The 56,744-nt window shown below is 74.1% G+C and carries 51 protein-coding genes (1 of these 51 running past the window's edge); 28 read left to right on the forward strand and 23 right to left on the reverse strand.

The window, feature by feature from the left end:
- A partial coding sequence (locus tag IG69_RS20900; protein WP_245616098.1) for a SpoIID/LytB domain-containing protein occupies positions 1 to 621 on the forward strand: 621 nt, incomplete at its 5' end.
- Between the two features lie 151 nt (positions 622 to 772).
- The gene (locus IG69_RS20905) at positions 773 to 1,780 is read left to right on the forward strand and encodes an NBR1-Ig-like domain-containing protein (RefSeq protein ID WP_051750303.1); all 1,008 of its coding nucleotides are present in this window, start codon (positions 773 to 775) and stop codon (positions 1,778 to 1,780) included.
- A gap of 9 nt (positions 1,781 to 1,789) precedes the next feature.
- Here the strand turns inward: IG69_RS20905 and IG69_RS0106295 are convergent, their stop codons facing one another.
- Positions 1,790 to 2,014 (reverse strand): DUF3046 domain-containing protein, encoded by a 225-nt coding sequence (locus IG69_RS0106295; RefSeq protein ID WP_030527319.1) that lies wholly within the window; start codon positions 2,012 to 2,014, stop codon positions 1,790 to 1,792.
- Positions 2,015 to 2,083: 69 nt separating this feature from the next.
- On the opposite strand from IG69_RS0106295, the gene IG69_RS0106300 reads away from it, so the two are divergent.
- The 4 genes from IG69_RS0106300 (at position 2,084) to IG69_RS0106315 (ending at position 5,273) form a co-directional block, all read left to right on the forward strand.
- Positions 2,084 to 3,055: a nitrilase-related carbon-nitrogen hydrolase gene (locus IG69_RS0106300; RefSeq protein ID WP_030527320.1), complete on the forward strand. Its 972-nt coding sequence runs from the start codon at positions 2,084 to 2,086 to the stop codon at positions 3,053 to 3,055.
- 14 nt (positions 3,056 to 3,069) lie between these two features.
- Entirely contained in the window at positions 3,070 to 4,095 is a 1,026-nt protein-coding gene (locus IG69_RS0106305) for an agmatine deiminase family protein (protein ID WP_207023033.1), read from the forward strand.
- Positions 4,096 to 4,165: 70 nt separating this feature from the next.
- Positions 4,166 to 4,795 carry a dihydrofolate reductase family protein gene (locus IG69_RS0106310; RefSeq protein WP_030527322.1) on the forward strand — a complete coding sequence of 210 codons (630 nt, stop codon included), beginning with the start codon at positions 4,166 to 4,168 and terminating at the stop codon, positions 4,793 to 4,795.
- Positions 4,796 to 4,799: 4 nt separating this feature from the next.
- The gene (locus IG69_RS0106315) at positions 4,800 to 5,273 is read left to right on the forward strand and encodes a GNAT family N-acetyltransferase (protein WP_030527323.1); all 474 of its coding nucleotides are present in this window, start codon (positions 4,800 to 4,802) and stop codon (positions 5,271 to 5,273) included.
- Between the two features lie 37 nt (positions 5,274 to 5,310).
- Here IG69_RS0106315 and IG69_RS0106320 read toward each other — a convergent pair whose 3' ends face one another.
- Positions 5,311 to 6,678: a hypothetical protein gene (locus IG69_RS0106320; RefSeq protein ID WP_030527324.1), complete on the reverse strand. Its 1,368-nt coding sequence runs from the start codon at positions 6,676 to 6,678 to the stop codon at positions 5,311 to 5,313.
- 151 nt (positions 6,679 to 6,829) lie between these two features.
- Here IG69_RS0106320 and IG69_RS0106325 point away from each other — a divergent pair, with 151 nt between their 5' ends.
- Both IG69_RS0106325 and IG69_RS0106330 read left to right on the forward strand, forming a co-directional pair.
- Entirely contained in the window at positions 6,830 to 11,533 is a 4,704-nt protein-coding gene (locus IG69_RS0106325) for an ATP-dependent helicase (RefSeq protein WP_030527325.1), read from the forward strand.
- A 6-nt stretch (positions 11,534 to 11,539) separates the two neighbouring features.
- On the forward strand, positions 11,540 to 12,415 hold the full coding sequence (locus IG69_RS0106330) for a DNA-formamidopyrimidine glycosylase family protein (RefSeq protein ID WP_036829345.1): 876 nt from the start codon (positions 11,540 to 11,542) through the stop codon (positions 12,413 to 12,415).
- Between the two features lie 299 nt (positions 12,416 to 12,714).
- Here IG69_RS0106330 and IG69_RS0106335 read toward each other — a convergent pair whose 3' ends face one another.
- The 3 genes from IG69_RS0106335 to rimO all read right to left on the reverse strand — a co-directional run bounded on the left by IG69_RS0106335 (position 12,715) and on the right by rimO (position 15,381).
- On the reverse strand, positions 12,715 to 13,023 hold the full coding sequence (locus tag IG69_RS0106335; protein WP_030527327.1) for a helix-turn-helix domain-containing protein: 309 nt from the start codon (positions 13,021 to 13,023) through the stop codon (positions 12,715 to 12,717).
- A gap of 202 nt (positions 13,024 to 13,225) precedes the next feature.
- Complete coding sequence (pgsA, locus tag IG69_RS0106345; protein WP_084696631.1) at positions 13,226 to 13,969, reverse strand: CDP-diacylglycerol--glycerol-3-phosphate 3-phosphatidyltransferase; 744 nt, start codon at positions 13,967 to 13,969, stop codon at positions 13,226 to 13,228.
- Positions 13,966 to 15,381: a 30S ribosomal protein S12 methylthiotransferase RimO gene (rimO, locus tag IG69_RS0106350; RefSeq protein WP_030527330.1), complete on the reverse strand. Its 1,416-nt coding sequence runs from the start codon at positions 15,379 to 15,381 to the stop codon at positions 13,966 to 13,968. The genes pgsA and rimO overlap by 4 nt, the downstream gene beginning before the upstream one ends.
- Positions 15,382 to 15,439: 58 nt before the next feature.
- On the opposite strand from rimO, the gene IG69_RS0106355 reads away from it, so the two are divergent.
- On the forward strand, positions 15,440 to 16,633 hold the full coding sequence (locus IG69_RS0106355) for a dipeptidase (protein WP_030527331.1): 1,194 nt from the start codon (positions 15,440 to 15,442) through the stop codon (positions 16,631 to 16,633).
- Between the two features lie 28 nt (positions 16,634 to 16,661).
- On the opposite strand, the gene IG69_RS0106360 is transcribed toward IG69_RS0106355, so the two are convergent.
- From IG69_RS0106360 to dapA, 4 genes are all read right to left on the reverse strand, one after another.
- Positions 16,662 to 17,363, reverse strand: a complete 702-nt coding sequence (locus IG69_RS0106360; RefSeq protein WP_051750304.1) for an ion channel — start codon at positions 17,361 to 17,363, stop codon at positions 16,662 to 16,664.
- Between the two features lie 34 nt (positions 17,364 to 17,397).
- Positions 17,398 to 20,142: an FtsK/SpoIIIE family DNA translocase gene (locus tag IG69_RS0106365; RefSeq protein ID WP_084696632.1), complete on the reverse strand. Its 2,745-nt coding sequence runs from the start codon at positions 20,140 to 20,142 to the stop codon at positions 17,398 to 17,400.
- Between the two features lie 666 nt (positions 20,143 to 20,808).
- Complete coding sequence (locus IG69_RS0106370) at positions 20,809 to 22,494, reverse strand: ribonuclease J (RefSeq protein WP_030527334.1); 1,686 nt, start codon at positions 22,492 to 22,494, stop codon at positions 20,809 to 20,811.
- On the reverse strand, positions 22,491 to 23,387 hold the full coding sequence (dapA, locus tag IG69_RS0106375) for a 4-hydroxy-tetrahydrodipicolinate synthase (protein WP_030527335.1): 897 nt from the start codon (positions 23,385 to 23,387) through the stop codon (positions 22,491 to 22,493). The genes IG69_RS0106370 and dapA overlap by 4 nt, the downstream gene beginning before the upstream one ends.
- Positions 23,388 to 23,421: 34 nt before the next feature.
- Between dapA and IG69_RS0106380 the strand changes: the two genes are divergently transcribed.
- Both IG69_RS0106380 and IG69_RS0106385 read left to right on the forward strand, forming a co-directional pair.
- Positions 23,422 to 24,231 carry a thymidylate synthase gene (locus IG69_RS0106380; RefSeq protein WP_030527336.1) on the forward strand — a complete coding sequence of 270 codons (810 nt, stop codon included), beginning with the start codon at positions 23,422 to 23,424 and terminating at the stop codon, positions 24,229 to 24,231.
- Entirely contained in the window at positions 24,228 to 24,695 is a 468-nt protein-coding gene (locus IG69_RS0106385) for a dihydrofolate reductase (RefSeq protein WP_030527337.1), read from the forward strand. Before IG69_RS0106380 ends, IG69_RS0106385 begins: the two co-directional genes overlap by 4 nt.
- Here IG69_RS0106385 and IG69_RS0106390 read toward each other — a convergent pair.
- The gene (locus IG69_RS0106390; RefSeq protein ID WP_030527338.1) at positions 24,680 to 25,618 is read right to left on the reverse strand and encodes an SMP-30/gluconolactonase/LRE family protein; all 939 of its coding nucleotides are present in this window, start codon (positions 25,616 to 25,618) and stop codon (positions 24,680 to 24,682) included. The two genes, IG69_RS0106385 and IG69_RS0106390, sit on opposite strands and share 16 nt — an antisense overlap.
- A gap of 62 nt (positions 25,619 to 25,680) precedes the next feature.
- Between IG69_RS0106390 and IG69_RS0106395 the strand changes: the two genes are divergently transcribed.
- Genes IG69_RS0106395 through IG69_RS0106410 form a run of 4 tightly spaced genes read left to right on the forward strand, consistent with a single transcriptional unit; the run spans position 25,681 to position 28,074 of the window.
- On the forward strand, positions 25,681 to 26,412 hold the full coding sequence (locus IG69_RS0106395) for an enoyl-CoA hydratase-related protein (protein WP_030527339.1): 732 nt from the start codon (positions 25,681 to 25,683) through the stop codon (positions 26,410 to 26,412).
- 2 nt (positions 26,413 to 26,414) lie between these two features.
- On the forward strand, positions 26,415 to 27,020 hold the full coding sequence (locus IG69_RS0106400) for a GNAT family N-acetyltransferase (protein WP_030527340.1): 606 nt from the start codon (positions 26,415 to 26,417) through the stop codon (positions 27,018 to 27,020).
- Positions 27,017 to 27,763: an AzlC family ABC transporter permease gene (locus IG69_RS0106405; RefSeq protein ID WP_051750305.1), complete on the forward strand. Its 747-nt coding sequence runs from the start codon at positions 27,017 to 27,019 to the stop codon at positions 27,761 to 27,763. The genes IG69_RS0106400 and IG69_RS0106405 overlap by 4 nt, the downstream gene beginning before the upstream one ends.
- The gene (locus IG69_RS0106410) at positions 27,760 to 28,074 is read left to right on the forward strand and encodes an AzlD domain-containing protein (RefSeq protein ID WP_030527342.1); all 315 of its coding nucleotides are present in this window, start codon (positions 27,760 to 27,762) and stop codon (positions 28,072 to 28,074) included. Before IG69_RS0106405 ends, IG69_RS0106410 begins: the two co-directional genes overlap by 4 nt.
- 1 nt (position 28,075) lies before the next feature.
- On the opposite strand, the gene IG69_RS0106415 is transcribed toward IG69_RS0106410, so the two are convergent.
- The 9 genes from IG69_RS0106415 to dapB form a co-directional block, all read right to left on the reverse strand.
- Complete coding sequence (locus IG69_RS0106415) at positions 28,076 to 28,762, reverse strand: sirohydrochlorin chelatase (protein WP_030527343.1); 687 nt, start codon at positions 28,760 to 28,762, stop codon at positions 28,076 to 28,078.
- Positions 28,759 to 29,907: a uroporphyrinogen-III synthase gene (locus IG69_RS0106420; RefSeq protein ID WP_051750368.1), complete on the reverse strand. Its 1,149-nt coding sequence runs from the start codon at positions 29,905 to 29,907 to the stop codon at positions 28,759 to 28,761. The genes IG69_RS0106415 and IG69_RS0106420 overlap by 4 nt, the downstream gene beginning before the upstream one ends.
- Complete coding sequence (gene cobA / locus IG69_RS0106425; protein WP_030527345.1) at positions 29,900 to 31,129, reverse strand: uroporphyrinogen-III C-methyltransferase; 1,230 nt, start codon at positions 31,127 to 31,129, stop codon at positions 29,900 to 29,902. Before cobA ends, IG69_RS0106420 begins: the two co-directional genes overlap by 8 nt.
- 7 nt (positions 31,130 to 31,136) lie before the next feature.
- Positions 31,137 to 31,511 carry a nitrite reductase small subunit NirD gene (nirD, locus tag IG69_RS0106430; RefSeq protein ID WP_030527346.1) on the reverse strand — a complete coding sequence of 125 codons (375 nt, stop codon included), beginning with the start codon at positions 31,509 to 31,511 and terminating at the stop codon, positions 31,137 to 31,139.
- A complete protein-coding gene (gene nirB / locus IG69_RS0106435; protein ID WP_030527347.1) occupies positions 31,508 to 34,090 on the reverse strand; it encodes a nitrite reductase large subunit NirB in 2,583 nt (860 codons plus the stop codon). The genes nirD and nirB overlap by 4 nt, the downstream gene beginning before the upstream one ends.
- A complete protein-coding gene (locus IG69_RS0106440) occupies positions 34,087 to 35,565 on the reverse strand; it encodes an FAD-dependent oxidoreductase (protein WP_051750306.1) in 1,479 nt (492 codons plus the stop codon). Before IG69_RS0106440 ends, nirB begins: the two co-directional genes overlap by 4 nt.
- Complete coding sequence (locus IG69_RS0106445; RefSeq protein WP_425414798.1) at positions 35,562 to 37,730, reverse strand: molybdopterin oxidoreductase family protein; 2,169 nt, start codon at positions 37,728 to 37,730, stop codon at positions 35,562 to 35,564. Before IG69_RS0106445 ends, IG69_RS0106440 begins: the two co-directional genes overlap by 4 nt.
- Before the next feature lie 2 nt (positions 37,731 to 37,732).
- The gene (locus IG69_RS0106450) at positions 37,733 to 39,142 is read right to left on the reverse strand and encodes an MFS transporter (protein ID WP_030527350.1); all 1,410 of its coding nucleotides are present in this window, start codon (positions 39,140 to 39,142) and stop codon (positions 37,733 to 37,735) included.
- A gap of 223 nt (positions 39,143 to 39,365) precedes the next feature.
- Entirely contained in the window at positions 39,366 to 40,115 is a 750-nt protein-coding gene (dapB, locus tag IG69_RS0106455) for a 4-hydroxy-tetrahydrodipicolinate reductase (protein ID WP_030527351.1), read from the reverse strand.
- 143 nt (positions 40,116 to 40,258) lie between these two features.
- On the opposite strand from dapB, the gene IG69_RS22460 reads away from it, so the two are divergent.
- Positions 40,259 to 40,396: a hypothetical protein gene (locus IG69_RS22460; RefSeq protein WP_169742042.1), complete on the forward strand. Its 138-nt coding sequence runs from the start codon at positions 40,259 to 40,261 to the stop codon at positions 40,394 to 40,396.
- A gap of 156 nt (positions 40,397 to 40,552) precedes the next feature.
- On the opposite strand, the gene IG69_RS0106465 is transcribed toward IG69_RS22460, so the two are convergent.
- The 3 genes from IG69_RS0106465 to IG69_RS0106475 form a co-directional block, all read right to left on the reverse strand.
- Positions 40,553 to 42,976 carry a polyribonucleotide nucleotidyltransferase gene (locus tag IG69_RS0106465; protein ID WP_030527352.1) on the reverse strand — a complete coding sequence of 808 codons (2,424 nt, stop codon included), beginning with the start codon at positions 42,974 to 42,976 and terminating at the stop codon, positions 40,553 to 40,555.
- A gap of 196 nt (positions 42,977 to 43,172) precedes the next feature.
- Positions 43,173 to 43,442, reverse strand: coding sequence for a 30S ribosomal protein S15 (gene rpsO, locus IG69_RS0106470; protein ID WP_030527353.1), 270 nt, complete (start codon positions 43,440 to 43,442; stop codon positions 43,173 to 43,175).
- Between the two features lie 657 nt (positions 43,443 to 44,099).
- On the reverse strand, positions 44,100 to 45,239 hold the full coding sequence (locus IG69_RS0106475) for a substrate-binding domain-containing protein (RefSeq protein ID WP_030527354.1): 1,140 nt from the start codon (positions 45,237 to 45,239) through the stop codon (positions 44,100 to 44,102).
- A gap of 33 nt (positions 45,240 to 45,272) precedes the next feature.
- Between IG69_RS0106475 and IG69_RS0106480 the strand changes: the two genes are divergently transcribed.
- From IG69_RS0106480 to IG69_RS0106520, 9 genes are all read left to right on the forward strand, one after another.
- On the forward strand, positions 45,273 to 45,641 hold the full coding sequence (locus IG69_RS0106480) for a MarR family winged helix-turn-helix transcriptional regulator (protein WP_051750307.1): 369 nt from the start codon (positions 45,273 to 45,275) through the stop codon (positions 45,639 to 45,641).
- Positions 45,642 to 45,738: 97 nt separating this feature from the next.
- Positions 45,739 to 46,026 carry an FmdB family zinc ribbon protein gene (locus tag IG69_RS0106485; RefSeq protein WP_030527356.1) on the forward strand — a complete coding sequence of 96 codons (288 nt, stop codon included), beginning with the start codon at positions 45,739 to 45,741 and terminating at the stop codon, positions 46,024 to 46,026.
- A gap of 41 nt (positions 46,027 to 46,067) precedes the next feature.
- Complete coding sequence (locus IG69_RS0106490; protein ID WP_051750309.1) at positions 46,068 to 46,688, forward strand: AmiS/UreI family transporter; 621 nt, start codon at positions 46,068 to 46,070, stop codon at positions 46,686 to 46,688.
- A 54-nt stretch (positions 46,689 to 46,742) separates the two neighbouring features.
- Positions 46,743 to 47,996, forward strand: coding sequence for a formamidase (gene fmdA, locus IG69_RS0106495; protein ID WP_030527358.1), 1,254 nt, complete (start codon positions 46,743 to 46,745; stop codon positions 47,994 to 47,996).
- Between the two features lie 154 nt (positions 47,997 to 48,150).
- Positions 48,151 to 48,636, forward strand: a complete 486-nt coding sequence (locus tag IG69_RS0106500) for an NAD(P)H-dependent oxidoreductase subunit E (protein ID WP_030527359.1) — start codon at positions 48,151 to 48,153, stop codon at positions 48,634 to 48,636.
- Complete coding sequence (locus IG69_RS0106505; protein WP_157577394.1) at positions 48,633 to 50,213, forward strand: NADH-ubiquinone oxidoreductase-F iron-sulfur binding region domain-containing protein; 1,581 nt, start codon at positions 48,633 to 48,635, stop codon at positions 50,211 to 50,213. The genes IG69_RS0106500 and IG69_RS0106505 overlap by 4 nt, the downstream gene beginning before the upstream one ends.
- Positions 50,210 to 53,101: a formate dehydrogenase subunit alpha gene (fdhF, locus tag IG69_RS0106510; RefSeq protein WP_051750311.1), complete on the forward strand. Its 2,892-nt coding sequence runs from the start codon at positions 50,210 to 50,212 to the stop codon at positions 53,099 to 53,101. The genes IG69_RS0106505 and fdhF overlap by 4 nt, the downstream gene beginning before the upstream one ends.
- Positions 53,098 to 53,355, forward strand: coding sequence for a formate dehydrogenase subunit delta (locus IG69_RS22465; RefSeq protein ID WP_036829348.1), 258 nt, complete (start codon positions 53,098 to 53,100; stop codon positions 53,353 to 53,355). Before fdhF ends, IG69_RS22465 begins: the two co-directional genes overlap by 4 nt.
- A gap of 59 nt (positions 53,356 to 53,414) precedes the next feature.
- Positions 53,415 to 53,987 (forward strand): 1-acyl-sn-glycerol-3-phosphate acyltransferase, encoded by a 573-nt coding sequence (locus IG69_RS0106520; protein WP_030527363.1) that lies wholly within the window; start codon positions 53,415 to 53,417, stop codon positions 53,985 to 53,987.
- Positions 53,988 to 54,005: 18 nt separating this feature from the next.
- Here IG69_RS0106520 and IG69_RS0106525 read toward each other — a convergent pair whose 3' ends face one another.
- Positions 54,006 to 55,151 carry an acyltransferase family protein gene (locus IG69_RS0106525; protein ID WP_030527364.1) on the reverse strand — a complete coding sequence of 382 codons (1,146 nt, stop codon included), beginning with the start codon at positions 55,149 to 55,151 and terminating at the stop codon, positions 54,006 to 54,008.
- A 231-nt stretch (positions 55,152 to 55,382) separates the two neighbouring features.
- On the opposite strand from IG69_RS0106525, the gene IG69_RS0106530 reads away from it, so the two are divergent.
- From IG69_RS0106530 to IG69_RS0106540, 3 genes are all read left to right on the forward strand, one after another.
- Positions 55,383 to 55,712: an ArsR/SmtB family transcription factor gene (locus IG69_RS0106530; RefSeq protein ID WP_030527365.1), complete on the forward strand. Its 330-nt coding sequence runs from the start codon at positions 55,383 to 55,385 to the stop codon at positions 55,710 to 55,712.
- 1 nt (position 55,713) lies between these two features.
- A complete protein-coding gene (locus IG69_RS0106535) occupies positions 55,714 to 56,202 on the forward strand; it encodes an SRPBCC family protein (RefSeq protein ID WP_030527366.1) in 489 nt (162 codons plus the stop codon).
- Positions 56,203 to 56,347: 145 nt separating this feature from the next.
- Positions 56,348 to 56,744: the 5' portion of an HNH endonuclease signature motif containing protein gene (locus IG69_RS0106540; RefSeq protein WP_030527367.1), read on the forward strand. It continues 1,166 nt past the right edge of the window; the window shows 397 of its 1,563 coding nt (coding positions 1-397); its start codon is at positions 56,348 to 56,350; its stop codon lies beyond the right edge, outside the window.

The raw sequence follows: 56,744 nt of genomic DNA on the forward strand, positions 1-56,744 counted from the left end.
AACAGCAGCTACGCCGGCGCCTCCCAGACCTTCGCCGACGGCGCCAAGGCCAACCTCAACGCCACCCTCAAGAACAACAACGCCTCCCACCGCATCGGCGACGGCGGGGCCGGGGGGAGCTGCACGACGGACGGCACCAACACGAGGCTGCCCTCGACGATCCTCGTGTACCGCACCTCGCTCGGACGGGTCGACCGGGTGGACTTCAAGACCTACGTCAAGAACGTCCTGCCCAACGAGTGGGTCAGCTCCTGGCCCTCGGCCTCGCTCGACGCCGGCGCCACCGCCGTCAAGAGCTACGCCTGGTACTGGGCGCTGCACTCGACCCGGAAGACCCCGTCCGGTGCGTGCTACGACGTCCGGGACGACACCGGCGACCAGGTCTACCGTCCGGGGTCGTCCGTCGCCTCGACGAGCGCCGCGGTCGACCGCACGTGGTCGGTGCGGATGACCCGCGACGGGTCCGTGCTGCGAGCCCACTACTGCGCCACCTCCACGGCGTGCTCCGCGTGGGTGACCGGTGACTGGCTGTCGCAGAACGGCTCCCGCGACATGGCGAACGCCGGCAAGGGCTACCGCGCCATCCTCACGTCCTACTACCGCGGGATCACCCTGTCCTGACCGGGCCCGCCCGGACCGGAGGCCTCCCCACCGCACGAGCGGTGGGGAGGCCTCCCCATCGACCTCCTCGCTCCCCGGGTGGCAGTCTCGCCACGCGTCGGTAGCCTCGGCCTCGGCGCACCGACGCCACCGGGACGAGGGGAGAGCCATCGTGACCGACGCCGACCGGGCCGCGCGCAGCGCGGCCGTCAGCGCCTTCGCCGAGCACCTGCGCGCGGTGCGCGAGGCGGCCGGCACCCCGTCCTACCGGGCGATGGCCGCGCGCTCGCGGGCCATCTCGCACACGACGCTGCACGAGGCCGTGCGGGGCCACCGGCTCCCGACGTGGGAGACGGTGCGCGAGTACGTCCGTGCCTGCGACGCGGATCTCGGGGCGACACGCACCGCGTGGGACGCGGCCCACCGCGTCCTCGCGCCCAGCTGCCCGGGGCAGGACCGGCCGGCTCCGGGCGCGGCGCAGCCCCCGGCGGACGCCGGGCCGCTCGTCGTCCCGGCGGTGGCGCCCGCGAGCGTCCCTACGGCGGACCCCGCGAGCGTCCCGACGGCGGACCCCGACGTCCCGGAGACCGACCCACCCGAGCCGGCCGCCCCCGGCGCGGCCCGGCGGGCGCTCACCCTGGCAGGCACCGCGGCCGCCGTGGCGCTCGTCGCCGCCGCCGTGTCGTCGATGACGAGCCCGGACGGGATGACCGGAGCCGGTGTCGAGCGGGCCGCCGCGCTCGGGTCCGGCGGACTCGCGGCGCTACTGCCGACCCCGGCGCGCTGCCCGGTCCAGCAGCCCAACCCGCCCGCCGCGGAGCCGGCGCACCCCGGTGACCTCGCGGTCTTCGTCGGGGACGCGACGCTCCCGGACTGCTCGGTCGTCGCGCCCCGCAGCACGACGACCAAGGTCTGGCGGCTGAAGAACGCCGGCACCCGGCCGTGGGTCGGCTACCGGCTGCAGCGCGTCGGTGGTCCAGCCGGGCCGGACGACTGCCAGACCATCACGCACGTCCCGGTGCCCGACACCGCGCCCGGTGCCGTCGTCGAGGTGGCGACCGCGGTCACCGCACCGGCCGCCGGCACCTTCTGCATCGGGCGGTTCAAGCTGACCGACGCCGAGGGCGCCGTCGCCTTCCCGGGCAGCCGCCCCGTCACCTACCAGCTGGTCGTGCGCTGACGTCCCGGCTCAGGAGCGCGGCGGGGGGACCTCGCGGCCGTGCCGCCGCTCGACGGGCACGTCCATCTGCGCGGTGAGGGCCGCCCAGACGGCGCGCGGCGCCTCGCCCGCGTCGAGGGCCTGCTGCGCGGTGCGGCCCCCCAGCGCGGTGAGGTGCTGGTTGTTCGCGAGCGAGCGCGCGTAGCCCTCGCCGAACTCCTCGGCCATGAGCTCCCAGAACCTCGAGTGACGCATCCGCCGATCGTAGGCGGCGCGTCCCGCGGCCGGTGCGGGCGGCCCGTCCCGCGACGGCATACTGGCGCCATGCGCCTCATCACCGCCGACGGGGTCCTCCCCTCGCTCGCCCGTGTCCACGAGCCCTCGCAGCCGCCCGTCCGGGTCGGGCTGGTCCAGCACGCCTGGGACGAGGACGCCGACCGGCTGCGCGCCACGCTCCTCGACGGCGTCCGCACCGCCGCCGACGCCGGGGCGCAGGTCGTCTTCCTCCCCGAGCTCACCCTCTCTCGCTACCCGGCCGACACGCTGCCCACGGGCCGCCCCGACGCGACGGCCGAGTCGCTCGAGGACGGCCCGACCGTGGCCTTCGCCCGGGAGGCCGCGGCCGCCGCGGGCGTGCACGTGCACGCGAGCCTCTACGAGAAGGCGCCGGCGCCGGACGGCTCCGACGACGGCCTCGGCTTCAACACCGCCGTCCTCGTCGCGCCCGACGGCAGGCTCGTCGGCCGTACCCGCAAGACCCACATCCCCGTGACGGCCGGCTATTACGAGGACAAGTACTTCCGCGCCGGCCCGCCGCAGGACGCCTACCCCGTCTACGAGCTCGACGCCGTCGGCGGGATGCGCGTCGGCCTGCCGACGTGCTGGGACGAGTGGTTCCCCGAGGTCGCCCGCTCCTACGGCCTCGCCGGCGCCCAGGTCCTCGTCTACCCGACCGCGATCGGCTCCGAGCCCGACCACCCGGACTTCGACACCCAGCCGCTGTGGCAGCACACCATCGTCGGGCACGCCATCGCCAACGGAGTCTTCGTCGTCGTGCCCAACCGCTACGGCACCGAGGGCCTCATCACCTTCTACGGCTCGTCGTTCATCGCCGACCCCTACGGCCGGGTCCTCGTGCAGGCGCCGCGCGACGAGGCGGCCGTCCTCGTCGCCGACCTCGACCTCGCCCAGGGCCGGGACTGGATCGACCTCTTCCCCTTCCTCGCGACCCGCCGCCCCGACTCCTACGCGCCGCTCGCCGCCCCGATCCGGCCCGAGCACCGGCGGGAGGGCTGACCGTGGCCTGGCGGATGCCGCCGGAGTGGGCCCCGCACGAGCGCACGTGGATGGCCTGGCCGTCCTCGGGCTACACGCTCGGAGAGACGGACGCCGACGCCGACGAGGCCCGCGCGACGTGGGCCGACGTCGCGCTGGCCGTGTCGCGCTTCGAGCCGGTCACCGTCGTCGTCGACCCCGCGGCCGTCGCCGTGGCGCGGCACTGGCTCGACGAGGGCCGCCACGGCCGCTACCGCGTCGACCTGCTCGAGGCACCGCTGGACGACGCGTGGATGCGTGACATCGGTCCCACGTTCGTCCGCGACGACGACGGCACGCTCGGCGCGGTCGACTGGGTCTTCAACGGCTGGGGTGCGCAGGAGTGGGCGACCTGGGAGCACGACGCGCGCATCGGGACGTTCGTCGCCGGGCGGGCCGGGGCCGAGCGGGTCGGCTCCGACCTCGTCAACGAGGGAGGCGGCCTGCACGTCGACGGCGAGGGCACCGTCCTGCTCACCGAGACCGTGCAGCTCGACCCCGGCCGCAACCCCGGGCTGTCGCGGGCCGACGTGGAGGCCGAGATGGCGCGCACGATCGGGGCGACGCGCTGCGTCTGGCTGCCGCGCGGCCTGACCCGCGACTACGACGAGTTCGGCACCCGCGGCCACGTCGACATCGTCGCGGCCTTCGCCGCGCCCGGGACGGTCCTGCTGCACTGGCAGGACGACCCGGCGCACCCCGACCACGAGGTGTCGGTCGAGCTCGAGGGCCTCCTGTCGTCGTCGACGGACGCCGCGGGACGCACCCTCGAGGTCGTCCGGGTGCCCGCGCCGCGGACGCTCGAGGACGAGGAGGGCTGGGTCGACTGGTCCTACATCAACCACCTCGTCGTCAACGGCGGCGTCGTGGCCTGCGCCTTCGACGACCCGCGCGACGACGAGGCGCTCGGCGTGCTCGGGCAGGCCTACCCGGGCCGCACGGTCGTCGGCGTCGACGCGCGCCCGCTGTTCGCGCGCGGCGGCGGCATCCACTGCATCACGCAGCAGCAGCCGGCGGGCTGAGCACGCCGCGGGGGTGCCGACTGTCGGTCCGGCGTGCCAGAGTGCCGGGCACCGACCGAGAAGGCCACCGATGTCCCGCACCCGCGTCCACAGCTTCGCCGTCTCCCTCGACGGCTTCGGCTCCGGGGAGCCGCAGTCGCTCGAGGCGCCGTTCGGCCACGCCGGGCAGCGCCTCCACACGTGGATGTTCGCGACCCGCTTCTGGGGGCCGGACGGCTCGTCCGGTGTCGACGACGCCCTCGCGCAGCAGCACTCGGTCGGCATCGGCGCCGAGATCATGGGCTCGCACAAGTTCGGGCCGCCCGGCTGGCAGGACGACCCGGCCTGGCGCGGCTGGTGGGGTGAGGACCCGCCGTTCCACACCCCGACGTTCGTCCTGACCCACCGGCCGCGCCCCCCGCTCGAGATGGCCGGCGGCACGACCTTCCACTTCCTCGACGCCCCGGTCGCCGAGGCGCTCGAGGTCGCCCGGGAGGCCGCCGACGGGCTCGACGTGCGGGTGGGCGGTGGGGCGACGGTGGTCCGGGACTTCCTGGCGGCCGGGCTCGTCGACCACGCGCACGTCGTCCAGGTCCCGATCCTCCTCGGGCGCGGGGTGCGGCTCTGGGACGGGCTCGAGTCGCTCGAGGACACGTACGCCATCGAGGTGGTCGCCTCGCCGAGCGGCGTGGTGCACCTGCTGCTGGACCGTCGGGACTGACGTCGTGGGCACGACGCTCCGGCCGGTGCGGGACGAGGACCACGACGCCCTCTTCGCGTGGCAGCGCGACCCGCCGGCCGTGCGGATGGCCGCGTTCACCCGTGAGGACCCGGACGACCGGGCCGCCTTCGACGCGCACCAGCACCGCGTCCGGGCCGACCCCGCCGTCCGGCACCGGGCCATCGAGCGCGACGGCGTGCTCGTGGGCACCGTGGCCGCGTTCACCGTCGAGGGCGAGCGCGAGGTCACTTCCTGGGTCGACCCCGCGCGCTGGGGCGAGGGCATCGCGTCGGAGGCGCTGCGGCTGCTGCTCGCGGAGGAGCTGCAGCGGCCGGTCCACGGGCGGGTGGCCGCCGACAACGTCGCGTCACGCAGCGTGCTGGAGCGCAACGGCTTCCGCGTCGTCGGCGAGGACGCGGGCTGGGCCGCCGGCCGCCGGGCGGAGGTCGCCGAGCTGGTCCTGCGCCTCGACGGCTGACCCGGGGGCCGGGCCGTCGAGGCGCAGGACCTCGGCCTCAGCGGTGGCGGGCCGCCAGCTGCACGCCCTCCGGGGCGAGTCGCGGCGCCGCGACCTTGTCGACACTCTTCGCCAGCGCCGGTGCCGGGGCGGCCTCCATCGTGCCCGCCACGTCGATGACGAGGTTGGTCGACCCGACGCGGTTGTGCACCGAGAAGTCGTAGTCGGTGCCTATGTCGGTGAACGTCATGTTCGACACCAGCTGGCCCGCGGCGGGGTTGAGGTTGCTCACCGTCGGCCGCGTGTAGTCGGCGTTCCAGAGCGTGAGGACCGTGGTCGTCGTGGGCTTGTTCGCGGTCGTGTTCGTGACGAGCGCCATCGTGTCCGTGGTCGTGATCGACGACGGCGTGGTGACCGTGCGGGTGCCGTTGGACGGGATCGCCGAGGAGATCCCCTGACCGGTCTTGGTGTTGACGATGCGCGTCGGGCCCGGGAGCGCGCGGTAGCGCCACGTGTCGGTCAGCGTGTTGTCGTCGTAGATCCCGACGAGGTCGACGACGACGTGGGCGCTGCCGCCGGAGGTGTTGAGGATTCCGATGACCGGGGTGGTCGGGTCCGCGCACTCGCTGCCGCACGCCCGCGTCGGCACCACGGCCATGTTGGGCACGGTCTTGCCCTTCGTGAAGTTGAGCGTGGAGGTGCCCGGGATGGCGTTCTCGTCACCGTTCCAGGCGGTGAGGTAGCCCGCGGAGGACGGAGAGACGACCGTGACGTTGACCGCGAACGCCCGGACGTGCGGGTTGACGGCCGTCGTGAAGTCGGCGCCGGTGCTCAGGTAGTAGCCGGCCGGCAGCGGGTCGTTCGTCGTGCGGGTGTCGAGGATGCGCGAGGGGTCCACGCCCGCGTAGCCGCCGTACGACTTCGTGGCCGTGCTCGTGTTCGCGTGGTAGTACCCGACGACGTCGGCGACGACGTGCGCGTTGCCCGCGTAGTTGAAGACCCGGACCTTGCCCCCGCTGCCGAGCTTGACCGTGACGAGGTTGGCCCCCGTCCACCCCTTGTTGAAGTTGACCGACGAGGCGGTCGGCCGGCTGGAGCCGGTCGGGTAGATCGTCACGTAGCCCTCGCTGCTCGGCGAGACGACGGTGACGTTGAGGATCACCGACGACGTCCCGCTCGTGGGCACGCCACCACGCGTGCTCACCTGGAGGTCGACGTAGCGGCCGGCCCCGAGCGGGGTCGTCGTCGTGACGCCGATCTTCTTGCGGGTGTCGAGCAGGCGGGCCGGCTTGAGCGGCGTGTAGGCCCCCGTCGGGCCCGCGACGGCGCTGGCCGCCGGGACCGGGGCCACCGCCTCGGCGGGTCCGGTGCTGACCCCGAGGGCCATCAGGATGGCGGCAGGCAGGATGGCGGCAAGGCGTTGCATGGGTCCCCTCGAGCAGATGTGTCCGATGCGCGGGATCGTACGCCGCGGGGTGCGACCCGGCATCCGTTCCGGAGAATCCGTCCACGGCGCAGGGTCGTGGACGCCGCGGGACCGCCCTCGTGTCGGTGCCGGGTGAGAGGGTGTGGAGCACATGCCTGCCGACGTCCTCGACCGCTTCTCCCCCGCCACCGCCGCCTGGTTCCGCGGGAGCTTCAGCGCGCCCACGGCGGCGCAGGAGGGCGCCTGGGAGGCGGTGAGCAGCGGGCACCACGCGCTCGTCGTCGCGCCCACCGGCTCCGGCAAGACGCTCTCGGCGTTCCTCTGGGCGCTCGACCGCCTCGCCTCGGAGCCGGTGCCCGAGGAGCGGCTCAAGCGGTGCCGGGTCCTCTACGTCTCCCCGATGAAGGCGCTCGCCGTCGACGTCGAGCGCAACCTGCGCAGCCCGCTCGTCGGCATCCGGCACGCGGCGACCCGGCTCGGACTGCCGGAACCGGACATCACGGTGGCGGTGCGCTCCGGCGACACCCCGGCCGACGAGCGGCGCGCCTTCGCCCGCAGCCCGTCCGACGTGCTCATCACGACGCCCGAGTCGCTCTTCCTGCTCCTGACCTCCGCCGCGCGCGAGGCGCTGGCCGGGGTGGAGACGGTCGTCCTCGACGAGGTCCACGCCCTCGCCGGCACCAAGCGCGGCGCGCACCTCGCCCTCTCGCTGGAGCGCCTCGACGGGCTGCTCGAGCGGCCGGCGCAGCGCATCGGCCTGTCCGCCACGGTGCGTCCGGTCGAGGAGGTGGCGCGCTACCTCGCCGGCGGACGCCCCGTCGACATCGTCCAGCCGCCGTCGACCAAGGAGTGGGACCTCAAGGTCGTCGTGCCGGTCCCCGACATGAGCGAGCTCGGGCAGCCGACCGGCGACCTCGCGGGCGCGGCCTCCGGGCAGGAGCAGCGCGCGAGCATCTGGCCGCACGTCGAGGAGCGGATCGTCGACCTCGTCGCCGACCACACCTCGACCCTCGTCTTCTCCAACAGCCGGCGCCTGGCCGAGCGGCTCACGACGCGGCTCAACGAGATCTGGGAGGAGCGCGTCGAGGCCGCCGACGGGGCCGACGAGGTGGGGGCGGAGGGCGCGACGCCGCGGCCGGCGGTCCTCAAGGCCGCGCCGGCGCAGGTGATGGCCCAGTCCGGTCAGTCCGCCGGCGCCGCACCGGTGCTCGCGCGCGCGCACCACGGCTCGGTCAGCAAGGAGCAGCGCGGCCAGATCGAGGAGGAGCTGAAGTCCGGCCGCCTGCCCGCGGTCGTCGCCACGAGCAGCCTCGAGCTCGGCATCGACATGGGCGCCGTCGACCTCGTCGTGCAGGTCGAGTCGCCGCCGTCGGTCGCCTCCGGGCTGCAGCGCGTCGGGCGCGCCGGCCACCAGGTCGGCGCCGTCTCCCGCGGCGTGCTCTTCCCGAAGTTCCGCGGCGACCTCGTGCAGACCGCCGTCGTCGTCGAACGGATGCTCTCGGGCAGCATCGAGGCGCTCCACGTGCCGCAGACGCCCCTCGACGTGCTCGCCCAGCAGGTCGTCGCGATGTGCGCGCTCGACGAGTGGACGGTCGACGACGTCCTCGCCCTCGCCCGTCGCTCCGCGCCGTACGCGACGCTCACCCGGCCGGTCCTCGAGTCGGTCCTCGACATGCTCGCGGGTCGCTACCCCAGCGAGGACTTCGCCGAGCTGCGCGCCCGCATCACCTGGGACCGGCTGTCCGACACGCTGACCGGTCGCCGTGGCGCGCAGCGGCTCGCCGTCACCTCCGGCGGCACCATCCCCGACCGCGGGCTCTACGCCGTCTTCCTCGCGACGGGTGAGGGGCCGGGCCGGCGGGTCGGCGAGCTCGACGAGGAGATGGTCTACGAGTCACGGGTCGGTGACCTCTTCACGCTCGGCACGAGCACCTGGCGGATCGAGGACATCACCCACGACCGCGTGCTCGTCACACCGGCGCCGGGCCTGCCCGGCCGGCTGCCGTTCTGGAAGGGCGACTCCCTCGGGCGCCCCGCCGAGCTCGGCCGTGCCGTCGGCGAGTTCGTCCGCGAGGTCGAGGCCCTCTCCCCCACCGCCGCCCGCGAGCGCGTCATGGCGGCCGGGCTCGACGAGTGGGCGGCCGACAACCTCCTCACCTACCTGCGCGAGCAGCGCGAGGCCACGGGCCACGTCCCCGACGACCGCACCGTCGTCGTCGAGCGCTTCCGCGACGAGCTCGGCGACTGGCGCATCGCCGTGCACTCCCCCTTCGGCGCGCAGGTGCACGCACCGTGGGCGCTCGCCCTGTCGGCGCGGATGCGCGACCGCTTCGGCGTCGACGTGCAGGCGATGCACGGCGACGACGGCATCGTCCTGCGGCTGCCCGACCTCGAGTTCGACGACGTCGAGGGCATCGACCGGCGCAGCGTCGGCCGTGAGCTGCTCGACCTCGTGACCCTCGACCCCGACGACGTGCGCGGCATCGTCACCGACGAGATCGGCGGCTCCGCCCTGTTCGCGAGCCGGTTCCGCGAGTGCGCCGCCCGCGCCCTCCTGCTGCCCCGCCGCCGGCCCGACCGGCGCCAGCCGCTGTGGCAGCAGCGCCAGCGCGCCTCGCAGCTCCTCGAGGTCGCGAGCCGGTTCCCGACCTTCCCGATCGTCCTCGAGGCCGTGCGCGAGTGCGTCCAGGACGTCTTCGACGTGCCCGGGCTCGTCGAGCTCATGCGCGACGTCGCCGGGCGCAAGGTCACCGTCGTCGAGGTCGAGTCGAGCACGCCGTCGCCCTTCGCGAAGTCGCTGCTGTTCGGCTACGTCGCGCAGTTCCTCTACGAGGGCGACACCCCGCTCGCCGAGCGCCGGGCCGCGGCGCTGGCCCTCGACCCCTCGCTCCTCGCCGAGCTCCTGGGCGGCTCCGAGGGGCTCGCGCTGCGCGACCTCCTCGACGCCGAGCAGGTCGCCCGCACCGAGGCCGAGCTGCAGCGCCTGACGCCCGAGCGCGCCGCCCGCGACGGTGACGACGTCCTCGACCTGCTGCGCGTCCTCGGCCCGCTGTCCGTCGACGGCGTGCTCCAGCGCTGTCGCGAGGGCGTCACCGGCGCCGACGTCGAGGGCTGGCTCGCCGACCTCGCCGCCGCCCGCCAGGCGATCCCGGTGCGCGTGGCCGGCGAGGACCGCTGGGCCGCCATCGACGACGCCTCCCGGCTGCGCGACGCCCTCGGGGCCTCGCTCCCACCGGGTGTGCCGCAGACCTTCCTCGAGCCGGTCACCGACCCCCTCGGCGACCTCGTCGCGCGCTACGCCCGCACCCACGCGCCCTTCCACGCCTCCGAGGTCGCCCGGGCCTACGGCATCGGGGTCGCCGTGGCCGCGCAGACCCTCGCCCGGCTCGTCTCCTCGGGGCGTGTCGTCGAGGGCGAGCTCCTGCCGACCGGCGGCGGCTCCACCGAGTTCTGCGACGCCGAGGTCCTGCGGATGCTCCGCCGGCGCTCGCTCGCGGCGCTGCGCGCCGAGGTCGAGCCGGTCACGCCCGACGCCTTCGGGCGCTTCCTCGGCGAGTGGCAGGGCATCGGTGGGCGACTGCGTGGGCGCGACGGCGTCCTGCGGGCCGTCGAGCAGCTGAGCGGTGCGGTCCTGCCCGCGAGCGCCGTCGAGTCGCTCGTCCTGCCCGCCCGCGTCGCCGACTACACCCCGGCCCTGCTCGACGAGCTGATGGCCGGGGGCGAGGTGCTGTGGTGCGGCCACGGCTCCCTCCCCGGCGACGACGGCTGGGTGTCGCTGCACCTCGCCGACTCCGCGCACCTCACGCTGCCCGGCCCGGACCCGGAGCGGGTGCCGACCGAGCAGGGCATCGCCGTCCTCGACCTCCTCGCCGGTGGCGGCGCCCACTTCTTCCGGGGCCTCTCCGACCAGGTCGGCAGCACCGACGACGAGGCGCTCGCCACGACCCTCTGGGACCTCGTCTGGTCCGGCCGCGTCACCGGCGACACCTTCGCCCCCGTGCGCGCCGTGCTCGCGGGCGGCCGGACGGCGCACAAGCGCAGCACGCCCGCGCCGCGTCGCACCCGGTACGGCAGCCGCCGTGGTCCGCTCGGGGCGCTGGGGTCCGCCCCGTCGCGGCCGGCCTTCCCGGCGCGCTCCGGCCCCGCCCGGGTGACCGGTCGGTGGGCGCTGCTGCCGCCGGCCGACGCCGACCCGACGCTGCGCGCGCTCGCGACCGCCGAGCTGCTGCTCGACCGGCACGGCATCGTCACCCGCGGCGCGGTGGCCGCCGAGGAGGTCCCCGGCGGCTTCGCCGGCGTCTACCGGGTGCTCGGCAAGGCCGAGGAGAGCGGCCGCGTGCGGCGCGGCTACTTCGTCGAGGGGCTCGGCGCGTCGCAGTTCGGCACCTCGGGCGCGGTCGACCGGCTCCGCGCCGGCACCGGTCCGGCGGGCGGTGAGAAGCGGGGCGATCCCACGACGGTCGTCCTCGCGGCGAGCGACCCGGCCAACCCCTACGGCGCGGCCCTGCCGTGGCCGGACCGGGTCGCCGAGCCGTCCGACGGCGAGGGCGACGACAAGCGGCGCCGGCACCAGCCGGGGCGCAAGGCCGGGGCGGTCGTCGTCCTCGTCGACGGCGTCCTCGCGCTCTACGTCGAGCGCGGCGGCAAGACGCTGCTCACCTTCGCCGACGACCCGGCCGTCCTCGCCCTCGCCGCCTCGGCCCTGGCCGACGCCGTCCGGCGGGGCCACCTCGGACGGATCACCGTCGAGAAGGCCGACGGCGGGCAGCTCCTCGGCTCCGACCACCCCGTCGTCTCGGCGCTCGAGGCCGCCGGGTTCCACCTCACCCCCCGCGGTCTGCGGATGCGGCGGTGATCGTCGATGCCCGAGGGTGACACCGTCCACCGGACGGCCGACCGGCTGCACCGCGCCCTCGCCGGCCGCGTCGTGACGCACGCCGAGCTGCGCTGGCCCTCGGCCCCGGACGTCGACCTGCGCGGGGCGACCACGCTCGAGGTCGTGGCCCGCGGCAAGCACGTCCTCCAGCGCTTCGACACCGGCTCGACCCTCCACACGCACCTGCGGATGGAGGGCCAGTGGCGCGTCGAGCACCCCGGCCCGCGCACCGAGCGCACGCTGCGTCGGCAGGACCTGCGCGCCGCCGTGCTCACCGACGAGTGGTCCGGCTTCGGGCTGCGCCTCGGGATGCTCGACCTCGTGCCGACGGCCCGCGAGTCCGACCTCGTCGGTCACCTCGGCCCGGACGTCCTCGGCCCCGACTGGGACCCCGACCTCGCCCGCGACCACGTGCTCGCCCATCCGCGCACGCTCGTCGAGGCGCTCCTCGACCAGCGCACCCTCGCCGGGGTCGGGACCTTCTGGGCCAGCGAGCTGCTCTTCATCGAGCGGCTGTTCCCGTGGCAGCCGGCCGCCGAGGCCGACCCCGACCGGCTCGACCGGATGCTCGCCCGGCTGCACCGGCTCATGGCGGCGGCCGAGCGGACCGGGTGGCAGGGCAGCACCGGCATCCAACGGGCCGGCGAGGAGGCCTACGTCCACGCCCGCTCGGGCCGACCCTGCCGCCGCTGCGGCAGCACCGTGCGCGTCGCGATGGCCGGCGTGCCTCCTCGGGAGCGGACGATCTTCTCGTGCCCGACGTGCCAGGGCGGTCTCGCCCCCACCGACGACGGCCGCCCCCAGCGCCCCCTCGGCAGCACCCCGGGCCCGCGCGGCGCCTACCGCCGCCGCACCCCCTGATCCACAAGCCTCCACCACCCCACGAGCCCCCGCCGCCCCACGAGCCCCCGCGGCCTCACGAGCCCCCAACGCCTCCACTTTTCGGGGTCACCCCGAAATGTCCACGAGACCCCGGCTCGGAACCGGCGTGTCGCGGACGTCCCCCTGTGTCGCGCCCTGCCGGTGCCCCCTCGCCGCGCCGGTGCCAGCTCGCCGTGCCGGGGTGATCCCGCCGAGACGGTGCCGGCTCGCCGTGCCGGGGTGCCATGACACCTCGGCGCCGCGAGGTCGGGCCGGCAGGGTGAGGTCGGGACCGGGGCTCAGGCCGCGGAGGCGGAGACCTCGTCGGCGGCGATGGCCGGCGCGACGGGCAGGGTGACCGGGGCGGTCATCGTCTCGACGTGGGCGACGCGGTCGCGCACGAGGGAGAGCAGCTCGGAGAGGGTCATCCCGAGGCCGTCGCAGACCGAGGCGAGCAGCTCGGAGGAGGCCTCCTTGGTGCCGCGCTCGATCTCGCTGAGGTAGCCGAGCGAGACCGCCGAGGACTTGGCGACGTCGCGCAGCGTCCGCTTCTGCGCGGTGCGCACCTCGCGGAGCACCTCGCCCAGCTCATGGCGGAGCAGGATCACGGTGCCTCCTCTCGGGACGTCAGCTCGTCGGTGGTCGCCCTACGGTACCGCGCCGGGGCCTCGTCGGCAGGGAGGTTCCGGACGGTCCCGACCTCGTGGACGAGCCGAGGCGTGAGGCTCGTGGCCCGGGCCCGCGGCCGGTCCTCGGAGAACGCGCGCTCCCCCACGGCTGTTCCCGCCGGCCGCGCCGCCCCCGTCATGATCACCGCGAGGCTCCCCCGGACCGTCGCGCCGCGCGCTCGGCGCGCTTGCGCACCGCGCGCTCGCTCGTGCGCCGCAGCCGCAGGGCCTGGACGAGGTAGTCGACCCCGGTGACGACGGTGACGACGACAGCGGCCCCGAGCAGGGTCCACGACAGGGCGTCCCAGAAGCCGCTGAAGGGCAGCGTCCAGCGCGGCCAGAGGAAGAAGCCGATGCCGAAGGTCTGCAGCAGCGTCTTGACCTTGCCGCCGCGCCCCGCGGCCATGACGCCGTGCCGGATGACCCAGAAGCGGATCGCGGTGATGCCCCACTCGCGCACCAGGACGAGCACGGTGACCCACCACATGACCTCGCCGACGCTCGAGAGGCCGACGAGGGCCATCGTCACGAGCGCCTTGTCGGCGATCGGGTCGACGACCTTGCCGAAGTTCGTCACGAGGCCGCGGCTGCGCGCGAGGTCGCCGTCGATGCGGTCGGTGATCATCGCGACCGCGAAGACCCCGAAGGCCGCCCAGCGGTAGGCCGGGTCCTCGCCGCCGTGCGTGAGCAGCAGCCAGCCGAAGACCGGGACGAGGGCGAGGCGCAGCACCGTGAGGTAGTTGGCGATGTTCCACGCGCTCGGGCCGGTCTCGGGCACGACCGGGCTCGCGGGGTCGATGCCGACGCGGTAGGGGTCGCTCATCCGCCCGTCGGCGAGCGGCCCGGGCCGCACGGGGCGTGGCGGGCGGGGGGTGGGTTCGCTCATCGCGGCTCCACCAGCAGGTCGACTCCCTCCGCCCCCACGACGACGCCCTCGACGAAGGACCCGACGGCGGGCAGCGCACCGTCGGTCATCCGCACGTGGCACACCCCGTCGACGTCCGGCCCCTGGTGGTCGGCCCGGCCGACGACGACCAGGGCGTCGTCCTCGTCGTGCTCCTCGACGAGGACGGTGACGGGCTCCCCGACGCGCTCGAGGGCGCGCTGCGCGGTCAGCTCCTCGACGAGGGCGGAGACGCGCTCGACCCGCTCGGCGACGACGTCCTGCGGCAGGTGGCCGTCGAGGGTCTCGCCCTCGGTGCCGTCCTCGTCCGAGTAGCCGAACACGCCGACGACGTCGAGCCGGGCCGCGGTGAGGAAGCGCTCGAGCTCCTCGACGTCGGCCTCGGTCTCGCCCGGGAACCCGACGATGACGTTGCTGCGGGCGCCGGCGAGCGGCTGACGTGCGCGCACGCCCTCGAGCAGCCCGAGGAAGGGCTCGGTGCCGCCGAAGCGGCGCATCCGGCGCAGCAGCGGGGTCGAGGCGTGCTGGAAGGACAGGTCGTACCAGGGCGAGACGCCGGGCGTCGCGGCCATCGTCTCGAGCAGGCCGGGGCGCACCTCGGCCGGCTGGAGGTACGACACGCGGACGCGCTCGACGCCGTCGATGGCCGTGAGCTCGGGGAGGATCGACTCCAACAGCGTGAGGTCGCCGAGGTCCTTGCCGTACGACGTCGAGTTCTCGCTGACGAGGAACAGCTCGCGCACGCCCTGCCCGGCGAGCCAGCGCGCCTCGGCGAGGACGTCGGTGGGCCGGCGCGACACGAACGAGCCGCGGAACATCGGGATGGCGCAGAAGGCACAGCGACGGTCGCAGCCGCTCGCGATCTTCAGCGGCGCCCACGGGGCCGACCCGAGGCGCGAGCGGACGACCTCGGCGTCGTGCCCGGGCAGCGCCACGCTGTCGGACGCCGCAGGGCGCTCGACCGGCGAGAGCGGCAGCAGGCGACGGCGGTCGGTCGGGACGTGGGACTGGGGGCGGCTGCCGGCGAGGATGCCCTGGAGGTGGGTCGACATGTCGGCGTAGGAGTCGAACCCGAGCACCGCGTCGGCGTCCGGCAGCTCGTCGGCGAGGGTGCGCCCGTAGCGCTCGGCGAGGCACCCGACGGCGACGACGGCCTGGGTGCGCCCGGTCTCCTTGAGGTCGGCCGCCTCGAGGAGTGTGTCGATGGAGTCCTTCTTCGCCTGCTCGACGAAGCCGCACGTGTTGACGAGGGCGACATCGGCGTCGGCGGCGTCGTCGACGAGGGTCCACCCGTCGGCCGCGAGCCGGCCGGCGAGCTCCTCCGAGTCGACCTCGTTGCGGGTACAGCCGAGGGTCACGAGCGCGACGCTGCCGCGGGTCGCACTGGTCGTCATGCCGCCACTCTAGTTGCGCCGGGTCGGCCCCTCGGGCACCCCCGGTAGGGTCGCGCGCATGCTCGAGCACACGCAGGCCCGCATCGCCGCGCTGCTCGCGGACCACCCGGTCCTCGACGGCCACAACGACCTGCCCTGGGAGGCCCGCGAGCGGGTCGGCTACGACTGGGAGCGCCTCGACCTCGCGGCCGGCGGGCTCCCCACCCACACCGACCTCCCGCGGCTGCGCGAAGGCGGGGTCGGCGCCCAGTTCTGGTCGGTCTTCGTCCCCGCCGAGCTCCAGGGCGACGCCGCCGTCGCGGCCACGCTCGAGCAGGTCGACGCCGTGCACGAGATGGTCCGACGCCACCCCGGTGACCTTGCCCTCGCGACGACCCGCGCCGAGGTCGAGCAGGCCCTCGCGACCGGCCGCATCGCCTCCCTCATGGGCGCCGAGGGCGGGCACAGCATCGACTCCTCGCTCGGTACCCTCCGGATGCTCTTCGCCCTCGGCGTCCGGTACATGACGCTCACCCACAACGACAACGTGCCGTGGGCGGACTCCGCCACCGACGAGGCGGTGCTCGGCGGTCTCTCGGCGTTCGGCCGCGAGGTCGTCCGCGAGATGAACCGGCTCGGGATGCTCGTCGACCTCAGCCACGTCTCGGCCGACACCATGCGTGACGCGCTGGAGGTCACCGAGGCGCCCGTCGTCTTCTCGCACTCGTCGGCGCTCGCCGTCTGCGACCACCCCCGCAACGTCCCCGACGACGTCCTCGAGCGCCTGCCCGGCAACGGCGGCGTCTGCATGGTGACGTTCGTGCCCAAGTTCGTCTCCCCCGCCGTGCGCGAGTGGGACCTCGAGGCCGCCGATGCCGCAGCGGCCGAGGGCATCTCGTCGTCCGACTTCGTCGCCTACACCGCGTTCACCGCCGCCCGCCGCCGGACCCACCCGGCCCCCGCGGCCACGGTCGACGACGTCGTGGCGCACTGCGAGCACGTGCGCGAGGTCGCCGGCGTCGAGCACATCGGCCTCGGGGGCGACTACGACGGCGTCGACGTGCAGCCGGCGGGCCTCGAGGACGTCAGCGGCTACCCCCGGCTGCTCGCCGCCCTCGCCGAGCGCGGGTGGAGCGACGCCGACCTCGGCGCCCTCACGAGCGGCAACGCCCTGCGCGTCCTCGGGGAGGCGCAGGAGCGCGCCGGCGAGATCGCCGCGACCCGCGGCCCCGGCCTGGCGCGGATCGAGGTCCTCGACGGGGTCGCCGTCTGAGCGACGGGGACGCCCCGGGCGCAGCAGGTCAGGGGCGGTTGCGCATCACCGTCAGCGCGACGAGCCGCGAGATGACCATCGCGACGTAGAGCACGCCGCCGAGCTGCTCGATGGTGCTCACGGCGCGGGCCTCGGGCTTGACCGCGACGACGTCGGAGAGGCCGACGCTCGTCAGCTGGGCCGCCGAGAGGTAGATCAGCTCGAGGAAGGTACGACGATCGGACTCCGCGTGCCCGATGAACGAGCCGGGCCAGATCTCCTGGATCGCGAGGAAGACGTAGGCGAACGCGAAGACGAGCACCGTGAAGGCGGCGCCGACGGCGAAGAGCTCGTCCTTGGTCACCCAGGAGTCCTCGAACATGTACGAGATGAGCGCGTACGCCGTGTAGAAGTAGAAGAGCGCGAGCACCGAGTGCGCGAACACCAGCACGGAGCCGGTGTCGTCGACGAGGCTCCAGATCTCGAGCACGGCCGCGGGCAGGGCGAGGGTCGCCGAGAGCCACGTGAGCGCCGGCGTGCTGCGCACGGTGAAGACGGCGGTGACGAGCGCGGCGAGGCTGAGCAGCGAGATGACGGCGCGTCCGCCCTCGGTGTCCTCGAGGAAGGGCAGCAGGAGGATGACGAGGATCTGCACCGCGAGGAGCATGGCCGAGGGCTGCTTGCGCAGCGTCGCCTTCCACCGCTCCCACGTCGACGGCGGCTCCCGCAGCTCCTCCCAGGTCGAGGTCATGGGAGCACGGTAGCCGGGCGGCGACCGCGGCCGGTCACCGGCGGCCCGTCAGCTCCCAGGCGTCCTCGCCGTCGTCGTCACCGTCGTGGTACTCGACGGCCGCCGGGTAGCGGTCGAGGTCGTCGGCCACCGCGTCGCCGCCGTAGCGGACGACCGGCACCTCCGCCGTGTCGTCCTCGGGGACGGCGTGGCCGGCGGCCGCGGCGGACGCCAGCGTGTGCGCGTCCCCGTCCATCGCTTCGCCGTCGAACGGCACGTCCGCGTCCGGCACGTCCTCGCCGCGCAGCAGCGCGAGCGTGGTCGGCAGGTCGTCGGCCTTGACGAGCACGTCGCGCGCCTTCGAGCCCTCCGAGGGCCCGACGACGCCGCGCGACTCGAGGAGGTCCATGAGGCGCCCGGCCTTGGCGAACCCGACGCGCAGCTTGCGCTGGAGCATCGAGGTCGAGCCGAACTGCGTCGTGACGACGAGCTCGGTCGCCTGGAGCAGGAGGTCGAGGTCGTCGCCGATGTCGTCGTCGACCTGCTTCTTCGGCGCGGCGACGACGACGTCGTCGCGGTAGCGGGGCTTGAGCTGCTCGGTGACGTGCGTGACGACGGCGTGGATCTCGGACTCGGTGACCCACGCGCCCTGGACGCGCATCGGCTTGCTCGCACCCATCGGAAGGAAGAGCGCGTCACCCTGGCCGATGAGCTTCTCGGCGCCCGGCTGGTCGAGAACGACGCGGCTGTCGGCGAGCGAGGAGGTCGCGAAGGCCATCCGCGAGGGAACGTTGGCCTTGATGAGGCCGGTGACGACGTCGACCGAAGGGCGCTGGGTCGCGAGGACGAGGTGGATGCCCGCCGCGCGCGCCAGCTGGGTGATGCGGACGATCGACTCCTCGACGTCGCGCGGCGCGACCATCATGAGGTCGGCGAGCTCGTCGACGATGACCAGCAGGTACGGGTAGGGCGTGATGACCCGCTCCGACCCCGGCAGCGGCTTGACCTTGCCGGCACGGACCGCCTTGTTGAAGTCGTCGACGTGCTTGAACCCGAACGCCGCGAGGTCGTCGTAGCGGGTGTCCATCTCGCGCACGACCCACTGGAGGGCCTCGGCGGCCTTCTTCGGGTTGGTGATGATCGGCGTGATGAGGTGCGGGATGCCCTCGTAGGCGGTCAGCTCCACGCGCTTGGGGTCGACGAGGACCATCCGGACCTCGTCGGGGGTCGAGCGCATGAGGATCGAGGTGATCATCGAGTTGACGAAGCTCGACTTGCCCGCGCCCGTGGCGCCCGCGACGAGCAGGTGCGGCATCTTCGCGAGGTTGGCGATGACGTAGCCGCCCTCGACGTCCTTGCCGACGCCCATGACCATCGGGTGCTCGGACCCGCGCGCGACCTGGCTGCGCAGGACGTCGCCGAGGCTGACCTTCTCGCGGTCGGTGTTGGGGATCTCGATGCCGATCGCCGACTTGCCGGGGATCGGGGACAGGATGCGCACGTCGGCGCTGGCGACGGCGTAGGCGATGTTCTTCGAGAGGGCCGTGACTCGCTCGACCTTGATGCCCGGGCCGAGCTCGACCTCGTAGCGGGTGACGGTCGGGCCACGGGTGAAGCCGGTGACCTGCGCGTCGATGTCGAACTGGTCGAGGACGGTCGTCAGCGACTCGACGACGCGGTCGTTGGCCGCGCTGCGCGCCTTGTGCGGGCTGCCCGGCTCGAGGACGCCCGAGTCCGGCAGCGTGTAGGTGATGTCGCCGGCGAGCGAGAGCTGCTCGACGCGCGGGGGCAGCTGCGCGGTGGGCGGCGCCTCGAGCGGGGCCTTGGCCTGGACCTGCCGGGCGAGCGCCTCCGCCGCGGCCGGCGGGGCCGTCTGCGAGGACGCGGCGGCGGGCTCCGGGGCGGACGATGGGCGCTTCTGCCCGGGACGCAGCCGCTTGCCGGTGCGCGGGTCGACGACCGCGGCCTGCTCGAACGCCTCGTCGCCGTGCATGGAGGCCTCGGCGTCGGCGAGCTCACGGGCGGTGCGGCGGCGGCGCGTCGCCTTCGGGGCCGGCTCGGGCTCGGGCTCGGCGTCGGGGTGGTGGCCGGTCAGGCGGTCCATCGCCCCGCGCAGGCGCTCGGGCACCTGGTGCAGCGGGGTCGCGGTGAGGACGAGGAGGGAGAACAGGCCGAGGAGGAGCAGCAGCGGGACGGTGCCGTAGACCGACACGGCCGCCTCGAGCGGGCTCGAGGCGAGGAAGCCGATGATGCCGCCGGCCGCGCGCATCCCGTCGGCGCCCTCGGGCGGGGTCGGGATGCCGGCGGAGACGTGGACGAGGCCGCAGGCGGCGAAGGCGAGCGCGGTGGTGCCGACGGCTGCGCGGGAGGTCGACTCCTCCTCGCGCGGCGCCCGCAGCACCCGGATGCCGAAGGCGAGGAGCACGAGCGGGACGGCGTAGCCGACCTTGCCGAAGGTCCCGGCGACGACGGCGTGGACGATCGTGCCGACGGCGCCCGGCATCCCCCACCACTCGCGGGCGGCGACGACGACCGACAGCGCGACGAGCAGGAAGCCCACGCCGTCGCGGCGGTGCTCCGGCTCGAGGTCCCGCCCGGCGTCACCGACCGTGCGCGCGACGGCGCCGGTGGCGTGGGCCAGGCCCATCCACGTGGTCTGGGCGGCGCGCAGCGGCAGCGGCAGCCCGCCCGAGCGCGCGGGTCGCTTGGCCGCCGTCCGGGGGCTCGCCGCCTTCTTCCGCGTCGCGGGGCGCGTGCTGCCACCCCGGGAGCGGGAGGTGGGGGACGTACGTGTCGCCATGGTCGCAGGCTACGCGAGCGTCACAGCCGACTCACGTGTCACACGCGGCACGGGAGCCACGGATTTCCCGCCCGACCGCCGGCGTTCCCGGCCGACACGCACGTGCGGTGCCCCGCTCGACCCCTGTCGCCGAGCGGGACACCGCACAGTCGTGCCGGCCGGGTGGACCGGGTGCGGCCCCCTGCGGAGCCTGCCCGTTCCCGTCGGTGGGCTCCCCCTGCGGAGCCGGCCCGACGTCCTGCCGTGCGTCGTGGTCACCGGAGCCCTGCGCCCCGGCGGTCGTGCCCACCTCCTCCACCGGTGTGGAGTTGACTGGTCACTGACGCGTACTTTACGAACTCTTTACCCGGTTCGCTAGAGGTTCGAAGAACTTTGTCGATCCGCTCACCCGTCGGACGGCGCCCGGGCCGGGCGCTGTCGCGGTCGGCCCCTGCAGGCCCACCGGATGTCGTCCGATGGGAACCACTTTACGGAGGCTTTACCTTTTCGGGGCGGGTTCGGCGATTTCTCTCCCAACGTCATCTGAACGGATGAGTGGCCATGGCGCCCCAGCGGCTACTGATTCCGTAGGTGGGGGCTCGCCGAGCAGCCGATCCGCGCCGGAGCCGTGCGAGGACGCTCAGTGCGGAATCGGTTGAAGGGTCGACGACCCTCGCGTGGTCGGGCTCAGGCCTCGATGACCGTCGGGATGATCATCGGGCGCCGGCGGATCTTGCGCCCCACCGACGGTCCGATCGTGCGGCGCACGACCTGCTGGAGCTGGTGGGAGTCGGTGACGCCCTGGGCGGTCGCCTCGTCGAGCGCCTGCTCGATGCGCGGGCGGATCTCGTCGAACACGACGTCGTCCTCGACGAAGCCGCGCGCGGTGATCTCCGGGCCTGCGACGACCTTGCCGGTCATCGAGTCGACGACGACGACGACGGAGATGAAGCCCTCGTCGCGCAGGATGCGGCGGTCCTTGAGCAGGGTCTCGTCGGCCTCCCCGACCGAGGAGCCGTCGACGTAGACGTAGCCGCACTCGACCGCCCCGGCGACGCGCGCCCGGCCGTCGACGAGGTCGACGACGACGCCGTCCTCGACGACGACGACGTTGCGGCGCGGGACGCCGGTGGCGACGGCGAGGTCGGCGTTGGCCACGAGGTGGCGCCACTCGCCGTGGACCGGCATGACGTTGCGCGGCTTGACGATGTTGTAGCAGTACAGGAGCTCGCCGGCGCTGGCGTGACCCGAGACGTGCACCTTGGCGTTGCCCTTGTGCACGACGTTCGCGCCGAGGCGCATCAGGCCGTTGATGACCCGGTAGACGGCGTTCTCGTTGCCGGGGATGAGCGAGGACGCGAGCAGGACGGTGTCGCCCTCCCCCACCTCGATCCGGTGGTCGCGGTTGGCCATCCGGGACAGGGCCGCCATCGGCTCGCCCTGGCTGCCGGTGCACACGAGGACGACCTTGTCGTCGGGCAGGTCGTTCAGCTGCTTGAGGTCGACGAGGACGCCGTCGGGGACCTTGAGGTAGCCGAGGTCGGCGGCGATGCCCATGTTGCGCACCATCGAGCGGCCGATCATCGCGACCTTGCGCCCGGCCTTGTCGGCGGCGTCGAGCACCTGCTGCACGCGGTGCACGTGCGAGGAGAAGCACGCGACGATGATGCGGCGCTGCGCGTGACGGAAGACCTTGTCGATGGCCGGCGCGATCTCGCGCTCGGGCGTCGTGAACCCCGGCACCTCGGCGTTCGTGCTGTCGGTGAGGAAGAGGTCGACCCCCTCCTCCCCGAGGCGGGCGAAGGCGCGCAGGTCGGTGAGCCGGCCGTCGAGCGGCAGCTGGTCCATCTTGAAGTCGCCGGTGTGGAGGATCGTGCCGCCGGGGGTGCGCACGAAGACGGCGAGGGCGTCCGGGATGGAGTGGTTGACCGCGACGAACTCGCAGTCGAAGACGCCGAGCCGCTCGCGCCCGCCCTCGGCGACCCCGAGGGTGTAGGGCGTGATCCGGTGCTCCTTGAGCTTGGCCTCGATGAGGGCGAGGGTCAGCTGCGAGCCGACGACCGGGATGTCGGGCTTGCGTCGCAGGAGGTAGGGGACGGCACCGATGTGGTCCTCGTGGCCGTGCGTGAGGACGATCGCCTGGACGTCGTCGAGGCGGTCCTCGATCGCGCTGAAGTCCGGGAGGATGAGGTCGATGCCGGGGTGGTGGTCGTCCGGGAAGAGGACGCCGCAGTCGATGACGAGCAGCTGGCCCTCGTGCTCGAGGACCGTCATGTTGCGGCCGACCTCGCCGAGCCCGCCGAGCGGGATGACGCGCACGCCCCCGGGGGCGAGGGGTGCGGGGAGGTCGAGGTCGGGGTGCGGGTGGCTCATGAGTCCTTCGGGGTGGGGAGGGTGGCGAGCGCCGCCCGGAGCGCCTCGAGGTGCTCGGGCGGGGACTCGACGAGGGGCAGGCGGACGCTCGCGTGCTCGATGACCCCGAGCTCGACGAGGGCGGCCTTGGCCATGATGGCGCCCTGCGAGGGCGACATGATCGCGTCGACGACGGGGACCAGGCCCCGGTGCAGGCGCCGCGCGTCGTCGAGGTCGCCGCGGTCGACGGCCTCGAGGATCGCCCGGTACTGGGCACCGGCGACGTGGCCGACGACGGAGACGACGCCGACGGCGCCGATCGCGAGGAGCGGCAGGTTGAGGGCGTCCTCCCCGCTGAACCACAGCAGGTCGGTGGCCGCCATGACGCGGGTCGAGGCGGCGAGGTCGCCCTTGGCGTCCTTGACGGCGACGATCCGCGGGTGCTCGGCGAGCGCCACGAGGGTCTCCGTGGCGAACGGGACGGCGGTGCGGCCGGGGATGTCGTAGAGCATGACCGGCAGCTCGGTGGCGTCGGCGACGGCGCGGCAGTGCGCGACGAGGCCGGCCTGGGTGGGCTTGTTGTAGTACGGCGAGACGAGCAGGAGGGCGTCGGCGCCGGCGTCGGCCATCCGCCGGGCCATCGCGACGGCGTGCGCGGTGTCGTTGGAGCCGCAGCCCGCGACGACCTTGGCCCGGCCGGCCGCGGCCGCGACGACGCGGCGCACGACGTCGACGCTCTCGTCGTCGGTCAGGGTGGAGGCCTCGCCGGTCGTGCCGTTGACGACGAGCCCGTCGTGGCCGGTGGCCAGGAGGTGCTCGACGACCGCCTCGACCCCCGGGCCGTCGACCGCACCGTCGGGGGTCATCGGCGTGACCATCGCGGTGAGGACGCGGCCGAACGGGGAGGAGGTCATGCACGCCAGACTAGTGCGCCCCTAGGCTGGGACCGTGCGCCAGTACCTCGACCTCCTCGACCACGTGATGACGACCGGCGTCGAGAAGTCGGACCGCACGGGCACCGGCACCCGGAGCGTCTTCGGGTACCAGATGCGCTTCGACCTCGCCGAGGGCTTCCCGGTGCTCACGACGAAGCGGCTGCACCTGCGCTCGATCATCGGCGAGCTCCTGTGGTTCCTGCGCGGCGACACCAACGTCCGCTGGCTGCAGGAGCGCGGCATCTCCATCTGGGACGAGTGGGCCGACGAGCACGGCGACCTCGGGCCGGTGTACGGGCACCAGTGGCGCTCCTGGCCGACGCCGGACGGGCGCACCGTCGACCAGGTCGCCAAGGTCGTGCAGGCGCTGCGGACCAACCCCGACTCGCGGCGGCACGTCGTCTCGGCGTGGAACGTCGCCGACGTCGACGACATGGCCCTGCCGCCGTGCCACACGATGTTCCAGTTCTACGTCCGCCCGGCCGCCGACGGGGGGCCCGCGTTCCTCGACTGCCAGCTCTACCAGCGCAGCGCCGACGTCTTCCTCGGCGTCCCGTTCAACATCGCGAGCTACGCCCTCTTGACGATGATGGTCGCGCAGCAGACCGACCTGCGGCCCGGCCACTTCGTCCACACTCTCGGCGACGCGCACCTCTACCTCAACCACCTCGAGCAGGCGACGCTCCAGCTGACCCGGGAGCCGCTTCCCCTGCCGACGATGACAATCGCGCCCCGGCCCTCGATCGACGCCTACGAGCTCGAGGACTTCGAGCTCGTCGGCTACGAGGCGCACCCGTCGATCAAGGCGCCGATCGCCGTATGACCCGCGTCTCGCTCATCGCCGCCGTCGCCCGCAACGGCGTCATCGGCGCGGGGCAGGCGATGCCGTGGCACCTGCCGGAGGACTTCGCGTTCTTCAAGCGCACGACGATGGGCCATCCCCTCGTCATGGGCCGGCGCACCTTCGACTCCATCGGGCGGGTGCTGCCCGGCCGGCGCCACATCGTCATCACCCGGCAGGCCGACTGGGCGCACGCCGAGGTCGAGACGGTGCACTCCCTCGTCGAGGCGCTCGCGCTCGCCGGCCCGGCCCACGAGGTCTTCGTCGCCGGCGGCGGGCAGGTGTACGCCGAGGCGATGCCCTACGCGCACCGGCTCCTCGTGACCGAGGTCGACCTCGAGCCGGAGGGCGACACGCACTTCCCACCCGTCGACCCGGCCGCCTGGGTCGAGACCGAGCGCGTGCCGGGCGAGCGCTGCGCCTGGGTCACCTACGAGCGGCGCTGACCGCCCGGGACCTCCCCCACCGCGATCGCCGGCTCGACGAGGCTGCCGAGCCACACCCGGCCGTCGTGCTCGCGCACACCCGTCGCGACGTGCCAGCGGGTCGCGTCGAAGGACAGGTCGTGGACCACGCGCGCGGTGTCGTCGAGGGCGAGGACCCGCGCGGTGCGGCGCGGCGCCGGCTTGACGCGGTCCGGGAGGCGGCGGACGAGGCCGCGCACCGCGCGCGGGCTGCGCTGCAGCACCCCGAGGACGGGGTCGGTCGGCGAGGCGACGGTCACCCACACCAGCCCGTCGGAGCCGAGGGCGATGTTGTCCGGGTGGCCGGGCAGGTCCTCGACCCACGTCGTCACCTCGCCGGGCTCCCCTCCGTGCAGCGGGACCCGGCGGATGCGGCAGGTGCCGGTCTCGGCGACGAGCACCGCCCGCTCGTCGGGCAGGAGGGCGACGCCGTTGGCGAAGGCGAGCCCGTCGACGACCGTCGTGACGGCGCCGTCCGGGGTGCGGCGCAGCAGCCGCCCGGTGCACGTGTGCTCGACGAGGTCGTTCTTCCAGTCCTCGACCTGCCAGCGCCGGCTCGAGTCCGTGAACCAGATGGTGCCGTCGCGCTGGACGGCTGCGTTGTTCGTGAAGAGCAGGTGCTCGCCGTCGACCTCGGTGAGCAGCGTCTCGAGGTCGCCGCTCGCGGGGTCGAGGGCGAGCAAGCCGCGGTGGGCGTCGCAGACGAGCACCCGGCCGTCCGGCAGCCACTCGAGGCCGAGGGGGCGCCCACCCGTCACCGCGACGGGCGCCACCGAGCCGGCGGCGGGGTCGTGGACGTGGACGACGCCGTCGGCCGTCCCCGTCCAGACGCGCCCGTCGTCCCCGACGAGCACGTCCTCCGCCCCGGGGCCCGGGACCGGCACGACGGTCAGCGGCAGCGTCATGCCCGGGAGCGTAGGGGCTGCCGGGCCGGGCGTCACCCGGGGCGCTCGGTAGGGTCGAGGCCGTGACCGTCCACGCCTCGCTCGCCGACCGGGTCGCCGTCCTGACGATCGACCGCCAGCACCGGCGCAACGCCCTCGACCTCGCCACCCTCGAGCAGCTGCACGACGAGGTCGTCGCCGCGCTCGCCGCCGGTGCGCGCGCGGTCGTCCTCACCGGCGCCGGCGGCCACTTCTGCGCCGGCGCCGACCTCACGGACCTCGAGGACGTCTCCTTCACGCAGCGCCTCGCCGAGGTCCTCCAGCACCTCGCGGCCGTCCCCGTCCCCACCGTCGCCGCGGTCGACGGCTCGTGCATGGGCCTCGGGATGCAACTCGCGCTCGCCTGCGACGTGCGCGTCGTCGGCGACTCGGCCCGCTTCGCCGTCCCGGTCGCCAAGCTCGGCCTCATGGTCGACCACTGGACCCTCGACCGGCTCGCGCGGTGCTGGGGCGAGGGCGCGGCCCGGCACCTGGTCCTCACGGCCGCCGTCCTCGACGCCGACGACGCGTGGCGCCTCGGGTTCGCGCAGGAGCGCGGGGGCCTCGACGACGCCCTGGCCCTCGCGACGCGTGCCGCGTCGCTCGCCCCCCTGAGCCAGGCCGGCTCCAAGGTCGGCCTCGGGGTCCGGCACGACGACGAGGACGGGCTCGGGCGCTACGAGGCCGCGTTCGCCCACGCGTGGTCGAGCGAGGACCTCGTCGAGGGGCGGACCGCCTTCGCCGAGCGCCGCCCGGCCGTCTTCCGGGGGGTCTGACGATGACGACGCACGACCACTCCCACGACCACCCGCACGACCACGGGTCCGACGCCGGCCCCACGGCCGACGCGAGCGTCCGGGTCGCCCGCGCCAACGACGCGCCGGCCGTGGGCCGGGTGCAGGCCGACGTCTTCCGCGCGACCTACGCCGGCCGGCTGCCCGACGACGTCATCGCGCTCTTCGAGCCGGACGCCTTCGCGCGTGCCTGGCGGGCCGGCCTGACCGCCCCGCCCGAGGGCGTGCACCGGCTGCTCGTCGCGTGCGCCGGCCCGCAGGTCGTCGGCGCCGTCGCGCTGGGGCCGTCGCAGGACCCCGACGCCGAGGGGGCCTGGGGCGAGGTCACGCTCCTCGCCGTGCACCCCGACGCCCGCCGCCAGGGCCACGGCTCGCGGCTGGTCAACGCCGCCGTCGACCAGCTGCGCCAGGCCGGGGCCGACACCGTCACCGCGTGGCTGCTCGCCGACGACGAGGAGACCCGCGCCTTCCTCGCGGGCTCGGGGCTGGGCCCCGACGGCGCCTTCCGCGACCGCGTCGTCTCGCCCGACGGCGACACGCTGCGCGAGGTGCGGGTGCTGGCCCGGCTCGACGAGCCGGACGGGGGATGACGGGCTCCGCGGCGCCGCTCCCCCCGGAGCGGCGGCGCGAGGTGCGGCGCCAGGCCCTGTCGGTCGGCGGCGCCACGGGCCTCTACGGCGTCTCGTTCGGGGCGCTGTCGGTGGCCTCGGGCCTCGACGTCTGGCAGACGCAGGCGCTCTCGCTCCTGCTGTTTAGCGGCGGGTCGCAGTTCGCCGTCGTCGGGGTGCTCGGGGCCGGGGGCAGCGGCGTGGCCGCGGTGGCGACGTCGTCGCTGCTCGGTGTCCGCAACGGCCTCTACGCCCTGCAGACCTCCCGGTTCCTCGGCGTCGCGGGGCTGCGCCGGCTCGCGGCGGCCCAGCTGACCATCGACGAGTCGACCGCCGTCGGGGTGGCCCAGCCGGAGCGACCGGCCCAGCGGATCGGGTTCTGGCTCACGGGCATCGCCGTGTTCCTCGGATGGAACCTCATGACCCTCGTCGGCGCGCTCGTCGGCAACGCGCTCGGCGACCCCCGCACCTACGGGCTCGACGCCGCGGCGGCGGCGGCCTTCGCCGCGCTCCTCTGGCCGCGCCTGCGCAGCGGGGACGCGGCGGCCACCGCGGTGCTCGCTGTGTTCATCGCCCTCGTCACGAGCCCGCTCCTGCCGCCGGGCGTGCCGGTCATCCTCTCCGTGCTCGCCGCCCTCGCCGTCGGGCTGCGGCGCGGCGGACGGCACGAGGGGTCGCCGACGGCCGCCCCCGGTGAGCTCGACGGACGGGACCCGCTGCCGTGACGACCTGGACCACCGTGCTGCTCGCCTGCGCCGCGGCCTACGCGCTCAAGCTCGCCGGCTACCTCGTGCCCGCCCACTGGGTCGAGGGTGAGCGTCGTTCCCGCGTCATCGCCCTGCTGCCCGTCGCGCTGCTCGCCGCCCTCGTCACCGTCCAGACCGTCGCCGGGGACGCCGGGGCGCTCGTCCTCGACGCCCGCGCCGCGGCCCTCGCGGTGGCCGTCGTCCTGCTCCTCGTGCGCGCCAACTTCCTCGTCGTCGTCGCCGGGGCGGCCGCCACCGCGGCGCTGCTACGGGCCGTCGGCTGGGCCTGAGTCAGGCCGTGCGGTAGCGCTCGAGCACGACGTCGACCACGCGGTCGTCCGGGAGCAGCGGAGCGGTGACGACGTCGGCGCCGCACCCCTCGAGCCGGCGCTGGAAGAACCCCGGCGCCAGGAGGTACGAGACGAGCACGACGCGCTCGGCACCGTCGATGCGCGCCGCCGTCACCGCGCAGGCGGCCGGCGGCCGCGGGCCCGCCGCGTAGCCGAGGCGCACCGGGCGGCGCAGGCGCTCCCCGAGCCGGCGCGCCGTCTCGGCCGAGGCCTCCTGCGCGTGCTCGTCGCTCGACCCGGCCGGCGCGAGGACGACCACGTCCCGCGGGCCTGCTCCCCCGGCCTGCTCCACCCGCTCGACGAGGAGGTCGACGAGGCGGTCGTCCGGCCCGAGCGCGGGGGTGACGACGACGTCCGGCCGCCCGACGACGGCCTCGGCGAGGTCGACCCGCACGTGGTAGCCGGCGGCGAGCAGCAGCGGGACGACCACCCCGGCGCGCGAGCCGTCGGGCCGCAGCGGCAGCGACGCCACGACCTCGTCGACGGCCGGTCCGTGGACGTCGACGTACGCCTCGCGCACCTCGACCCCCGGCAGCCGTGCCGCGACCGCCTCGACCGCCGCCGTGACGACCGCGCGGCCGCGCGGGTCACGGGTGCCGTGCCCGCAGACGACGAGGGTCGGTCTCACGAGGCCTCGGGCGTCGCCAGGGCGAGGGCGTACCCGCGCTTGACGACCGTGCGCACGAGGTCCTTGCAGCCACAGGCCTCTCGGACGCGGGCGATCGCCGCGTCGACCGCGTGCCCGTCGCTCGACCCGCCGGGCAGCAACCGCTGGAGCCGCTCCCGCGGGACCACCGCGCCACCGGCCGCCGCGAGGTCGGCGAGGAGGGCCACGCCGGCCGGCCCCAGGGGGAGCGCCCGGCCGTCGAGGACCGCGACCCGGGCCCGCACCGCGAGGGAGCCGGCCACCGTCTCGAGCGCCGGTTGGTCGGCGTAGTGCGTCACGAGCTCGCGGACGAGCGCACCGAGCCGCCACCGGCTCGGGACGAGTGGGGCCAGCCCGGCGTCGACGAGGGGTGCGGCGGTCACCGGCCCGACGGTGGCGAGCACCAGCCGGCCGGCGTGGTTGCGCCGGTGGATCTCGTGCAGCGAGTGCTCCGTCCCCGCGGCCAGCCACGCGAGCACCCCCGGGGCGGAGGTGAACACGACCGCGTCCACGAGCCCCGCAGCGGTGCGCTCGACGGAGTCGGCGAGCACCTCGGGGTCGGCCGGACCCCAGCTGTAGACGACGACCGAGGTGACCTCCGCGCCCGCCTGGACAAACGCCTCGTCGAGCCCATCGGCGCCGCTCCCGTGGTGCTGCACGGCGATGCGCAGCCCTTCGACCCCCTCGGCGAGGAGGAACGTCCGGATCTCCTGCGCCGTCTCCGACGTGGCGACCCAGTCCGCCGTCAGCCCGGCGGCCTCGATGGCGCCGCGCGCCTTGGGACCGCGGGCGATGAGGCGGGCGGCCCCGAGGACGTCGAGGAGGTCCTCGGCGAGCCCGGCCGCGTCGGCGGCCTCCACCCAGCCGCGGAAGCCGATGCCCGTCGTCGCGACGACGACGTCCGGCGGGTTCTCGAGGACCTCCCGCGTGCGGTCGACGAGGCTGAGGTCGTCGAGGTGCGGCACGACCTCGAGGGCCGGCGCGTGCTCGACGGTCGCCCCTCGGCGCTCGAGCGCAGCCGCGAGCTCCTTGAACCGTCGGTCGGCGGTGACCGCGACAGTGCACCCGACCAGCACCGGCCCCCCGGCCTGCAGCGAGCGCACGCGCCCGGCTGCCGCGTCAGTCATCGCCACCCCCGTCCGTCGCGCAGACCGGGTCGTCGAGGAACCCCTCGGCCGCGACCCGCCCCATGACGATGACCGCCGGCGGCCGCACCCGCTCGCGCTCGGCGACCACGGGCGCCGTGCGCAGGGTCGCCCGCGTCACCCGCTGCGCGTGGGTCGAGCCCGACTCGATGATCGCGACCGGCAGCCCTGGGTCGACACCCGCCGAGGTCGCCGCCTCGCAGATGGCAGACAGAGCCGAGACGGCCATGAGCAGCACCACGGTGGCTCCGGCGCCGAGCGCGGCGAGGGTCGCGTCGTCGGCCCCGACGTGGCCGGAGCTGACGTGGACCGAGGTCGAGACGCCGCGCTGGGTCACCGGGATGCCGGCGAGCGCCGGCACCGAGAACGCCGAGGTGATGCCGGGGACGACCGAGACCTCCACCCCGGCGAGCCGGCAGGCGTGCATCTCCTCGCCGCCCCGGCCGAAGACGTAGGGGTCGCCGCCCTTGAACCGCACGACGGTGAGCCCGCGCAGGGCCCGGTCGACGAGGAGGGCGTTGATCTCGGCCTGCGGCACCGGGTGGTTGGTCGGGCTCTTGCCGACGTTGACCACCTCCACGTCGGGCGGCAGCCGGTCGAGCAGCGGGGTCGCGCCCAGCCGGTCGGTGACGACGACGTCGGCCGTCATCAGGGCCTCGAGCCCGGCGAGCGGGACGAGGCCGGGGTCCCCGGGGCCGCTGCCGACGAGCACGACCCGTCCGCGCCGGACGCGGCGCCGGCGCAGGTCGACCTCTCCGCCGGCCACGTGTGCGGCGAGCTGGTCGCGCACCACGGCGGCCCGCCGGGGGTCGGCGTCCCCGACGGACACGACACCGAGGGCGAGGTCGCCGTGGGTGCTGGAGGCCGCCATCCGGGCGCTGCCGTCGCGCCGGTCCGAGGCGTTGACGCACCAGGTGCGACGTGCCCGGGCCCAGGCCGCGACCTGCCCGTTGACGGCCGGGTCGGCGGTGGCGGCGACCACGAACCAGACGTCGTCGAGGTCCGCCTCCTCGACAGGTCGCACGAACAGCTCGGCGTCGCCGTGGCTCGCGACGCGTCGGGCGTCGTCGGAGGGGCTGGGGTCGACGAGGACGACGTGCGCGGCGTCGTCGAGGAGGCGCCGTGCCCGGCGCATGCCGACGGCACCGGCGCCGACGACGAGCACGCGGCGTCCGGCCAGGTCGAGGCCGACGAGGGTGGTCACGGGCGCGTCACGCCGCCGGAAGGTGGATGGTCACGCGTCCATGGTCGACGGTCACGGTGTAGGTCGCCAAGTCGGGTCCACGTCCCGGCAGCGGCGTGCGGTCGAGCGCGTCGAGGCAGCGGCCGTCCTCGAGAGAGAAGACCTGCTTGTGGACCGGCGAGGCGACGGTCGCCACCTCCCCCCGTGAGCCGGTGATCCCGCGCGACATCACGGCCGCGCCCGAGAAGGGGCAGACGTTGTCCACGGCGAAGACGCGGCCGTCACCGAGCAGGAAGACCGCGACCTGCCGGTCGCCGACGAGGGCGGCGGCACCGAGCTCGGGGGTCAGCTGCCCGACGTCGCACACGGCGAGGCGGGTCGGGCGGTCGGCGATCGCGGTCACGGGCGGACCTCCAGGGTGGTCGAGGCGATGAGGACGGGGCCGGGGGTGGCGAGGCCGGCGGCCCGCTCGGCCTCGGTGGCCGGGCGGCGCTGGCCACGCTCGGCCACGTAGGCCAGAGTGGGGTCAGCGGTGTCGGGGGCGTTGAGGAACGAGGAGAACTGCCGCAGCCGCACGGGGTCGCGCAGCACTGCGGCCCACTCGTCCTCGTAGGCCTCGACGTGGCGGGCCATCTGCTCGTCGAGGTCGGCACCGATCCCCAGGACGTCGTCGACGACGATCTCGCGGATCCGGTCGAGCCCGCCCTCGTGGTCCTCCTGCCAGGGCGCCGTCCGTTGCAGCCGGTCCGCGGTGCGGACGTAGTACATGAGGTACCGGTCGACGACGCGCACGGCGGTGTCGGTGTCGACGTCCTCGACGAACAGCTGGGCGTGCCGGGGGGTGAACCCCCCGTTGCCGCCGACGTAGACGTTCCAGCCGTTCTCGGTGGCGATGAGGCCCACGTCCTTGCCCCGGGCCTCGGCGCACTCGCGCGCGCACCCGGAGACGCCGAGCTTGATCTTGTGCGGGCTGCGCAGCCCGCGGTAGCGCAGCTCGAGCATCACGGCCATCCCGACCGAGTCCTGCACGCCGAAGCGGCACCAGGAGGACCCGACGCACGACTTCACCGTGCGCAAGGCCTTGCCGTAGGCGTGCCCGGACTCCATCCCACCGTCGACGAGGCGCTGCCAGATGGCCGGGAGCTGCTCGAGGCGGGCCCCGAAGAGGTCGATCCGCTGGCCGCCGGTGATCTTGGTGTACAGGCCGAAGTCACGCGCGACCTCGCCGATGAGGACGAGCTGCTCGGGCAGGATCTCCCCACCCGGCACCCGCGGCACCACCGAGTAGGTCCCGTCCTTCTGGAGGTTGGCCATCACGCGGTCGTTGGTGTCCTGCAGGGCGGCCCGGTCCTCGCCGAGCACGTGCTCGTCGTAGAGGCTGGCCAGGATGGAGGCGACGGCCGGCTTGCAGATGTCGCAGCCACGCCCGGAGCCGAACCGCTGCACGATCTCGCTCCAGCGACGCAGCCCGCTGACCATGACGGCGTTGAACAGCTCGGCCCGGGCCATCGCGAAGTGCTCGCACATCGCCGAGGACACGGCCAGGCCCGCCCTGGCCAACTCCACCGACATCAGCTTCTTGACGAGTGGGACGCAGGAGCCGCACGAGGTGCCGGCCCGGGTGCAGGTCTTGACCGCCGGCAGGTCGTGGCACCCCTCCATGACCGAGGCCCGGACCGTCCCGGCCGTCACGCCGTTGCAGGAGCACACCTGGGCGGCGTCCGGCAGCTCGGTCTGCGGGCGGGCGCCGGCGCCCTCGGGGTAGAGCCAGACCCCCGGGTCGGCGCCCAGTTCGGCACCGACCATGGGGCGCAGCGAGGCGTAGGCCGAGGCGTCCCCGACGAGGATGCCGCCGAGCAGCACCCGCGCGTCGTCGGACAGGACGAGCTTCTTGTACGTCCCGGCGACCGGGTCGGAGTGGACGATCTCCAGCGCCCCGGGGGCCTGGGCGAAGGCGTCCCCGAAGGAGGCCACGTCGACGCCGAGCAGCTTGAGCTTGGTCGACAGGTCCGCGCCGGGGAAGGTCGCCTCCCCACCGAGCAACCGGTCCACGGCGATCTCGGCCATCGTGTAGCCCGGCGCGACGAGGCCCAGGCAGCGGCCCTCGATGCAGGCCACCTCGCCGACCGCGAAGACCCGCTCGTCCGCGGTTTGGCAGCCCTCGTCGACGAGCACCCCACCGCGCGGGCCGACGGCGAGCCCGGCGGGCGCCGCGAGCTCGTCGCGAGGCCGGACCCCGGTGGCGACCACGACGACGTCGACCGGGACCGCGGTGTCGTCGCCGGTCAGCCGCAGGCCGCCGACCGTGCCGTCCTCGGCCGCCTCGAGCGACTCGCTGGCCGCCCCGGTGCGGACGCTCACCCCCACCGTCTCGATGATCCGGCGCAGCGCCTCGCCGCCACCCTCGTCGACCTGGAGGGCCATCAGTCGCGGGGCGAACTCGACGACGGTCGTCTCGACCTCGAGGCTGGTCAGCGCACCCGCCGCCTCCAGACCGAGGAGCCCTCCGCCGACCACCGCCCCGCGGACCGGACGTCCGAGGACCGCGGAGCGGGCGTGCACCCAGTCGCGCAGGGCCACGACGTCCTCGACCGTGCGGTAGACGAAGACGCCCGGCAGGTCGGCACCCGGCAGCGGCGGCACCCAGGCGTAGGAGCCGGTGGCCAGCACGAGGTGGTCGTACCCGAGCGTCTCACCGGATGCCAGGGTCACGGTGCGGGCTGCGCGGTCGAGTGCGCCCACACCCGCTCCGAGCCGCAGCGTGACCAGGGGGTGCTCCCACAGGGACGGGTCGCCCAGGGCGAGGTCCTCCGGCGGCGTGCCCGAGAAGAAGGCCGAGAGCCCGACCCGGTCGTACGGGGCGCGCTCCTCCTCGGCCAGGACGGTGACGGCGAAGGCCCCCGCGGTGTCGCGGGCCCGCAGGGCCTCGACGAACCGGTGGGCGACCATCCCCCCACCGACGACGACGACGTGCTCGGTCATGACTGGCTCCTCACGAGGTCGGGGTGTGTCTGCTGGCTGCCCTGCTCGGATGCCGTCGCGGCGACCAGCGCCTCGACGGTGCTGCGGCAGTCGCCGCAGCCGGTGCTCGCCCGGGTCCGGCGCGAGACCTCGACGGCGGTGCGGCAACCGCCGTGGACGGCGGCCCGGACGGCCCCGGCGCTCACGCTGTTGCACGAGCACACCCGGTCGCCGTCCTCGAGGTCGGCCGGTGCCCGGCTGACGACCCCGGGGCCGCCGCCGGCGAGGGCGCGGACCATGAGCAGCGCGGGGTCCTCCGGCACGGGCATCGAGCGGGTGTAGAGCGCCGAGAGGGTCGCCCCGACCTCGGCGTCGCCGAGGCAGGTCGCGCCGACGAGCAGCCCCCCGGCGACGACGACCTCGACGTAGCGGCCGCGCTCGGGGTCCTTGAGGGACAGCACGCGGTAGCGCGGGTCCTCGCGGTCGAAGTCACCGGACAGGCCCATGCTCACCATCGACAGGCCGACCGCCTTGACGCGCACGACGTCCGTGGTGCCGTCGGCGCCCGGGCCGCCGTCCGCCCGACTGAGCCGGGCGACGAGCCGCCGGGCCTGCTCCCAACCCTGGGCGACCAGCCCGCGCCCGCCCTCGGGCGGCTGGGCGCAGTCGCCGACGGCGAACACCGCCGGGTCGTCGGGGCTGCACAGGTCCTCACCCACGACGACGCCCCGGTCGCAGGTGAGTCCGGCGCGGCGCGCCAGGACCGTCTCCGGGCTGGTGCCGCAGCACATCACGAAGAGGTCCGCGGCGGCCTCGAGGCCGTCCCCGAAGCGCACCCCGGACAGGCGGTCGCGGCGGGTGAGGACGCCGGCGACGGAGGCCCCGACGTGGGTCGTGATGCCGAGGCGCCCGAGGCTGCCCACGGCGACCTGCGCCGCCTCCCACCCGAGCTGTCGCTCCATGAGCCGCTGGCCGAGGTGGACCACGCGCACCGAGAGGCCGCGCGCGGCGAGCCCGGTCGCGACCTCGATGCCGAGGACCCCCGCGCCGAGGACGACGGCCCTCCGGGCGCCCACCGCCTGGTCGACGATGCCCGTGGCGTCGGCCAGGTCCTTGAGCACGTGGACGCCCGGGACCAGTCCGCGGTCGTCCGCGACGCCCTGGATGGCCGGGACGCGCGCTGCCGACCCGGTGGCCAGCACGAGGACGTCGTACGCGTGGTCGTGGCCCGTCGCGTCCCGCACCGTCCGGGCCTGCCGGTCGATGTCCACCGCCGCGACACCGGTGAGGACCCGAAGTCGCGGGTGGGCCGGCCCGGCCATCGCGAGCAGGGCCGGGTCGGTCGAGCCCGCGACGACGCCCGAGAGCAGCACCCGGTTGTACGCGGGGACGGGCTCCTTGCCGAGCACGGTGACCTCGGCGCCGGGGTCGGCGGCCACGAGCTCCTCGGCGAACCGGGAGCCCACCATGCCGTGGCCGATGACGACGACCCTCATGCGAGGACCTCCTCGGGGGCGGGGACGGCCCGCGCGACCCGCTCGACGCGGACGGCGCACACCTTGAACTCGGGCATCCCGGACACCGGGTCCGTGGCGTCGGTGGTCAGCAGGTTGGCGCTCAGCTCGCCGGCCCAGTGGAAGGGCAGGAAGACGGTGTCCGGCCGGATGGCGTCGGTGACCCGGGCCGGGACGGTGAGGGAGCCACGGGCCGACGAGACGCGGACCCGGTCGCCGTCCTCGAGGCCGAGGGTGTCGGCGAGGACCGGCGACAGCTCGGCCACGGGCCCGGGCGCGGCCTCGACGAGCTCCTCGACGCGTCGGGTCTGCGCTCCGGACTGGTAGTGCTGCAGCACCCGGCCCGTGACGAGGTGCACCGGCCGCTCCCCCGTGACGTCGTCGGCAGGGGCCCGATGGTCGACCGCCACCAGCCGCGCCCTCCCGTCCGGGGTGGCGAAGCCGTCCTGGAACATCCGCGGGGTGCCCTCGGGCCGGTCGGCGGGACAGGGCCAGTACAGCGCCTCACCCGCATCGAGCCGGTCGTAGGTGATCCCGGAGTAGTCGGCCTTCCCGCCGGCCGAGGCCCGGGCCATCTCGTCGAACACCTCACGGGCGTCGTCGGACAGCTCGACCCCGAAGCGGGCGGCCAGCTCGCGCATCACCCACAGCTCGTCCCTGGCGTCCCCGGGAGGGTCCAGCGCCCTGCGCCGACGGATGACGCGACCCTCGAGGTTCGTCATCGTGCCCTCCTCCTCGGCCCACTGCGCGACCGGGAGGACGACGTCGGCGAGCATCGCCGTCTCCGACGGGACGACGTCACTGACCACCAGCAGGTCCAGACGGCCGAGCGCCTTCCGGACCGCACCGACGTTCGGTGCCGAGACCACGAGGTTGGCCCCGTGGACGAGCAGGGCGCGTGGGCCGCCGCCGGTGCCGAGCCGCCGGAGCAGCTCGACCGCCGGGACGCCGGGGCCGGGCAGGTCCTGGGGGTCCACCCCCCACACCCGCGCGACGTGCTCGCGGGCCGCGGGGTCGGCGATATGGCGGTAGCCGGGCAGCTGGTCCGACTTCAGGCCGTGCTCGCGGCCACCCTGTCCGTTGCCCTGGCCGGTGAGCGGTCCGTACCCGCTCCCCCGCCGGCCCGGCAGTCCGAGGGCCAGGGCCAGCGTGATGGCCGCCGAGACGGTGTCGGTGCCGTGGGCGCTCTGCTCCATCCCGCGCCCGGTGACGACGTAGGCCCCGCCGCCGCCGTGCACCGGGGCGGCGGCGGCCAGCCGCCGCGCGACCCGACGCAGGGTGTCGGCCGGCACCCCGCAGACCGCCTCCGCTCGCTCGGGCCACCACCGGCTGATCGAGGCCAGGACGTCCTCCCAGCCGGTGGTCCTCGCCGCGAGGTAGTCGGCGTCGACCAGCCCCTCGTCGACCAGGACGTGGGTGAGGGCGAGGAGGACGACGAGGTCGGTCCCCGGCACCGGAGCCAGGTGCACGCCCCCACCGTCGGCGGTCAGGCGCGCGGTGGCCGAGCGTCGCGGGTCCACCACGACCAGCCCGCCCTGGGCACGGGCACCGGCGAGGTGCTGTGCCAGGGGCGGCATCGTCTCGGCGGGGTTCGACCCGACGAGGAGCACGACGTCCGCGTCGCCGAGGTCGGCGAGCGGGAAGGCCAGGCCCCGGTCGACGCCCAGCGTGCGGTTGGCGGCGGCGGCCGCCGAGGACATGCAGAAACGACCGTTGTACTCGATGTACGGGGTGCGCAGCACCACCCGGGCGAACTTGCCGAGCGTGTACGCCTTCTCGTTGGTCAGCCCCCCGCCGCCGAAGACGGCCACGCCCTCCGCGCCGTGCTCGGCACGGATCGCCTCGAGCCGGGCGTGGACGTGGTCGAGCGCCTCGTCCCACGCGGCAGGCACGAGCCGCCCGTCCCGCCGCACGAGCGGTGTGGTGAGCCGGTCGGGCGCCGCCAGGACCTCGGCCGAGCTCCATCCCTTCTGGCACATCCCCCCGCGGTTCGTCGGGAAGTCCCGCGAGCGGACCTCGACGGGCAACCGGCCCTCGGGAGTGCGCAGGAGGGTCTGGGCGCACTGGAGGGCGCAGTAGGGACAGTGGGTGGCGGTGGGGCCGCCGGACAGCGGCCCCACCGTCTCCCGCGCGGAGGTCGGGACCACGGTCAGACCGCGCCCATCGTCGCGCCCTTGCGGACGTACACGGCGGCGGTGACGACGGCCATGACGAGGAACAGTGCGACGTAGACCTGCAGCGCCGGGACGATCGAGCCGTAGTGCTCGGTCGAGAACTTGTAGACGAACGGGATGACGAAGCCGCCGAACGCGCCGACCGCCGAGATGATGCCGACCGCGCCGGCCGCGCGCCGCTTGAACTCGGTCCGGGACCGCTCCGAGCCGTCGCCGTCCCGCGCACCGATCCGGGTGAAGATGGCCGGGATCATCCGGTAAGTCGAGCCGTTCCCGACGCCGGTCGCGACGAACAGGACCATGAAGCTGACGAAGAAGAGCGGCAGGCTTTTCTGTTGCACCCCGATCACGGCGGACCAGCCGGCCGCGGCCATGAGGACGAACGTGACCACGGTGACCCTGGCGCCGCCCAGACGGTCGGCGAGACGCCCACCGAGCGGACGCGACACCGAGCCGACGAGCGCCCCGAGGAAACCCCAGCCGAGGGCGATGTCGGGCCGCTCGAAGACCACCTTGAGCAGCGTCGGGAACGCCGCGGAGTAGCCGATGAAGGACCCGAAGGTCCCGATGTAGAGGAAGGCCATGACCCACGTGTGCAGGTGTTTGGTCGCCGTCGCCGTCGGGCGCGGGTCGGCCTTGGCCTCGCGCAGGTTGTCCATGAAGAGCCACGCGGTGACGGCGGCGGCGAGGGCCAACGGGACGTACACGAGTCCGGCGTTGGACAGGCCGGCCGCCAGCCCGCCGAGCCCGATGGCGAGTGGCACGACCTTCTGGGCGACCGCGACGCCGATGTTGCCGCCGGCCGCGTTGAGACCGAGCGCCCAGCCCTTCTCGCGCTCGGGGTAGAAGAAGGAGATGTTGGCCATCGAGGAGGCGAAGTTGCCCCCGCCCAGGCCGGCCGTCGCCGCGACGAGCAGGAGGACGCCGAAGGGCAGCTCCGGGTGCTGGACGACCCATGCGAGGCCGAGGGTGGGGACGAGGAGTAGCAGCGCCGACACCACCGTCCAGTTGCGACCACCGAAGAGGGGAACGGCGAAGGTGTAGGGGATGCGGAGGAAGGCACCCACCCCCGATGCCACGGCCAGCACGGTCAGCGCCTGCCCGGCCGTGAGGGCCCATCCGGCGGTCCCGGCCGTGACGAGGGTGCCGTCGGCGGCGAAGGTGCCCGTCATCTTGACGACGACGATCGACCAGAGCAGCCAGACGGAGAAGCCGATGTGCTCGGCGACGATCGACCACACGAGGTTGCGCCGGGCGACACCACGTCCCCGCTGCTCCCAGAAGGTCTCGTCGTCGGGGTCCCAGCGCTCGATCCAGCGCCCGGGTCCGACGACGCCGAGGTCGTCGGCGCCCGTGCCCGCCGAGGGTGTGGTCGTGGTGGTCATCGCGGGTCCTCCCGGTCGGTGCCCCGGGGACACCTGGCCCGGCGCCCCGTCGTTGAATGACCGGAAACCTAGGGAGGGCGTGTTTCGTGCGGCCGTGACGGGCGTGAACCGTGCGCAACATCGGTCTCATGCCGGCACCGGCCTCACCAGTGAGGACTTCGTAACGCGGCCGTCACACGGGGTGGCGGCCGGGGTGCCCGGACCCTCGGGGTCGGTCCGAGCGTCAGCCTCCGAGGCCGAGGTAGTGCTCGAGCCCGACCGTGAGTCCGGGGCGGTCGCCGACCTGGCGGACCGCGGCGAGGACGCCGGACATGAAGGAGACCCGGTCGAAGGAGTCGTGGCGCAGCGTGAGCATCTCGCCCGGACCCCCGAGGAGGACCTCCTGGTGGGCCACGAGGCCGCGCAGCCGCACGGAGTGGACGGGGACGCCGTGCACGCGGGCGCCGCGGGCGCCGTCGGGGTCGTGGGTCGTGGCGTCCGGGACGGGGTCGCAGCCGGCCTCGTCGCGGGCGGCCCCGATGAGGTCGGCGGTGCGCGCGGCGGTGCCCGAGGGCGCGTCCACCTTGTCGGGGTGGTGCAGCTCGACGACCTCGACGGACTCGAAGAACGGGGCGGCGCGACGGGAGAGCTCCATGAGGAGCACCGCGCCGATCGCGAAGTTCGGGGCGACGAGGACGCCGACGGTCGGGTCCTCGCCCAGCTGCTCGCGCAGCGTCGCGAGCCGCTCCTCGCTCCACCCGGTCGTCCCGACGACGACGTGGACGCCGCGCTCCACGCAGTGCGCGACGTTGGCGGGCGAGGCGTCGGGCACGGAGAACTCGACGACGACGTCGGCCTCACCGAGGTCGCCGAGGTCGTCCCCGGCGTCGAAGCGGCCGACGAGCTCGAGGTCGTCGGCGCCCTCGACCGCCGCACAGACCGTGGACCCCATCCGGCCCGCGGCACCGATGACCGCCACGCGTGTCGTGCTCATGCCGACCACCCTAGCCAGCGCGTCGATGCCGGCCCGCTCGGCGTCCGCGCCGCGCCGTCGTTCACCGTCCGTTCACCTTCGGCCGTTCCGTCGGCTATCCTGAAGGTGAACAGCAGGTGAACACCACGGAAAGGGGGCCTGACATGAAGAAGGTCACGACCACGACGAGCCGCACCGGCCTGGCCGTGCGCTGGGTCCCGGTCACCGACGCCGAGGGCCGCACGCGGATGGAGATGCGCTGGAGCGCGCCGCACCAGCTGCGTCCCCGCGCCGCCGCCTGATCGACCGCACGTCACGCCAGAGGCCCACACCCCCACCGGGGCGCGGGCCTCTCGCGTTCCCCCGGACGTCCCCGGTGGCGCCCGGACGCGCCGGAGCCCCGCCACACCAGGTGTGCCGGGGCTCCGGTCCGGATGACGCGCGCGGCGCCGGCCGGGTCAGTCCTCGCTGGAACCGCCCTCGCCGGAGCGCTCGCCACGACCGCGGCCGCCGCGACGGCGACGGTTGCGACGCGGACGGTCGCCGCCCTCGCCCGACTCGTCACCGGCGTCGCCGGCCTCGTCGTGGTCGTCGTCGGAGGCGTCCGCGTCGGCCGCGGGGGCCTCGGCGACCGGGGCGGCGGGCGCCTCGGCGGCCGGGGCGGCGGGCGCCTCGGCAGCGGCCTCGGAGCCGGCGTCACCCTCGGCGGTGACCGCCGCGAGGCTCAGCTTGCCGCGCGGGTCGATCTCCTTGAGCTCGACCTGGATCTTCTGGCCGACGGACAGGACGTCCTCGACCGCGTCGATCCGCTTGCCGCCGACGAGCTTGCGCACCTCGGAGATGTGCAGCAGGCCGTCCTTGCCCGGCAGGAGGGAGATGAACGCCCCGAAGGTCGTCGTCTTGACGACGGTCCCGAGGAAGCGCTCGCCGATCTCCGGCATCTGCGGGTTGGCGATGGCGTTGATGGCCGCGCGGGCCGCCTCCGCCGACGGGCCGTCGGTCGCACCGATGTAGATGGTGCCGTCGTCCTCGATCGAGATCTGGGCGCCCGTGTCGTCCTGGATCTGGTTGATCATCTTGCCCTTCGGGCCGATGACCTCGCCGATCTTGTCGACCGGGACCGTGACGCTGATGACGCGGGGAGCGAAGGGGCTCATCTCGTCGGGGGCGTCGATGGCCTCGTTCATGACGTCGAGGATGTGGAAGCGGGCGTCACGGGCCTGGGTCAGCGCGCCGGCCAGCACGTCGGCGGGGATGCCGTCGAGCTTGGTGTCGAGCTGGATGGCCGTGACGAACTCACGGGTGCCGGCGACCTTGAAGTCCATGTCGCCGAACGCGTCCTCGGCACCGAGGATGTCGGTGAGCGCCGCGTACTGCGTCTGCCCGTCGACCTCCGCGGAGACCAGGCCCATCGCGATGCCGGCGACCGGGGCGCGCAGCGGCACACCGGCGTTGAGCAGCGACAGGGTGGACGCGCAGACCGAGCCCATCGAGGTCGAGCCGTTGGAGCCCAGCGCCTCGGAGACCTGGCGGATCGCGTAGGGGAACTCCTCGCGGGTCGGCAGGACCGGCATGAGGGCCCGCTCGGCGAGTGCGCCGTGGCCGATCTCGCGACGCTTCGGCGACCCGACGCGACCGGTCTCACCGGTGGAGAACGGCGGGAAGTTGTAGTTGTGCATGTAGCGCTTGCGCGTCACCGGCGAGAGGGTGTCGAGCTGCTGCTCCATCCGGAGCATGTTGAGCGTGGTGACCCCCATGATCTGGGTCTCGCCGCGCTCGAAGATCGCCGAGCCGTGCACGCGCGGCAGGACCTCGACCTCGGCGCTCAGGGCGCGGATGTCGGCGAGGCCACGGCCGTCGATGCGGACCTTGTCGCGCAGGATGCGCTCGCGGATGAGCTTCTTCTGCACCGAGCGGTACGCGGCGGAGAGCTCCTTCTCGCGACCCTCGAACTGCTCGGCGAGGGAGGCCTTCATCGACTCCTTGATCTCGTCGATGCGCTCCTCGCGCTCCTGCTTGCCCGCGATCTGCAGGGCGGCGGTGAGGTCGCCGGTGGTGGCGGACTCGACCGCGGCGTAGGCGTCGTCCTCGTAGTCGAGGAAGACCGGGAACTCCTGCACCGGCTTCGCGGCGGTGCGGGCGAGCTCGGCCTGCGCGTCGCACAGGGTGCGGATGAAGCCCTTGGCGGCCTCGAGGCCCTCGGCGACGACCTCCTCGGTCGGCGCCTGCTTGCCCAGGGTCTTCACGAGGTCCCAGGTGTGCTCGGTGGACTCGGCCTCGACCATCATGATCGCGACGTCGTCACCCGCGACGCGGCCGGCGACGACCATGTCGAAGGTCGAGCGCTCGATGTCGCTGAAGTTCGGGAAGGCGACCCACTGGCCGTCGATGAGGCTGACGCGGACGGCGCCGATCGGGCCGCTGAACGGCAGGCCGGAGATCTGCGTCGAGGCGCTGGCCGCGTTGATGGCGAGCACGTCGTACTGGTGGTCCGGGTTGAGCGCCAGGACGGTGATGACGACCTGGACCTCGTTGCGCAGGCCCTTGGTGAAGGTCGGGCGCAGCGGGCGGTCGATGAGGCGGCAGGTGAGGATCGCGTCGGTGGACGGGCGGCCCTCGCGGCGGAAGAACGAGCCGGGGATCTTGCCCGCGGCGTACATCCGCTCCTCGACGTCGACGGTCAGGGGGAAGAAGTCGAACCCCTCGCGCGGGTGCTTCCCGGCGGTGGTGGTGGAGAGGAGCATCGTGTCCTCGTCCAGGTAGGCGCTCACGGCGCCGCCGGCCTGCTTGGCCAGGCGTCCGGTCTCGAACCGGACGGTGCGGGTGCCGAAGCTGCCGTTGTCGATGACGGCTTCGGTGGCGGTGATCTCGGGACCCTCCACGGGGCCTCCTTCTCTCGTGTCATTCACGCACGCGCATCGTCGTTGTGCGCGGGTGTGTCCTTCAGGCGGCGTCGCGCGGGGCGACGCCGGTCGTGCGGTCGATGTTCAGTTGTGGGTTCTTCCGAACGGGCCGGGCCCGTTCATGCGAGAAGGGCGGCCCCTGCACACGTGTGCGGGGACCGCCCTCTCGGAAGTCTCAACGACGCAGACCGAGGCGCTTGATCAGGGAGCGGTAGCGCTCGATGTCGATGCTCTCCAGGTAGCGCAGGAGGCGGCGGCGACGGCCGACCAGCAGCAGCAGGCCACGACGGGAGTGGTGGTCGTGCTTGTGCGCACGGCTGTGCTCGGTGAGGTCCTTGATGCGCTGCGTGAGGAGCGCGACCTGGACCTCGGGCGAGCCCGTGTCACCCTCGGTGGTGCCGTACTCGGCGATGATCTGCTTCTTGACGTCGGTGCTCAGCGGCATGGGGCGACGACTCTCCTTCGGGGGTTTCTGCTGCGCGGCGCTCCCGGGCTGGTTCACCGGGGCTCTCTGGATCCGCGGCCGATCTGACGGCAGTCAGCAAGGTTACCAGCGGCCCGGTACGCACCCCTAATCGGCTCGACCGGCCTCCCGGCGGGCCTGCTCCCCCATCCTCCCACCGCCCGGCTCTGGTCCGGGTCGTCGGCTCTGGTCGTGATCGCCCGGGTGGCGGTGGGTTCTCACCGCCACCCGGGAGAGCGGACCAGAGCCGACGCGGGTCGCCCGCGGGGCAAGGGCGCGTCGTGCTCGGGGCGCTGCGCGGCGGGCCGGAGGACCTGCCCGGCCGCTCGGGCGTGCAGCGATCGACGAATGTGTCATCTCTTGTCCGCTCTCGTCCCGGATGATCCCGCACGTGCGGGGTTATCGCTGTCCGCGCTCCCCGGCAAGCACGAAAAGCCCGCACGTGCGGGGTTATCGCTGTCCGCGCTCCCCGGCGACCACGAAAAGCCCGCACGTGCGGGGTCATCGCCGACCAACCTCCCCCCGCACCACGAAAACCTCGCACGTGCGGGGTCATCGCCGACCGACCTCCCCCCGCACCACGAAAAGCCCGCACGTGCGGGGTTCGGGAGGCCGGGACGCCTGCGGTGACGGGAGGGGTCAGCGGCTGCCGGTGCTCACGCGGGCGACGACGTCGAGGTCGACGCCGTCGGCGACGGCGAGGTGCACCGGGTGCCGGGCCTCCCCCGCCCGCAGCTCGACCGTGCCGTGCGGCGAGTCCCAGGCCCACGAGGAGAAGGCCCGACGTGCGTCGTGCACGGTCGGGATGGAGCGACCCGCGATGCCGGCCAGCAGGTGCACCCCCGAGTAGGTCGTCTCGGCCATCGTGCCCGGGGACGGCGCCTGCGACGTCCCGAGCGGCTCGGCCCCGCAGACGAGGTCCCAGGCCCCGCGGAACTTCCGGGCGAACTCCTCGGCCGAGGCCGTGCGCAGCGACGAGAACCATCCGGCCGAGACGAACAGGTTGCGCGTCGCGTGCGCCCCGGTGGCCAGGACGACGGTCTCGTCGATGAAGGGGCTGAACCGGACCACCGAGGCGTCCATCCCGGCCTCGGCGAAGGCCCGGTTGAAGCGCACCGCGTCGGAGCCGACGAGGAGCGTGATGACCCCCTCGGCCCCGCTGTGGACGATCTCCTGGAGCACGGAGCCCCAGACCTCGGGGCTCTCGGTGCCGAGCGGCACGAACCGGCACCGGAGGACCTCGACGTCGCGCCCCGCCAGCCCCTCGACCGTGCGCGCCGCCGACTCGCGCGGCCAGACGTAGTCGTTGCCGACCACGTACCACCGGCGCAGGCGCAGCTCCGTCCGCAGCCAGTCCAGCGAGGCGAGGATCTGGTCGCCCGGGACCTCCCCGCTGCACAGGACGCCGTCCCCGCGCTCCCCGCCCTCGTAGGCCGCGGCGTAGACGTAGGGCGCCCGTCCCCCCACGACGCGGGCGATGGACTGCCGCAGATTGGAGAGGTGCCAGCCGGTGACCGCGTCGATCTCGCCGGCGGCGAGGAGGGCGCCGACGTGCCCGGCGACGACGTCGGGGTCGCCGCCGGCGTCGACGTGGACGTAGCGCACGGAGCACCCGGCGACCCCTCCCGCGGCGTCGATCTCGGCCGCGGCCAGCTCCGCCGCGGCGAGACACTCGAGCCCGAAGATGCCGGCGGGACCCTGCCGCGGCAGGACGAGCGCGACGCGGTAGTCCGAAGAGCTCGGGCGAGGTCGGACCGGGCCGGGCGCAGGCGTTGCCATACTGGGCATGTGAGTCCGCGTCCTTCCCGCACCGTGTCAGACCGCGAAGAGCACCTGCTCTCGGTCCTGCGGGTGGCGGCCGAGGCGCAGTCGCGGCTCGAGGGCGCCTTGCGACCCCTGGATCTTACGGTAGACGGCTGGCGGGTGCTCCTGACGATCTGCGCGGCCCCGGGCGCCTCGATGGCCGACGTCGTCGAGGCCCTCGTCATCCCGTCGTCGACCGCCACCCGGGTCGTCGACGCCCTCGTCGAGCGCGGCGCGATGTTCCGGACGCCGGCCCCCGACGACCGTCGCCGCGTCACGCTGAGGCTGTCGGCGGAGGGGCTGCGACGTCTGCGCCGGGCGCAGGACGCGATCAGCGCCATCGAGCTCCCGGACACCTGGACCCCACTCCCCGGCTGAGTCCCCCGCGGGTCTGGACAGATCCGACGCCCACCCCTACGCTCCCGATATTCCCATTTGGGACTATCCCGGATGGGACCGTCTCGCGGAGGTGGTCATGGCGACGTACGAGTACCTGTGCCGGCGCGACGGGGTGATCGCGGTGCGGCTGCCCGGAGGTCAGGCCCCGGCGTCGATCGCCTGCCCGAGCTGTGAGGACCCCGCGCGACGTCTGTTCGGCGTCCCGCAGGTGCAGCGCGGCGACTCCCGCTCCCGCCGGATCATCGCCGCCACCGAGGCCAGCGCCACCGAACCCACCGTGGTCACGGCACCCCAGGGCCGGCGCCGCTCCCCCACGAGGCGGCCCACGGCCGACCCCCGGACGGCGATGCTGCCGTCCCCCTGACCGGGCCGCCCGGCCCGGTCACGATCTCGGCAAGGAGAACCATGGGAAACGTCGGACTCCTGTACGTCGGCGCCATCCTCTTCCTCAACGGCTGCGCCCTCCTCGGCTGGGTCCGGGGCAACGGCGCCGTCCCCCTCAACATCTTCGTCGGGCTGCTCCAGGTCATCACGCCCACGTACCTGATCTTCACCGCCGGCGGCGACGCCGACGTCGTCTTCGGGGCCTCCGGGCTCTACCTGTTCGGCTTCACCTACCTGTACGTCGCAATGAACACCATCTGGGGGTTCGAGCCCACCGGCCTGGGCTTCTTCTCCCTCTTCGTCGCCGTCGCGGCGCTCGCCTACGCCGTCGTCAACGCCGTCACCTACCAGGACTACGCGTTCACGGTGATCTGGCTGCTGTGGGCCTACCTCTGGTGGCTGTTCTTCCAGCTGCTCGGCCGCGGCCGTGCGCAGCTGACCGCCTGGACCGGCGTCGTCGCCGCGGTCGAGGGATGGACCACCGCCGCGGTCCCGGCCTTCCTCCTCCTCACCGGGTGGTGGGACGCCCTCCCCAACGCCGTCTGGGCGCTCGTCGTCCTCGTCCTCACCGTGGGGGGGTTCCTCCTCGCCAGATCCCGCCTCGGCTCCCTGTCCCCGGCGACGGCTCCCGCCACCGCCTGATCCCCGTCCGGCGGCCCGTGCCGCCCCGTCCCGACCCGTCAGGAGAACCCCGCCATGCCCGAGCTCATCTTCCCGCTCGACTCGACCAAGAAGTTCACCGACCAGCGCCACCTCGGCCACAACCGGTGGCACCCCGAGGTCCCCGCGGCCGTCCACGTCAAGCCGGGCGACAGCTTCCGGATGCACTGCCGGGAGTGGTTCGACGGCGCCATCGTCAACGACGACTCCGCCGACGACATCCTCAACGCGCCCCTCGACACCGTGCACGTCCTCTCCGGGCCGGTGGCCGTCGAGGGCGCACAGCCGGGCGACCTGCTCGTCGTCGACATCCTCGACGTCGGGCCGATCCCGCAGGAGGACAGCGGCCCCCTCGCCGGTCAGGGCTGGGGCTACACCGGCATCTTCGCGAAGGAGCACGGCGGCGGCTTCCTCACCGACCAGTTCCCCGACGCGTACAAGGTCATCTGGGACTTCACCGGAGGGGTCGCCACCTCGCGCCACGTCCCCGGCGTCTCCTTCGTCGGCATCGTGCACCCCGGCCTCATGGGCACCGCCCCCTCGGCCGACCTGCTGGCCCGCTGGAACGCCCGCGAGGCGGCGCTCATCGCCACCGACCCCAACCGCGTCCCGCCGCTGGCGCTGCCGCCCGAGCCGAACTCGGCCATCCTCGGGACGCTGCCCGACTCCGAGTACGCCCGGGTGGCCGCCGAGGCCGCCCGCACGGCCCCGCCGCGCGAGAACGGCGGCAACCAGGACATCAAGAACTTCACGAAGGGCTCGCGGGTCTTCTACCCGGTCTTCGTCGACGGCGCGAACCTCTCGATGGGCGACCTGCACTTCTCGCAGGGCGACGGCGAGATCACGTTCTGCGGCGCCATCGAGATGGGCGGGTTCATCGACCTGCGGGTCGACCTCATCAAGGGCGGCATGGAGACCTACGGCGTCTCGGAGAACGCGATCTTCATGCCCGGCACGACCGACCCGCAGTTCAGCGAGTGGCTCGCCTTCTCGGGCACCTCGGTCACCCTCGACGGCGAGCAGCGCTACCTGGACTCGCACCTGTCCTACCAGCGGGCCTGCCTGCACGCGATCGACTACCTCACGACGTTCGGCTGGTCGCCCGAGCAGGCGTACATGATCCTCGGCGCCGCGCCGATCGAGGGCCGGCTCTCGGGCGTCGTCGACATCCCCAACTCGTGCTCGACCGTGTACCTGCCGACGTCGATCTTCGACGTCGACATCCGGCCGTCGAGCTCCGGCCCGGCGAAGGTCGACCCCGGGATGGGCGTGCCCCGCTCCTCCTTCTGACCCGACCGGACCCCGACCCCGACCCGAAGACCTCCTGACGGCGGTCCCGCGCCCTCCCCCGACCGGGGGGCCCGGAACCGCCGTCAGGGGTGTCTCCGGAGGCCGCCCCGACGTAGGCTCGGCGGCAGGTCACAGCCACAGAGAGGTGGACGACGTGCGCCAGCGAGGTCCCAGCCCTGCACCGGCCCCGGCGCCGGCCGACCCCGGCCGCGCCGCAGCGGTGCGTGCGCTCGCCGAGGGGATGGCCCCGATGCGCGGCCCGCTCCTGCCGGCGCTCCAGGCCGTGGTCGAGCAGCACGGGTTCGTCCACGACGACGACGTGCCGGTCGTCGCCGACGTCCTCAACCTCAGCCGGGCCGACGTCCTCGGCGTGCTGACCTTCTACCACGACCTGCGCCGCACTCCCCCGACCGCGCACCGCGTCACGCTCTGCCGCGCCGAGGCCTGCCAGGCGCGCGGCGCCGAGGCCACCGTCGCGGCCGCCGTCGACCGGTGGGCCGGTTCGACCGACGTCGAGGTCGGCGAGGTCTTCTGCCTCGGCAACTGCGCGCTCGGCCCGTCCGGGATGCTCGACGGCGCCCTCCACGGCCGGCTCACCCCCGACCGGCTCGACGCCCTCACCGAGGGGTGGCCGGCGTGAACCCCGTCGTCTGGGTGCCGGCCGACGCCGCCGCCGTCTCGGTCGGGGCCGACGACGTCGCCGCGGCCCTCGAGGCGGCCGGCGCCACCCTCCGCCGCAACGGCTCCCGCGGCATGCTCTGGCTCGAGCCCCTCGTCGAGCTCGAGACCGACGACGGACGGGTCGGCTACGCGAACGTCGAACCCGGCGACGTCGACGCCCTGCTCGGAGGCGCGCTCGACGACACCGCCCGCTGCGTCGGCGTGGTCGACGATCACCCGTGGCTCGCGGGCCAGCACCGCGTCTCGTTCGCCCGGGTCGGCGTCATCGAGCCGACCGACCTCGCCGCCTACCGCGCCGACGGCGGGCTCGCCGGCCTCGAGCGCGCCCTCACCCTCGACCCCGCCGAGGTCGTCCGCGAGGTCACCGACTCCGGGCTGCGCGGCCGTGGCGGTGCCGGCTTCCCCGCCGGCATCAAGTGGGAGACCGTCCGCACGGCGCAGGCCGACACGAAGTTCGTCTGCTGCAACGCCGACGAGGGCGACTCCGGCACGTTCGCCGACCGGATGCTCATCGAGGGCGACCCCTTCACCCTCGTCGAGGGCATGACGATCGCCGCGATCGCCACCGGCGCGACCGAGGGGTTCGTCTACCTGCGTTCCGAGTACCCGCACGCCATCCGCACCCTGCGTCGCGCCATCGACGTCGCGTACGCGCACGGCGTCCTCGGGGCGTCGGTGCTCGGCAGCGGTCGCCGCTTCGACCTCGACGTCCGCGTCGGGGCCGGCGCGTACATCTGCGGCGAGGAGACGTCGATGCTCGAGTCCCTCGAGGGCAGGCGGGGCGAGGTGCGCGCCAAGCCGCCGATCCCCGCGCTCGAGGGGCTGTTCGGCCGGCCGACGGTCGTCAACAACGTCCTCACGCTCTCGGCCGTCCCGATGGTCCTCGCCGACGGCGGCGCGGCGTACGCCGCACTCGGCACGGGTCGCAGCCGGGGCACCCAGGTCTTCCAGCTCGCGGGCAACGTCGCCCGCGGCGGGGTCGTCGAGGCCGACTTCGGCATCTCGCTGCGTGAGCTCGTCGAGGGCTACGGCGGGGGCACGGCGTCCGGGCGGCCGGTCAAGGCCGTCCAGGTCGGCGGCCCGCTCGGCGCGTACCTGCCCCCGTCGCGGTTCGACCTGCCGATGGACTACGAGGCCTTCGCCGAGGCCGGCGCCATGGTCGGCCACGGCGGTGTGGTCGTCTTCGACGACTCGATGGACGCCGGTGCGATGGCGCGGTTCGCGATGGAGTTCTGCGCCAAGGAGTCCTGCGGCAAGTGCACCCCGTGCCGCATCGGCTCGACCCGCGGCGTCGAGGTCATCGACCGCATCCGGGCCGGGACGCAGCGCGAGTCCAACCTGGTCCTCCTCGAGGACCTCTGCGTGACGATGACCAAGGGCTCGCTCTGCGCGATGGGCGGCCTCACCCCGATGCCGGTCCGCAGCGCCCTCGAGCACTGGCCCGAGGACTTCGGTGTCGAGCCCGCCGTGGCCGACGCCGCCACCGACGCGATGTCCGAGTCAGCCACCAGCACCACCGGAGGAGCGCGGCCATGACCACCCTCGACGAGCGACCCGACGCCCTGGCGTCCGAGACCGACCACGGCACACCGCCGGTCAGGGGCGGTGCGCCCGCCACCGTGAGCATCGACGGCCGCGAGGTCACGGTGCCCGCCGGCACCTCGGTGATGCGCGCCGCCGCCGAGGTCGGCATCGAGATCCCCAAGCTCTGCGCCACCGACTCGCTCAAGGCGTTCGGGTCCTGCCGGCTCTGCCTCGTCGAGGTCGAGGGCGGCAAGGGCACCCCTGCGTCGTGCACGACCCCGTGCACCGACGGCATGGTCGTCAGCACCCGCACCGAGCAGGTGCAGGACCTGCGCCGGAACGTCATGGAGCTCTACCTCTCGGACCACCCGACCGACTGCGCCGGCTGCGCCCGCGGCAGCTGCGAGATGCAGAAGTGGGCGCGCGAGACCGGGGTCGCCGAGGTCCGGTACGGCCTCGACGGCGCGAGCCACCTCGCCGACACCACCGACCGCTCCAACCCCTACTTCGACTACGACCCGGCCGCCTGCATCGTCTGCTCGCGCTGCGTGCGTGCCTGTTCGGAGACGCAGGGGACGTTCGCCCTCACCGTCGAGGGGCGGGGCTTCGACTCGCGGATCTCGGCCGGCGGCACCGACTTCCTGCAGTCCGAGTGCGTCTCGTGCGGCGCCTGCGTGCAGGCCTGCCCGACCGAGGCGCTGACGGAGCGGTCCGTCGTGCAGCTCGGGATGCCGACCCGCTCGGTCGTCACGACGTGCGCGTACTGCGGCGTCGGCTGCTCGTTCAAGGCCGAGGTGCAGGGCTCGGGGGACGACACCCGCGTCGTCCGCATGGTGCCGTGGAAGGACGGCGGCGCGAACGAGGGGCACTCGTGCGTCAAGGGCCGCTTCGCCTACGGGTACGCGGCGCACGACGACCGGCAGCTGCAGCCGATGGTGCGCGAGTCGATCGACGACGAGTGGCGCGTCGTCTCCTGGGACGAGGCGATCCGGACGGCGGCCGAGGGCTTCCGGCGCATCCAGGCCGAGCACGGCGTCGGGTCCATCGGCGGCATCTCGTCCTCGCGCTGCACGAACGAGGAGGTCTACGTCGTCCAGAAGATGGTGCGGGCGGCGTTCGGCAACAACAACGTCGACACCTGCGCGCGGGTCTGCCACTCCCCCACCGGGTACGGGCTCAACCACGCCTTCGGCACCTCGGCGGGCACGCAGGACTTCCGCTCCGTCGAGCAGGCCGACGTCATGCTCCTCATCGGCGCCAACCCGACGGACGCGCACCCGGTCTTCGCCTCCCGGATGAAGAAGCGCCTGCGGGCCGGCGCGCAGATCATCGTCGCCGACCCCCGCCGCATCGACCTCGTGCGCAGCCCCCACGTGGAGGCGGCCCACCACCTGCCGGTCCGCCCGGGGACGAACGTCGCGTTCGTCAATGCGATGGCCCACGTCATCGTCACCGAGGGGCTGCTCGACGAGGAGTTCGTCCGCACCCGCACCGAGGGCGCCGAGGGCTACCTCGAGTTCATCTCCCGGCCCGAGCACTCGCCCGAGGCCACGGAGGCCGAGACGGGCATCCCGGCCGACGAGCTGCGTTCCGCCGCACGGCTGTACGCGGCCGGCCCGAACTCCGCGATCTACTACGGCCTCGGTGTCACCGAGCACAGCCAGGGCTCGACGATGGTCATGGGGATGGCCAACCTCGCGATGCTCACCGGCAACCTCGGGCGCGAGGGGGTCGGCGTCAACCCGCTGCGCGGCCAGAACAACGTGCAGGGCTCCTGCGACATGGGCTCCTTCCCGCACGAGCTGCCCGGCTACCGCCACGTCTCCCGGCCCGAGGTGCGCGAGATCTACGAGTCGCTCTGGGGCGTGACCATCCAGCCCGAGCCCGGGCTGCGCATCCCGAACATGTTCGACTCCGCGATCGGTGGCTCGTTCCTCGGGCTCTACGTCCAGGGCGAGGACATCGCCCAGTCCGACCCCAACACCCAGCACGTCGAGGCCGCGCTGCGCTCGATGCAGATGGTGGTGGTCCAGGACCTCTTCCTCAACGAGACGGCGCGCTTCGCCCACGTCTTCCTGCCCGGCACGTCGTTCCTCGAGAAGGACGGTACGTTCACCAACGCCGAGCGCCGGCTCAACCGGGTGCGGCCGGTCATGCCGAGCCGCGTCGGCAAGGACGAGTGGCAGGTCGTGTGCGAGCTCGCGACCGCGATGGGCTACCCGATGTCGTACGACTCGACCGCCGAGATCATGGACGAGATCGCCTCGACCACACCGACGTTCGCCGGCGTCTCGTTCGCCCGGCTCGACGCCGAGGGCTCGATGCAGTGGCCGGTCACCGACGCCGCGCCGCACGGCACACCGACGATGCACGTCGGGCAGTTCGTCCGCGGGCTGGGCCAGCTGACCCCGACGGTCTACGTGCCCACCACCGAGCGCGCCAACCGCCGCTTCCCCCTCGTGCTGACGACGGGGCGCATCCTCTCGCAGTACAACGTCGGCGCGCAGACCCGCCGGACGCCGAACTCGACGTGGCACCCGGCCGACGTGCTCGAGATCCACCCGTCCGACGCCGAGCTGCGCGGCATCCGCGACGGCGACGTCGTCGAGCTCGCCTCGCGCGTCGGCGCGACCCGGCTCACCGCGCTCGTCTCGGACCGAATGCCCGCCGGCGTCGTCTACACGACCTTCCACCACCCGGTGACCGGCGCCAACGTCGTGACGACCGAGAACTCCGACTGGGCCACCAACTGCCCCGAGTACAAGGTGACGGCCGTCCAGGTCACGGTGGCGACCGAGGCCGCGCGGGCCGAGAGCGGCGCCGCCCCCGAGGAGCACGACGTCCCCGCCGAGCGCGGCGCGGCGATGCCCGCCGGGGCGATGGCGAGGCACCGCCGGTGAGCGGCGACGTCGCGCCGGTCGTGCGCCTCGGCCACGACCTCGTCCGCAACTTCGAGGCGCTGGCGCCGGAGAAGGCCGCCGAGGAGCTCGCGACCCACATCAAGAAGTTCTGGGAGCCGCGGATGCGCCACGAGCTGCTCGCGCGCATCCGCCGGGGCGACACCGACCTCCACCCGCTGCTCGTGCGCGCGGCCGAGGACCTCGTCGACGGCGACATCGACCGGGCCGAGGTGCGGGAGCCCTCCGGGGGCTGACCGCGGCGGGCGCTAGCGTGGTGCCGCGCGCCGGACGGGCCGGCCGCGGAGAGGTCCCGATGCGCGTCGCCCTAGCCAAGACCGTGCTGCGAGCGGCCCGGTGGCGGGCGGTCGGCGAGGTGCCGCGCACGGGCATCCTCGTCGGGGCGCCGCACACGTCCAACTGGGACTTCGTGATGATGCTGCTCGTCATGTGGCGCGGCGACGTCACGCCGCGCGTGCTCATCAAGCAGGAGCTGTTCAGGGGCCCGCTCGGCTGGCTGCTGCACCGCCTCGGGGGCATCCCGCTGGACCGCGGGAACCCCGGTCAGGTCGTGCGCGAGCTCGTGCGCGAGGCCCGCAGCGGCGAGCCGTTCCTGCTCATCCTCGCCGCCGAGGGCACGCGCGACCGGGGCGAGTACTGGAAGTCGGGCTTCTGGCGGATCGCGCGCGCGGCCAAGCTCCCCATCGCCTTGGCCTTCATCGACGGCCCCTCCCGCACAGCAGGATTCGGGCCGACCATCACGGCGACGCCCGACGTCCGCGCCGACATGGACCTCGTCCGGGAGTTCTACCGCGACAAGCGCGGAATCCACCCCGAGAAGCGCACCGAGCCGCGCCTGCGCGAGGAGGACCGCCCCACCGGGGCGTGATCGTACGGCAGCCAGCTCTCACCGGAGGCCGACGAGCTCCGGTCGGAACGCGGCCGGCACCGGGGCCGTCGCGCTGACGGCCGGCTCGTCCTGCCGGGGGCGGCGACCGGTGACGATGAGGCGGCGGGCCGGGCGCTCGACGAGGACCATCATCAGCCACGAGGCGAGCGCCAGGACGCCCACGAACCCGACGAGCACGAGCTGCGCCAGCCACGGGTTGCCCGCCGCCAGGCCGACGGCCTGCTCGACCGGCCACTCGAAGAGCCAGTGGACCATGTAGAGCGCGAACGACGCCTCACCCGCGGCGACGAGCCACCGCAGCGAGAGGACCTGGGCGAGCCACCCGGACGAGGCCGCCAGCGCGGCGACCCCGAGGCCGAGGGCGGGCGCCATCCAGTAGCGCCCCGCCGACGTCTGGGGGACGACGGCGGTGACGACGAGCGCCAGCGGCAGGACGGGGGCGAGGCGGCCCAGGCGCGCCCCTCCGCGCACCCAGGCGAGGCAGAGGAGCATCCCACCGACGAACTCGAACATGATCCGGACCCAGAACATGCTCTCGAGGTTGCCGTTCGGCAGGGCCATCGTCGCGAAGATCCAGAGCATGACGCCGTAGCTGGCGGCGGCGAGGACCAGCGCGGTGGAGGACCGGCGCAGGCGCGCGACGGCGACGAAGAGGAGCGGCGCGAGCAGGTAGGCGAACCACTCGGCGCTGATCGACCACGCCGGGGTGTTGAAGCTCGGGCGGTCGCTGACCCAGTAGTGGACCATCCCGAGGTTCTGGAGGTAGGCGTCGCCGGTGCGGCGGCTGTCCTCGACGGTGTCCCCGAGGGTGCCGAGGAGGAAGGCGGTGAGGACGTCGACGTGCAGGGCGACGACGTGCACGGGCCAGACCCGCGCGAAGCGGTTGCGGACGAACGAGCGCGTGTCGCGCCAGCGGAAGGCGCGCATCCGGTCGGCGTACGTGTACGCGAGGACGAAGCCGCTCAGGGCGAAGAAGAGGTCGACGCCGAGGTAGCCCGCCCGCATGAAGGTGTCGAGGGGCGCGAGCGAGGGCTCGAGGGCGAGGATCTCCTCGCGGTAGTGGAAGAGGACGACCCACACCGCGGCGACGGCTCGCAGGCCGGTGAGCGCGGGGAGGGCCGGCCGGCGGGTCAGCAGCTCCATCCCCACGACCTTGCCGAGAGGTCGGGCTGCGGCTCAAGTCGGACGACGATGTGTTGCTGGTCGCTGAGAAGGAGTGGGAATGCCCGATGCCGCAGGTCAGGCGGTCGGAGCCCGCGACGGGGCTGCTCGCCGGGGGCTCCGTCGCGTGCGAGGTACGTCACGCCGACGCCCCCTCCCCTCGCCGAACCCGGCCCTTGACAACATACAACCGTTTAGTTGTATGTTGATCTCGTGACCGGGAGCAGCGAGGACCGCGCGGACGCGCTGTTCCACGCGCTCGCCGACCGGACGCGACGCGACATCCTGCGCCGGGTCCTCGCCGGAGAGCACTCGGTCACGACGCTGGCGGCGGGCTACGACATGAGCTTCGCCGCCGTCCAGAAGCACGTCGCCGTCCTGGAGAGGGCGGGCCTGCTGACGAAGCGACGTCACGGTCGTGAGCAGCTGGCCAGCGGTGACGTGGAGGCCGTCCGGTCGGTCGCCTCGATGCTCGACGAGCTCGAGGCGGTCTGGCGGGGACGGATCGCCCGGATCGACCTGTTGCTCACCGAGGAGACCTGACATGCCCGTCACCGACATCGCCAAGGACGTCGAGAACCACACCCTGACCATCACCGCGGAGTTCGCCGCCCCGGTCGCCCGGGTGTGGGCGCTCTACGAGGACCCGCGCCAGCTCGAGCAGGTCTGGGGCCCGCCGGAGTACCCGGCGACGTTCGTCGACCACGAGCTGCGCGCCGGCACTCGGACGACGTACTACATGACCTCCCCGGAGGGCGAGAAGTTCGCCGGCTACTGGGACGTGACGGGCGTGGAGCCGACGGAGCGGTTCACCTTCCGCGACGGCTTCGCCCACGAGGACCTGACGCCCAACCCCGAGCTGCCCGTGTCCGACTGCGTCTACGACTTCTCGGCGACCGAGGGCGGCACCCGCGCTGTCTACACGACGACCTACGCCAGCGCCGAGGCGCTGCAGCAGGTCCTCGACATGGGGATGGAGGAGGGGGCGCGGTCCGCCATCGGGCAGATCGACGCGTTCCTCGCCCGCGGCTGAGGTCGCTCCCGGGCCTGTTGTCACACCCGTCACGCCGCCCCCATTCCCTCTCTGTTCCGTTGTGCAACAGACGTTTTGACTGTGGATGACCTTCCGATTCGCGGGCTCGAGGAGTAGGATGGGAGCACGAGGGGAGGGGGAGCCGATGGCCACCAGCACACAGCGCCGGGCGGATGCCGCGGACGTCGCCGCCGCTGCCGTCGGTGCCCGAACGCTGGTCTCGGAGTCGCTCTCCCCCACCCTCGTAGGTGGCTCGGTCGCCGACTGGGCGCACGCGCTCAGTGAGCTCCAGGCCCTCGCCGACGTGGTCGCCGCGGCGCAGGACGAGGCCATCGTCCGGCTCGCGGCGATCGAGCCGGTCGTGCTGGAGACGGGCGAGCTGGTCGAGACCCACCGGGCGCCGGGGCACATCGCCCTCGACACACCGGCCGTGGTGTCGGGTGTGCTGTCGGTGTCGGCGGTGCACGCGGAACGCCGGGTGCGCGACGCGGTGCGGCGTGCGGCCGACGGCCCGGCGACGAGCACCGGCCTCGGCGGGCTCC

This window comes from Phycicoccus jejuensis, from assembly GCF_000720925.1.
GTDB classification, from domain to species: domain Bacteria; phylum Actinomycetota; class Actinomycetes; order Actinomycetales; family Dermatophilaceae; genus Phycicoccus; species Phycicoccus jejuensis.

Bases quoted from the DNA above. Each gene is read 5' to 3' on its own strand.
- IG69_RS0106295 (WP_030527319.1), bottom strand. From the start codon at position 2,014: ATGCGTCACTCGAGGTTCTGGGAGCTCATGGCCGAGGAGTTCGGCGAG.
- IG69_RS0106300 (WP_030527320.1), top strand. From the start codon at position 2,084: ATGCGCCTCATCACCGCCGACGGGGTCCTCCCCTCGCTCGCCCGTGTC.
- IG69_RS0106305 (WP_207023033.1), top strand. From the start codon at position 3,070: ATGCCGCCGGAGTGGGCCCCGCACGAGCGCACGTGGATGGCCTGGCCG.
- IG69_RS0106310 (WP_030527322.1), top strand. From the start codon at position 4,166: ATGTCCCGCACCCGCGTCCACAGCTTCGCCGTCTCCCTCGACGGCTTC.
- IG69_RS0106320 (WP_030527324.1), bottom strand. From the start codon at position 6,678: ATGCAACGCCTTGCCGCCATCCTGCCTGCCGCCATCCTGATGGCCCTC.
- IG69_RS0106325 (WP_030527325.1), top strand. From the start codon at position 6,830: ATGCCTGCCGACGTCCTCGACCGCTTCTCCCCCGCCACCGCCGCCTGG.
- IG69_RS0106330 (WP_036829345.1), top strand. From the start codon at position 11,540: ATGCCCGAGGGTGACACCGTCCACCGGACGGCCGACCGGCTGCACCGC.
- pgsA (WP_084696631.1), bottom strand. From the start codon at position 13,969: ATGAGCGAACCCACCCCCCGCCCGCCACGCCCCGTGCGGCCCGGGCCG.
- rimO (WP_030527330.1), bottom strand. From the start codon at position 15,381: ATGACGACCAGTGCGACCCGCGGCAGCGTCGCGCTCGTGACCCTCGGC.
- IG69_RS0106355 (WP_030527331.1), top strand. From the start codon at position 15,440: ATGCTCGAGCACACGCAGGCCCGCATCGCCGCGCTGCTCGCGGACCAC.
- IG69_RS0106360 (WP_051750304.1), bottom strand. From the start codon at position 17,363: ATGACCTCGACCTGGGAGGAGCTGCGGGAGCCGCCGTCGACGTGGGAG.
- IG69_RS0106365 (WP_084696632.1), bottom strand. From the start codon at position 20,142: ATGGCGACACGTACGTCCCCCACCTCCCGCTCCCGGGGTGGCAGCACG.
- IG69_RS0106370 (WP_030527334.1), bottom strand. From the start codon at position 22,494: ATGAGCCACCCGCACCCCGACCTCGACCTCCCCGCACCCCTCGCCCCC.
- dapA (WP_030527335.1), bottom strand. From the start codon at position 23,387: ATGACCTCCTCCCCGTTCGGCCGCGTCCTCACCGCGATGGTCACGCCG.
- IG69_RS0106385 (WP_030527337.1), top strand. From the start codon at position 24,228: ATGACCCGCGTCTCGCTCATCGCCGCCGTCGCCCGCAACGGCGTCATC.
- IG69_RS0106390 (WP_030527338.1), bottom strand. From the start codon at position 25,618: ATGACGCTGCCGCTGACCGTCGTGCCGGTCCCGGGCCCCGGGGCGGAG.
- IG69_RS0106400 (WP_030527340.1), top strand. From the start codon at position 26,415: ATGACGACGCACGACCACTCCCACGACCACCCGCACGACCACGGGTCC.
- IG69_RS0106405 (WP_051750305.1), top strand. From the start codon at position 27,017: ATGACGGGCTCCGCGGCGCCGCTCCCCCCGGAGCGGCGGCGCGAGGTG.
- IG69_RS0106420 (WP_051750368.1), bottom strand. From the start codon at position 29,907: ATGACTGACGCGGCAGCCGGGCGCGTGCGCTCGCTGCAGGCCGGGGGG.
- nirB (WP_030527347.1), bottom strand. From the start codon at position 34,090: ATGACCGAGCACGTCGTCGTCGTCGGTGGGGGGATGGTCGCCCACCGG.
- IG69_RS0106440 (WP_051750306.1), bottom strand. From the start codon at position 35,565: ATGAGGGTCGTCGTCATCGGCCACGGCATGGTGGGCTCCCGGTTCGCC.
- IG69_RS0106450 (WP_030527350.1), bottom strand. From the start codon at position 39,142: ATGACCACCACGACCACACCCTCGGCGGGCACGGGCGCCGACGACCTC.
- dapB (WP_030527351.1), bottom strand. From the start codon at position 40,115: ATGAGCACGACACGCGTGGCGGTCATCGGTGCCGCGGGCCGGATGGGG.
- IG69_RS22460 (WP_169742042.1), top strand. From the start codon at position 40,259: ATGAAGAAGGTCACGACCACGACGAGCCGCACCGGCCTGGCCGTGCGC.
- rpsO (WP_030527353.1), bottom strand. From the start codon at position 43,442: ATGCCGCTGAGCACCGACGTCAAGAAGCAGATCATCGCCGAGTACGGC.
- IG69_RS0106475 (WP_030527354.1), bottom strand. From the start codon at position 45,239: ATGGCAACGCCTGCGCCCGGCCCGGTCCGACCTCGCCCGAGCTCTTCG.
- IG69_RS0106485 (WP_030527356.1), top strand. From the start codon at position 45,739: ATGGCGACGTACGAGTACCTGTGCCGGCGCGACGGGGTGATCGCGGTG.
- IG69_RS0106490 (WP_051750309.1), top strand. From the start codon at position 46,068: ATGGGAAACGTCGGACTCCTGTACGTCGGCGCCATCCTCTTCCTCAAC.
- fmdA (WP_030527358.1), top strand. From the start codon at position 46,743: ATGCCCGAGCTCATCTTCCCGCTCGACTCGACCAAGAAGTTCACCGAC.
- fdhF (WP_051750311.1), top strand. From the start codon at position 50,210: ATGACCACCCTCGACGAGCGACCCGACGCCCTGGCGTCCGAGACCGAC.
- IG69_RS0106520 (WP_030527363.1), top strand. From the start codon at position 53,415: ATGCGCGTCGCCCTAGCCAAGACCGTGCTGCGAGCGGCCCGGTGGCGG.
- IG69_RS0106525 (WP_030527364.1), bottom strand. From the start codon at position 55,151: ATGGAGCTGCTGACCCGCCGGCCGGCCCTCCCCGCGCTCACCGGCCTG.
- IG69_RS0106535 (WP_030527366.1), top strand. From the start codon at position 55,714: ATGCCCGTCACCGACATCGCCAAGGACGTCGAGAACCACACCCTGACC.